Annotated in this window: 58 protein-coding genes and 2 other annotated features (2 of these 60 running past the window's edge); of the genes, 50 read left to right on the forward strand and 8 right to left on the reverse strand. The window is 53.7% G+C overall.

Translation table 11 applies throughout. The features are described 5' to 3' along the window. A protein-coding gene (locus FD38_RS08385; protein WP_057733182.1) for a serine hydrolase domain-containing protein crosses the window boundary here: on the forward strand, positions 1 to 95 show its 3' portion. 925 nt of this gene lie to the left of the window's left edge; the window shows 95 of its 1,020 coding nt (coding positions 926–1,020); its start codon lies beyond the left edge, outside the window; the stop codon is at positions 93 to 95. Positions 96 to 224: 129 nt separating this feature from the next. Here FD38_RS08385 and FD38_RS08390 read toward each other — a convergent pair whose 3' ends face one another. Further along, entirely contained in the window at positions 225 to 929 is a 705-nt protein-coding gene (locus FD38_RS08390; protein WP_057733184.1) for a type 1 glutamine amidotransferase, read from the reverse strand. Then, positions 926 to 2,275 carry a Mur ligase family protein gene (locus FD38_RS08395; RefSeq protein WP_057733186.1) on the reverse strand — a complete coding sequence of 450 codons (1,350 nt, stop codon included), beginning with the start codon at positions 2,273 to 2,275 and terminating at the stop codon, positions 926 to 928. Before FD38_RS08395 ends, FD38_RS08390 begins: the two co-directional genes overlap by 4 nt. Before the next feature lie 244 nt (positions 2,276 to 2,519). Between FD38_RS08395 and FD38_RS08400 the strand changes: the two genes are divergently transcribed. From FD38_RS08400 to FD38_RS08525, 26 genes are all read left to right on the forward strand, one after another. Then, positions 2,520 to 3,104, forward strand: coding sequence for a thymidine kinase (locus tag FD38_RS08400; protein WP_057733188.1), 585 nt, complete (start codon positions 2,520 to 2,522; stop codon positions 3,102 to 3,104). 20 nt (positions 3,105 to 3,124) lie between these two features. Further along, a complete protein-coding gene (prfA, locus tag FD38_RS08405) occupies positions 3,125 to 4,210 on the forward strand; it encodes a peptide chain release factor 1 (RefSeq protein WP_057733190.1) in 1,086 nt (361 codons plus the stop codon). Further along, a complete protein-coding gene (prmC, locus tag FD38_RS08410) occupies positions 4,203 to 5,051 on the forward strand; it encodes a peptide chain release factor N(5)-glutamine methyltransferase (protein ID WP_057733192.1) in 849 nt (282 codons plus the stop codon). Before prfA ends, prmC begins: the two co-directional genes overlap by 8 nt. A 12-nt stretch (positions 5,052 to 5,063) precedes the next feature. Then, positions 5,064 to 6,080, forward strand: a complete 1,017-nt coding sequence (locus FD38_RS08415; RefSeq protein WP_057733194.1) for an L-threonylcarbamoyladenylate synthase — start codon at positions 5,064 to 5,066, stop codon at positions 6,078 to 6,080. A 159-nt stretch (positions 6,081 to 6,239) separates the two neighbouring features. Continuing rightward, a complete protein-coding gene (gene glyA / locus FD38_RS08420; protein ID WP_057733196.1) occupies positions 6,240 to 7,481 on the forward strand; it encodes a serine hydroxymethyltransferase in 1,242 nt (413 codons plus the stop codon). Between the two features lie 94 nt (positions 7,482 to 7,575). Then, positions 7,576 to 8,205, forward strand: a complete 630-nt coding sequence (gene upp / locus FD38_RS08425) for a uracil phosphoribosyltransferase (RefSeq protein WP_057733197.1) — start codon at positions 7,576 to 7,578, stop codon at positions 8,203 to 8,205. A 359-nt stretch (positions 8,206 to 8,564) separates the two neighbouring features. After that, entirely contained in the window at positions 8,565 to 9,281 is a 717-nt protein-coding gene (gene atpB / locus FD38_RS08430) for a F0F1 ATP synthase subunit A (protein ID WP_057733199.1), read from the forward strand. Between the two features lie 36 nt (positions 9,282 to 9,317). Further along, positions 9,318 to 9,530 (forward strand): F0F1 ATP synthase subunit C, encoded by a 213-nt coding sequence (gene atpE, locus FD38_RS08435; RefSeq protein ID WP_024746921.1) that lies wholly within the window; start codon positions 9,318 to 9,320, stop codon positions 9,528 to 9,530. A 46-nt stretch (positions 9,531 to 9,576) separates the two neighbouring features. Further along, positions 9,577 to 10,092 (forward strand): F0F1 ATP synthase subunit B, encoded by a 516-nt coding sequence (gene atpF, locus FD38_RS08440; protein WP_057733201.1) that lies wholly within the window; start codon positions 9,577 to 9,579, stop codon positions 10,090 to 10,092. Further along, positions 10,082 to 10,624 (forward strand): ATP synthase F1 subunit delta, encoded by a 543-nt coding sequence (gene atpH / locus FD38_RS08445; RefSeq protein WP_057733203.1) that lies wholly within the window; start codon positions 10,082 to 10,084, stop codon positions 10,622 to 10,624. Before atpF ends, atpH begins: the two co-directional genes overlap by 11 nt. Before the next feature lie 30 nt (positions 10,625 to 10,654). Continuing rightward, the gene (gene atpA, locus FD38_RS08450) at positions 10,655 to 12,199 is read left to right on the forward strand and encodes a F0F1 ATP synthase subunit alpha (RefSeq protein WP_057733205.1); all 1,545 of its coding nucleotides are present in this window, start codon (positions 10,655 to 10,657) and stop codon (positions 12,197 to 12,199) included. Positions 12,200 to 12,229: 30 nt separating this feature from the next. Then, entirely contained in the window at positions 12,230 to 13,129 is a 900-nt protein-coding gene (locus tag FD38_RS08455) for a F0F1 ATP synthase subunit gamma (RefSeq protein WP_057733207.1), read from the forward strand. A 22-nt stretch (positions 13,130 to 13,151) separates the two neighbouring features. After that, a complete protein-coding gene (gene atpD / locus FD38_RS08460) occupies positions 13,152 to 14,567 on the forward strand; it encodes a F0F1 ATP synthase subunit beta (RefSeq protein WP_057733208.1) in 1,416 nt (471 codons plus the stop codon). A 13-nt stretch (positions 14,568 to 14,580) separates the two neighbouring features. Further along, positions 14,581 to 15,000 (forward strand): F0F1 ATP synthase subunit epsilon, encoded by a 420-nt coding sequence (locus FD38_RS08465; RefSeq protein WP_057733209.1) that lies wholly within the window; start codon positions 14,581 to 14,583, stop codon positions 14,998 to 15,000. Positions 15,001 to 15,222: 222 nt separating this feature from the next. Next, positions 15,223 to 15,453 carry a DUF1146 family protein gene (locus FD38_RS08470; protein WP_057733211.1) on the forward strand — a complete coding sequence of 77 codons (231 nt, stop codon included), beginning with the start codon at positions 15,223 to 15,225 and terminating at the stop codon, positions 15,451 to 15,453. A gap of 26 nt (positions 15,454 to 15,479) precedes the next feature. Beyond that, positions 15,480 to 16,793, forward strand: coding sequence for a UDP-N-acetylglucosamine 1-carboxyvinyltransferase (gene murA / locus FD38_RS08475; RefSeq protein ID WP_057733214.1), 1,314 nt, complete (start codon positions 15,480 to 15,482; stop codon positions 16,791 to 16,793). 125 nt (positions 16,794 to 16,918) lie between these two features. Beyond that, positions 16,919 to 17,923, forward strand: a complete 1,005-nt coding sequence (mreB, locus tag FD38_RS08480) for a rod shape-determining protein (protein WP_057733215.1) — start codon at positions 16,919 to 16,921, stop codon at positions 17,921 to 17,923. A gap of 23 nt (positions 17,924 to 17,946) precedes the next feature. Beyond that, on the forward strand, positions 17,947 to 18,246 hold the full coding sequence (gene yidD, locus FD38_RS08485) for a membrane protein insertion efficiency factor YidD (RefSeq protein ID WP_057733217.1): 300 nt from the start codon (positions 17,947 to 17,949) through the stop codon (positions 18,244 to 18,246). 13 nt (positions 18,247 to 18,259) lie between these two features. Continuing rightward, positions 18,260 to 18,484: a DUF2969 domain-containing protein gene (locus FD38_RS08490; RefSeq protein ID WP_057733219.1), complete on the forward strand. Its 225-nt coding sequence runs from the start codon at positions 18,260 to 18,262 to the stop codon at positions 18,482 to 18,484. A gap of 96 nt (positions 18,485 to 18,580) precedes the next feature. Then, on the forward strand, positions 18,581 to 19,786 hold the full coding sequence (locus FD38_RS08495) for an FtsW/RodA/SpoVE family cell cycle protein (protein ID WP_057733221.1): 1,206 nt from the start codon (positions 18,581 to 18,583) through the stop codon (positions 19,784 to 19,786). A gap of 16 nt (positions 19,787 to 19,802) precedes the next feature. Then, positions 19,803 to 20,105, forward strand: coding sequence for a glycine cleavage system H family protein (locus FD38_RS08500; protein WP_057733222.1), 303 nt, complete (start codon positions 19,803 to 19,805; stop codon positions 20,103 to 20,105). A gap of 143 nt (positions 20,106 to 20,248) precedes the next feature. After that, entirely contained in the window at positions 20,249 to 21,103 is an 855-nt protein-coding gene (locus FD38_RS08505) for an SPFH domain-containing protein (RefSeq protein ID WP_057733224.1), read from the forward strand. Positions 21,104 to 21,136: 33 nt separating this feature from the next. Continuing rightward, entirely contained in the window at positions 21,137 to 22,111 is a 975-nt protein-coding gene (locus tag FD38_RS08510; RefSeq protein WP_057733226.1) for a DUF2785 domain-containing protein, read from the forward strand. 74 nt (positions 22,112 to 22,185) lie between these two features. Beyond that, positions 22,186 to 23,325 (forward strand): D-alanine--D-alanine ligase family protein, encoded by a 1,140-nt coding sequence (locus tag FD38_RS08515; RefSeq protein WP_057733228.1) that lies wholly within the window; start codon positions 22,186 to 22,188, stop codon positions 23,323 to 23,325. Between the two features lie 67 nt (positions 23,326 to 23,392). Further along, positions 23,393 to 24,970 (forward strand): glycerophosphodiester phosphodiesterase, encoded by a 1,578-nt coding sequence (locus tag FD38_RS08520; protein ID WP_057733230.1) that lies wholly within the window; start codon positions 23,393 to 23,395, stop codon positions 24,968 to 24,970. 326 nt (positions 24,971 to 25,296) lie between these two features. Further along, positions 25,297 to 26,154: a helix-turn-helix transcriptional regulator gene (locus FD38_RS08525; RefSeq protein ID WP_057733232.1), complete on the forward strand. Its 858-nt coding sequence runs from the start codon at positions 25,297 to 25,299 to the stop codon at positions 26,152 to 26,154. A 137-nt stretch (positions 26,155 to 26,291) separates the two neighbouring features. Here the strand turns inward: FD38_RS08525 and FD38_RS08530 are convergent, their stop codons facing one another. From FD38_RS08530 to FD38_RS08545, 4 genes are all read right to left on the reverse strand, one after another. Continuing rightward, positions 26,292 to 26,768: a universal stress protein gene (locus FD38_RS08530; RefSeq protein WP_057733234.1), complete on the reverse strand. Its 477-nt coding sequence runs from the start codon at positions 26,766 to 26,768 to the stop codon at positions 26,292 to 26,294. 96 nt (positions 26,769 to 26,864) lie between these two features. After that, a complete protein-coding gene (locus tag FD38_RS08535) occupies positions 26,865 to 27,155 on the reverse strand; it encodes a hypothetical protein (protein ID WP_057733236.1) in 291 nt (96 codons plus the stop codon). A gap of 353 nt (positions 27,156 to 27,508) precedes the next feature. After that, positions 27,509 to 28,792, reverse strand: coding sequence for a replication-associated recombination protein A (locus FD38_RS08540; protein WP_057733238.1), 1,284 nt, complete (start codon positions 28,790 to 28,792; stop codon positions 27,509 to 27,511). A 24-nt stretch (positions 28,793 to 28,816) separates the two neighbouring features. Continuing rightward, on the reverse strand, positions 28,817 to 29,272 hold the full coding sequence (locus FD38_RS08545) for a YueI family protein (RefSeq protein ID WP_057733240.1): 456 nt from the start codon (positions 29,270 to 29,272) through the stop codon (positions 28,817 to 28,819). A gap of 83 nt (positions 29,273 to 29,355) precedes the next feature. On the opposite strand from FD38_RS08545, the gene FD38_RS08550 reads away from it, so the two are divergent. Continuing rightward, positions 29,356 to 29,955 carry a DUF1054 family protein gene (locus FD38_RS08550; RefSeq protein ID WP_057733242.1) on the forward strand — a complete coding sequence of 200 codons (600 nt, stop codon included), beginning with the start codon at positions 29,356 to 29,358 and terminating at the stop codon, positions 29,953 to 29,955. 65 nt (positions 29,956 to 30,020) lie between these two features. Here FD38_RS08550 and rpsD read toward each other — a convergent pair whose 3' ends face one another. Both rpsD and FD38_RS08560 read right to left on the reverse strand, forming a co-directional pair. Then, positions 30,021 to 30,626 carry a 30S ribosomal protein S4 gene (gene rpsD / locus FD38_RS08555; protein ID WP_057733244.1) on the reverse strand — a complete coding sequence of 202 codons (606 nt, stop codon included), beginning with the start codon at positions 30,624 to 30,626 and terminating at the stop codon, positions 30,021 to 30,023. 191 nt (positions 30,627 to 30,817) lie between these two features. Beyond that, on the reverse strand, positions 30,818 to 31,288 hold the full coding sequence (locus tag FD38_RS08560) for a GAF domain-containing protein (protein ID WP_057733246.1): 471 nt from the start codon (positions 31,286 to 31,288) through the stop codon (positions 30,818 to 30,820). Positions 31,289 to 31,471: 183 nt separating this feature from the next. On the opposite strand from FD38_RS08560, the gene ezrA reads away from it, so the two are divergent. The 22 genes from ezrA to recA all read left to right on the forward strand — a co-directional run. Further along, complete coding sequence (gene ezrA / locus FD38_RS08565; RefSeq protein WP_057733248.1) at positions 31,472 to 33,205, forward strand: septation ring formation regulator EzrA; 1,734 nt, start codon at positions 31,472 to 31,474, stop codon at positions 33,203 to 33,205. Positions 33,206 to 33,363: 158 nt separating this feature from the next. Next, positions 33,364 to 34,509 carry a cysteine desulfurase family protein gene (locus FD38_RS08570; RefSeq protein WP_057733250.1) on the forward strand — a complete coding sequence of 382 codons (1,146 nt, stop codon included), beginning with the start codon at positions 33,364 to 33,366 and terminating at the stop codon, positions 34,507 to 34,509. 20 nt (positions 34,510 to 34,529) lie between these two features. Further along, complete coding sequence (gene thiI, locus FD38_RS08575; protein WP_057733252.1) at positions 34,530 to 35,747, forward strand: tRNA uracil 4-sulfurtransferase ThiI; 1,218 nt, start codon at positions 34,530 to 34,532, stop codon at positions 35,745 to 35,747. A gap of 627 nt (positions 35,748 to 36,374) precedes the next feature. Further along, entirely contained in the window at positions 36,375 to 38,015 is a 1,641-nt protein-coding gene (locus FD38_RS08580) for a peptide ABC transporter substrate-binding protein (protein WP_057733254.1), read from the forward strand. A gap of 11 nt (positions 38,016 to 38,026) precedes the next feature. Further along, positions 38,027 to 39,151: an amidohydrolase gene (locus FD38_RS08585; RefSeq protein ID WP_057733256.1), complete on the forward strand. Its 1,125-nt coding sequence runs from the start codon at positions 38,027 to 38,029 to the stop codon at positions 39,149 to 39,151. 127 nt (positions 39,152 to 39,278) lie between these two features. After that, positions 39,279 to 39,788, forward strand: coding sequence for a thiol peroxidase (locus FD38_RS08590; protein ID WP_057733258.1), 510 nt, complete (start codon positions 39,279 to 39,281; stop codon positions 39,786 to 39,788). 24 nt (positions 39,789 to 39,812) lie between these two features. Next, positions 39,813 to 40,028: a binding site (T-box leader), on the forward strand. A gap of 64 nt (positions 40,029 to 40,092) precedes the next feature. Next, positions 40,093 to 42,759 (forward strand): valine--tRNA ligase, encoded by a 2,667-nt coding sequence (locus tag FD38_RS08595; protein ID WP_057733413.1) that lies wholly within the window; start codon positions 40,093 to 40,095, stop codon positions 42,757 to 42,759. A 221-nt stretch (positions 42,760 to 42,980) separates the two neighbouring features. After that, positions 42,981 to 44,306 (forward strand): bifunctional folylpolyglutamate synthase/dihydrofolate synthase, encoded by a 1,326-nt coding sequence (locus FD38_RS08600; protein ID WP_057733260.1) that lies wholly within the window; start codon positions 42,981 to 42,983, stop codon positions 44,304 to 44,306. A 220-nt stretch (positions 44,307 to 44,526) separates the two neighbouring features. After that, positions 44,527 to 45,531, forward strand: coding sequence for a rod shape-determining protein (locus FD38_RS08605; RefSeq protein WP_057733276.1), 1,005 nt, complete (start codon positions 44,527 to 44,529; stop codon positions 45,529 to 45,531). A gap of 91 nt (positions 45,532 to 45,622) precedes the next feature. Continuing rightward, positions 45,623 to 46,474: a rod shape-determining protein MreC gene (gene mreC, locus FD38_RS08610; protein WP_057733278.1), complete on the forward strand. Its 852-nt coding sequence runs from the start codon at positions 45,623 to 45,625 to the stop codon at positions 46,472 to 46,474. A 12-nt stretch (positions 46,475 to 46,486) separates the two neighbouring features. Beyond that, positions 46,487 to 47,008, forward strand: coding sequence for a rod shape-determining protein MreD (mreD, locus tag FD38_RS08615; RefSeq protein WP_057733279.1), 522 nt, complete (start codon positions 46,487 to 46,489; stop codon positions 47,006 to 47,008). Between the two features lie 19 nt (positions 47,009 to 47,027). Further along, positions 47,028 to 47,696, forward strand: coding sequence for a septum site-determining protein MinC (locus tag FD38_RS08620; RefSeq protein WP_057733282.1), 669 nt, complete (start codon positions 47,028 to 47,030; stop codon positions 47,694 to 47,696). A 1-nt stretch (position 47,697) separates the two neighbouring features. Further along, a complete protein-coding gene (minD, locus tag FD38_RS08625; RefSeq protein ID WP_057733285.1) occupies positions 47,698 to 48,504 on the forward strand; it encodes a septum site-determining protein MinD in 807 nt (268 codons plus the stop codon). Positions 48,505 to 48,643: 139 nt separating this feature from the next. Next, positions 48,644 to 48,872, forward strand: a binding site (T-box leader). A 170-nt stretch (positions 48,873 to 49,042) separates the two neighbouring features. Further along, a complete protein-coding gene (locus tag FD38_RS08630) occupies positions 49,043 to 49,684 on the forward strand; it encodes an amino acid ABC transporter permease (RefSeq protein WP_057733287.1) in 642 nt (213 codons plus the stop codon). 18 nt (positions 49,685 to 49,702) lie between these two features. Next, the gene (locus FD38_RS08635; protein WP_057733289.1) at positions 49,703 to 50,341 is read left to right on the forward strand and encodes an amino acid ABC transporter ATP-binding protein; all 639 of its coding nucleotides are present in this window, start codon (positions 49,703 to 49,705) and stop codon (positions 50,339 to 50,341) included. A gap of 18 nt (positions 50,342 to 50,359) precedes the next feature. Continuing rightward, entirely contained in the window at positions 50,360 to 51,205 is an 846-nt protein-coding gene (locus tag FD38_RS08640) for an amino acid ABC transporter substrate-binding protein (protein WP_057733415.1), read from the forward strand. 131 nt (positions 51,206 to 51,336) lie between these two features. After that, on the forward strand, positions 51,337 to 52,608 hold the full coding sequence (gene yfmF, locus FD38_RS08645) for an EF-P 5-aminopentanol modification-associated protein YfmF (protein WP_057733291.1): 1,272 nt from the start codon (positions 51,337 to 51,339) through the stop codon (positions 52,606 to 52,608). After that, entirely contained in the window at positions 52,608 to 53,915 is a 1,308-nt protein-coding gene (gene yfmH, locus FD38_RS08650) for an EF-P 5-aminopentanol modification-associated protein YfmH (protein ID WP_087742222.1), read from the forward strand. Before yfmF ends, yfmH begins: the two co-directional genes overlap by 1 nt. Before the next feature lie 92 nt (positions 53,916 to 54,007). Beyond that, positions 54,008 to 54,952 carry a helix-turn-helix domain-containing protein gene (locus FD38_RS08655; RefSeq protein ID WP_057733293.1) on the forward strand — a complete coding sequence of 315 codons (945 nt, stop codon included), beginning with the start codon at positions 54,008 to 54,010 and terminating at the stop codon, positions 54,950 to 54,952. A 72-nt stretch (positions 54,953 to 55,024) separates the two neighbouring features. After that, entirely contained in the window at positions 55,025 to 55,612 is a 588-nt protein-coding gene (pgsA, locus tag FD38_RS08660) for a CDP-diacylglycerol--glycerol-3-phosphate 3-phosphatidyltransferase (protein ID WP_057733295.1), read from the forward strand. A gap of 119 nt (positions 55,613 to 55,731) precedes the next feature. Further along, a complete protein-coding gene (locus FD38_RS08665) occupies positions 55,732 to 56,982 on the forward strand; it encodes a competence/damage-inducible protein A (protein ID WP_057733297.1) in 1,251 nt (416 codons plus the stop codon). Positions 56,983 to 57,074: 92 nt separating this feature from the next. Continuing rightward, on the forward strand, positions 57,075 to 57,671 hold the 5' portion of the coding sequence (gene recA, locus FD38_RS08670; RefSeq protein WP_057733299.1) for a recombinase RecA. It continues 576 nt past the right edge of the window; 597 of the gene's 1,173 nt are visible here — the first part of the coding sequence; it begins with the start codon at positions 57,075 to 57,077; the stop codon falls past the right edge of the window.

Genomic DNA, 57,671 nt, shown 5'->3' on the forward strand with positions numbered 1-57,671 from the left:
CTAACCGGGTCCACCCGGTGGCGCCGAACCTGCCGTACCTAGATCAACGGAATGCGGTGATTGGGACGTATCTTGCCGAAAAAGCGACTATTTAGAATACTTAAGTGAGCGTCTATTTCCCCGTGGCGAATCCGGTTCTGACCGGTCCACTAACGCTGGGAAGGCCTCTCAAACAACAAAAAGCCCCCGTAAAATCAACACGATTTTACGGGGGCTTATTTTATTTAGAAGGTCGCCGGAATCGGTAAGGCTTCCTGTTGACTGAAATCGTCGTTGGGGAACTTGCGCTTTAACGCGGCGACCAGCAGGTGCTTAGCGATATCGCCGTTTCTGGTGAGGATGGGGCCGTGGAAGTACGAGCAGTAGACGTTCTTATAAATCGCGCCTTCCGTGCCGTCTTCGCCGTTATTACCCTTGCCACTGACCACGTTGCCCAGGGGCCGTTCACCCTTGCCGATGAAGGTCCGACCCTGATGGTTTTCAAAGCCGTGGTAGGTCTCCCCGGTCTCCTGGTTCTTGATCACGATGTCGCCGATGAACCGGTTGTGGTCCTGCGCTAAGGTGTAGTGATCCAACGCCCCGATGCCGGGCAGCTTTTCGCCGTCGGCTCCGATGTAGTAGTGGCCCAGGAGTTGGTAACCACCACAGATGGCCAGTAGGGGACCGCCGGATTCGATGAACTTGATCAATTCGGCCTTTTTGGTCTGAATGTCCTTGGCCACGATGGTCTGTTCGAAGTCCTGACCCCCACCGAAGAAGGCCAGATCATAGTCGGCCGCGTGGAAGTCTTCTTCGAGGCTGACCACTTGAACGTTTAGGTGGACGTCCATTTGCTTAGCGTAATAGTTCAACGCCAAGATATTGCCCACGTCGCCGTAGGTGTTCATTAGGTCGCCGTACAGATGGGCGACGTTTAATTCGTAAGTCATACGCCGAGTCCCTCCTTAATGAAACCCTTGCTGGCTAAAATCTTTCGTAATTGAAGCATGGCCGTGTAGGTCGCCAGGACGTACACCCGGTCGGTCGGCACTTCCTGAATCCGGTCGACCACCTTTTCGAGGCTGGGTTCCACGATGTGCTTATCGTCGGGCACCCCGGCGACCTTGAGCCGGAAGGTGATGTCCTTGTACCGTTCGCCCCCGGTGATAAACGTGGGGATGTTGGAGTCGGCGAGTTGTTCGAAGTCGCCGTCCCAGATCCAGCTGGTATCGATCCCGTCGGCGTAGTTGGCGTTTAACAGGCCGACGAACGAGAAGGGTTGGGGATCCGTGCCAATCATGTGCAGGACTTGGTCCAAACCGACCGGGTTCTTGACCAGGATGATGGTGACCCGTTTGCCGTTAACGTCGATGACCTCCTGGCGGCCGAAGACCTGTTCGTTGGCCGTGAAGGCGTGGGCAATCTGCTCGGGAGTCACACCCATGAACCGGCCCACCGCGTAGGCGGCCAGTGCGTTATAGATGTTGTAGGTCCCACCGACCGTGATCTTAAACGCGTGACCGTCGATGTCAAATTGCGAGGACGTTGGCGTCTGGGTGCCCAGCTGCGTCAACCGGTAGGTCAATTCGGGGCGCTTGAAGCCACAATTCGGGCAGAAGTATTTCCCCTGATTGCTGTAGGTCAGCGTGTGGTAGTGTAAGATGTGCTGACAGTTCGGGCACAGGACCCCATCCGTGTTGGGTTTGGCCTTGAAGTCGCTGTCGGGTTGGTCGTCGAAGCCGTAGTATTGGATCGGGTTCGGCAACTCTTTGGAATTAAAGATGGGCGAGTCGCCGTTGGCAATGATCGTGGCGTTCGGGGCCAGTGCGACCCCGTCGAGGATCTTCTGGTAGGTCGTGTAGATTTCGCCGTAACGGTCCATCTGGTCTCTAAAGATGTTGGTAAAGACGAAGGCCTTGGGTTCGATGTATTGGGTGACCTTGATCACGTTGGCTTCGTCGACTTCCAGCACGGCGAGGGGCCGGCCGGTCTTCGGGTTTTTCGCGTTTAAAAAGGTCGTGACGATTCCTTGTTCCATGTTGGACCCCGTGGGGTTGGTCAGAATCGTTGGGTATTTTTCGTGGAGCACCGACACGGTTAGGGCGGTGGTTAACGTTTTCCCGTTAGTCCCGGTGATGACGATCACGTCATACTTGGCACCTAACGACCGCAAGATTTGCGGGTCTAACTTCAAAGTAATCTTACCGGGTAAAGAACTCCCCCCGTGTAAGAAGGTGTGGAGAAACCAGTAAGACGATTTCCCCGCAAAGGTGGCAACACCGCTTCGCAATGACATGGACATTTCGCTCCTTAAACAAGACTTGGTTAAACCTCAAACGTTAATTCTAGCATTTTTTCTAGAAATAGGGGAGCTTACGCCTTGAACTTTGCGAAATTGCAAGGAAACCGTCCCAGACGGCCAGCGCGCGACCGGGAACGCTTCCAGCACGAAAGCCGCGATTTTTCGGCTTCTCTGGTCGAATTTTCCCAGGCAATCGGCTATAATAGATTAGAAACTGTCAAAAAAAGGTGGGAGTAACGTGGCGCAGCTCTTTTTTCGGTACGGCGCAATGAATAGTGGGAAGTCCATTGAGATTTTAAAGGTCGCCCACAACTACGAGGAACAACATAAACGGGTCATTATCATGACCAGTGGCTTGGATACCCGTGACGGGGTCGGGGCCATTTCCAGTCGCATCGGGCTGAGACGTCCCGCGCATCCAATTTTTGCGACGACTAACGTCTACGATGAAGTGGAGAAGTTAGACCCGCAGGCCAACTGTCTGCTGATTGACGAGGCCCAGTTCTTGACCAAGGAGCACGTGTTCCAGTTGGCCAAGATCGTGGACGACCTGCACATCCCGGTCATGACCTTCGGGTTGAAGAATGACTTTCGCAACGAATTGTTTGAAGGGTCGAAATACCTTCTATTATATGCGGATAAGATTGAAGAAATGAAAACCATTTGCTGGTTCTGTACCAAAAAGGCCATCATGAACCTGCGCTTTCACGACGGGAAGCCCGTCTATGAAGGCGAACAGGTCCAGATTGGTGGCAACGAAGCCTATTATCCGGTCTGTCGGCGGCACTATTTCAACCCGCCGTTGGATCAGATGGGGCAATAACGAAACGAGGTTAAAACGAAATGGACGAAATGTTTGATAAGCTCCAGGCCGTCGCGGACCGTTACGACGAGCTCAACGAATTGATCAGTGATCCGGAAGTGATTGCGGACACGCAAAAATTCATGGCTCTGTCGAAAGAAGAGGGCGAACTCCGCGAGACGGTGGAAAAGTACCACCAATACCAAGACGTCACCAAGCAAATCAAGGATGACGACGAGATGCTCCGCGAAAAGCTCGACGACGACATGGAAAGCATGGTCAAAGACGAGTTGAAAGACTTAAACGACCAAAAGGAAAAGTTAGAAGATGCCATCAAGCTCTTACTGTTACCTAAGGACCCGAACGATGATAAGAACATCATCATGGAAATCCACGGAGCAGCCGGGGGCGACGAAGCCAGCCTTTTTGCGGCCGACCTCTTTAGCATGTACTCCAAGTACGCCGAACGCCAAGGCTGGAAGATCGAAATCGTCGACGAGAACGCCACCGAAGTCGGGGGCTTTAAGGAAATCGTCATGATGATCACCGGGGACAAGGTCTACTCCAAGCTGAAGTACGAAAACGGTGCGCACCGGGTTCAACGGGTCCCCGTCACGGAATCTGCTGGTCGGGTCCACACCAGTACCGCTACGGTCGGGGTCATGCCCGAAGAAGAAGACGTCGATATCGATATCGACCCGAAGGACATTCGGACCGACGTTTACCGGTCATCCGGTGCCGGTGGGCAACACATCAACAAGACCTCTTCAGCCGTACGGATGACCCACTTGCCAACGGGCATCGTGGTCGCCATGCAAGACGAACGGTCACAGCAACAGAACCGGGCGAAGGCCATGCAGATCCTAAAGGCGCGGGTCTACGACTATTACAAGCAACAAGAAGAAAGTGCTTATAACGCCGAACGGAAGTCGGCCGTGGGGACCGGGGACCGTTCCGAACGAATTCGGACCTACAACTACCCGCAAAACCGGGTGACCGATCACCGCATCGGGTTGACGTTAAACAAGCTTGACCGGATCATGAACGGGGAACTCGACGACATCATCGACGCGTTGATCCTGTCCGACCAGGCCGCTAAATTGGAAGACTTAAAGAATAATGGCTAAATCGGTCACGTACTTTGCGGCGCTAAAGACCGCCGAGCAACAACTGACCGCGACGCAACAAGATCCCAGTGCCGCTCAGTTTCTCCTGTTAGAAACGCGGCACTGGACCTTTACGCAACTGGTTCAGCACTACCGCGATTCGATGCCGGGTGACCAACTGGCCCGCTATCAGCAGCAGGTCGCCCGGGTCAGCGCGGGCGAACCGGCCCAGTACGTCTTAGGGCACGCGCCCTTTTATGGCCGGGAGTTTGCGGTCAACGCCGCGACGCTGATCCCACGGGTCGAGACCGAGGAGCTGGTGGACTGGGTGTTGACGAGTCAGCCGACTGCCGCCCAGCGGGTCCTCGACGTGGGGACCGGTAGTGGGGCCATCGCCGTGACGTTACAGGCGGAACGGACCGCGTGGCAGGTGACGGGGACGGACATTTCAGCCGCCGCCATTGCCGTGGCGCAGCGTAACGCGCAGACCTGGGCGCCCGCGGTGACCTTAGCCGTGGGGGACCTGTTTGCGCCGGTCCAGGGTCAGCGGTTTGATCTGGTGGTGTCGAACCCCCCGTACATCGACCGGACGGAAACGGCGGTCATGGACGCGTCCGTCAAACGCTACGAACCGCAGAACGCGTTGTTTGCGGCCCATCACGGACTGGACTTTTACCAGCGCTTCGCGGCCGCCTTGCCGACGGTACTGACGGCGCGGGGAAACTTCTTTGCGGAGATTGGGTACCAGCAGGGCGGTGCGGTGCGTGAGATTTTTCAAACGGCCTTACCGACGGCACAAGTCACCATCCGTCAGGATCTGAGTGGCCACGACCGCATGGTACGGGTTGAACTCACAGAATAATGGGAGATTATTATGGAAACACAAATTTTTAAACCGGATCAAATCGAAGCGGCCGCGGCCCTCTTAAAGGCCGGCCAACTGGTGTCGTTTCCGACCGAAACGGTGTACGGCTTAGGGGCCGATGCCACGAACGAAGCGGCCGTTAAACAGGTTTACGCGGCGAAGGGCCGGCCCAGTGACAACCCGTTGATCGTGACGGTCACGGGACAGGCCATGGTCGAACAGTACGCCGAACCCTTGTCGGCCAAGGCCCAAGCGTTGATTGACGCCTTTTGGCCGGGATCGTTGACGTTGATTCTAAACCTGCAACCCGGTAAGCTGTCTAAGGCCGTCACCGGGGGCTTGTCCACGGCGGCCTTCCGGAACCCGGCCAACCAGACCACGCTGGCGTTGATTCAAGCCGCCGGCGTGCCCATCGTGGGACCGTCCGCGAATACCTCGGGTAAGCCGAGTCCGACCTTGGCCCAGCACGTCTACCACGACCTGAAGGGAAAAATCGCCGGCATCGTGGACGATGGTCCCGCTCAGGTGGGGGTCGAATCCACGATTTTGGATTTGACCGCCGACGTGCCGACCATCTTACGGCCGGGCGCGGTCACCGAAGAAGACCTCGAACCCGTGATTGGGACGGTCCGGTCGACCCATCATAAGGTGGGCAAGACCGAAGTTCCGAAGGCCCCGGGGATGAAGTACAAGCACTACGCGCCGAACGCGCAGGTGTACATCGTGGATCACGAAAGTGATTGGCCGGCAGCCTTGGCTTGGGCCCAGGCGCAAGCTTACCCGGTCGGCGCCATGGCCCTCGACCACGTGTTGGCCGCCAACCAGTTACCGGCCAACGTGGAAGCCTACACGTTAGGCCCCGACCTGGCCAGTGCCAGTCACCGGTTGTTTGCCGGCTTACGGCACTTTGACCTGGAGTCACCGGTCAAGGGCATCCTTACGCAAGGGTTTGCCGATAGCGGGTTAGGTGCGGCCTACATGAACCGGTTGAACAAATCGGCCGGTCAGGTGCATTTTCAACGATAATCAAGTTTAACGCACGAGGCGATTTGCCGGGTCAAACCGGAAAAATCGCCTTTTTTGCGTTTAAAACGGGTAAGTTACCGAAAATAGGGGAATAAAGTCCCTTTTTCCGGATAAATTTGCTAGAATGGAGATTATCATACAGCCCAGGAGGAATTGCCCTTGAACTATCAAACAGAAGATCCGGCCCTGTGGGGGGCCATCGCCCAAGAAGAGCAACGTCAAGAGGACACCATTGAACTCATCGCTTCGGAAAACATTGTCAGTCACGCCGTCCGGGCCGCCCAGGGGTCGGTCCTGACCAATAAGTACGCCGAGGGTTACCCGCAGAAGCGTTACTACGGGGGCACGCAGTACATCGACGTGGTGGAACAACTCGCCATCGACCGGGCCAAGCAATTGTTTGGCGCCGAATACGCTAACGTGCAACCCCACTCTGGTTCCCAGGCCAACCAAGCCGTGTACGCGGCCTTCCTGAAACCGGGAGACGTGGTCTTAGGGATGGGCTTAGACGCCGGGGGTCACTTGACTCACGGGGCCAAGGTCAATTTCTCCGGGAAACTCTACCAAAGCTACAGCTACGGGTTGAATCCGGAAACGGAACTGTTAGACTACGCGGCTATTCGGGACTTAGCCTTGAAATTAAAGCCTCAGATGATCGTGGCCGGCGCCTCGGCGTACTCGCGGATCATCGACTGGCGGGCGTTCCGGGACATCGCCGACGAGGTGGGGGCTTACCTGATGGTCGACATGGCCCACATCGCGGGGCTGGTGGCCGCGGGCTTACACCCCAGTCCGGTGGGCATCGCCGACGTGGTGACCACCACGACGCATAAGACCTTGCGGGGACCACGGGGCGGCTTGATTTTATCGCAGGCCCAGTACGCCAAACGACTGAATTCGGCGGTCTTTCCGGGCACCCAGGGCGGCCCCCTCGAGCACGTGATTGCGGGGAAGGCGGCCGCTCTTTTCGAAGACGCGCAACCAGCCTTTACGACCTACGCGCAACAGATCATCACCAACGCCCAGGCCATGGCCGCTGAATTTAGTCACGCGGCGCACCTGCGGGTCATCTCGGGCGGGACTGATAACCACCTGCTGACGTTGGACGTGTCCCAGACGGGCTTAAACGGTAAGCAGGCCCAGGACTTACTCGATACGGTCATGATTACTACTAATAAGGAAGCAATTCCGAATGAGACCTTAAGCCCGTTCAAGACGTCGGGCATCCGGTTGGGGACCCCCGCTGTGACGACCCGGGGCTTCACGGCGGATGATTGCCGTGAGGTCGCCCGCTTGATCAGTCAGACATTAAGTCAACCGACCGACCAAACTAACCTGGATGACGTTCGGCGGCGAGTTCACGCGCTGACTCAGGCGCACCCCCTAAGCGTTTTACCCTAGAAATTACGAAAAAGCGATTTCATTCCTAAAAAAATCCGCTACGCGCTGGTAGTTAATGGTACAATTGTAAGAAATACCAAAGGAGCGTTTATTCATGGGGAAGTTTCAAGTACTCGACCACCCGTTGATTCAACACAAACTGACGATTATTCGTAACAAAAACTGCGGTACCCGCAGCTTTCGGGAAGTGGTTAACGAGATCTCAACGTTAATGGCTTACGAAGTTTCGCGCGACATGCCATTACAAGACAAGGTCATCGAAACGCCAGTTGCTAAGATGACGGCTAAGGAATTGGCTGGGAAGAAAGTTGCAATTGTGCCAATTCTGCGAGCTGGAATTGGCATGGTCGATGGGATTCTTGAATTGATTCCTGCCGCTAAGGTGGGCCACATTGGGATGTACCGGGACGAAGAGACCCTACAGCCTCATGAATATTTTGTTAAGTTACCGTCCGACATCGATCAACGCCAGGTTTTCGTGGTGGACCCGATGTTGGCCACGGGGGGCTCAGCAATTATGGCGATCGACGCGTTAAAGAAGCGTGGCGCTAGCAACATCAAGTTTGTTTGCTTGGTCTCCGCACCGGAAGGGGTCAAGGCCTTACAAACCAAGCACCCGGACGTAGATATTTATACGGCGGCATTGGATGACCATTTGAACGAAGATGGCTACATCGTGCCGGGACTCGGGGATGCCGGGGACCGTTTATTTGGGACGAAATAAATCTAAAGAGGGGATTCGGCAAGTTTTGCCGGGTCTCTTCTTTGTTTTTTCAACGACCTAATGACGGTGGTGCAACGAATCGTCACGACTTCGCCTGATTGCGCACGCAAATAGCCTTTGCAAACGGTCACATTGCCGCTATGACCGAATATCTTGGTTTAAGTCGAAGATGACAGAGCTGTTATATTTCTGTGAAAATTGTTTTGTTTTTTAGGGCAATTGGTGGTATCATTTCCAGTGTATTTGAATGGAGCGCTCGCTTCGTTCACTATTCCGTAGAATCCAGGTGTTTAGCGGGTTTTGCCGGTCGCTAATATTTGGAGGATACGTCCATATAGTGTGAAAAGAGGTGATATTCGGTGAATGATGGTCCAGTTTCGACCTTCCAATTTCTAGGATTGACATTTAGTACCGCAAATGTCGTTTCTGGGTTAGTTGTTTTTCTTTTAGTGGTGGCGGTCGTGTTCTTTACGTCACGGCATTTAGCCATGAAACCAACTAAGGGACAAAACTTTCTGGAGTGGCTGATTGAATTTACCAATGGGATTCTGAAGGGATCAATTCCTTCTAATGAAGTTAGCGGGTTTGGACTTTACGGGTTTACCCTGTTTCTGTTCCTCTTCCTCTCTAACCAACTGGGGTTATTTCTCCAATTGACGTTCCATAACGCTACCATCGTCCGCAGTCCAACGTCTGATCCAATCGTGACCCTGACGTTCTCACTGATGACGTTAATGTTAGCGCAATTCGCAGGAGTTCAAAAGCTGGGGTACAAGAAGCACTTTACTAACTACCTCAAGCCATTTGTCTTCTGGTTGCCAATTAGTATCTTCGAAGAATTCACGAATTTCCTAACGTTAGGTCTTCGTATCTTCGGGGTGATCTTCTCTGGTGAAATGTTGTTAAAGCTGATCTGGGGTTTGGCAACGTCTCACGGCATCGCAACAATGATTGTCGCAGTTCCAATTGAAATGGTCTGGCAAGGGTTCTCTGCATTCTTGGGGGCCATCCAGGCGTTCGTCTTTGTTACGTTGTCGTCAGTTTATATTTCTCAAAAGCTTGAAGTCGAGGAATAAAAATTTTTTTCTAAATTTAAGGAGGAAACACACATTATGGGAGCTATTGCAGCTGGTATCGCTATGGCCGGAGCCGCTATTGGTGGTGGTGTCGGTGATGGTATCGTTATTTCTAAGATGCTTGAAGGGATGTCTCGTCAGCCTGAACTGTCAGGTCAATTACGGACGAACATGTTCATCGGTGTTGGGTTAGTTGAAGCCATGCCTATCATTGCCTTCGTTGTGGCTTTGATGGTTATGAACAAGTAATTGAACTTATTTCTCATTATTTGACAGTAAAAGGAGGTGTCAATAGATGCTCTCACATTTAGTAGTTGGTTCATCGCTTTATTTTGGTGATTCCTTATTCTACGCCATCTGTTTCTTACTCTTGTTGTGGATTGTTAAGGTCTTGGCTTGGAAGCCAGTCACGAAGATGATGCAAGACCGGGCCGACAAGATCTCCAGTGATATCGATTCCGCGGAAAAATCCCGGACCGAAGCCGCTGGGTTGGTGGAACAACGGCAGACCGCGTTAAATGCGTCCCGGGGTGAAGCCCAAACGATCGTCCAAAATGCTAAGACAAATGGTCAGCAACAACGTGATCAGATCATGGCGCAAGCCCAAACTGACGCCCAAACGTTAAAGGCCAATGCCCAAAAGGACATTGCCCAAGAACGTGAAGACGCTTTGGCGGGTGCGCGGAACGATGTGGCGGACCTATCTATTGAGATTGCTTCCAAGATCATTCAAAGAGAATTAAACGCTGATGACCAAAAGGCATTGATTGATTCTTACATTGAAGGGTTGGGGAAGCATCATGAGTCTTGATAGGACAACTGTAGCTAAACGCTACGCACGCGCATTATTTGAATTGTTGTCCGAAAAAGACCAACTGGAGGACGGTTATACCGAACTTCAGCAGCTTCGACGTGTCTTCCAGGACAACCCACAATTGGGTACTGTACTCTCAGACGCTAGTCTACAGGCTGCCGACCGGGAAAAATTGGTGGGTCAACTGACCAGCCAAGCTTCCCCGTACATTAAGAACTTGATCCAAATGGTTTACGATTACGGCCGCATGGACGTGATGGTTGCCATCATCGATCAGTTCCAGGCCCTGTACGACGAAAAGCACCACACGATTTATGCCCACGTGACGACCGCGGTCGATCTTTCTGCTGAGCAAAAAGACCAAATTGCCACGGCATACGCCCAACGGGTCGGTGCTCAGAAAGTTATTTTAGACAGTCAAGTCGACCCAACGATTCTTGGCGGTGTGATCGTACAATCCGCCGGCATGATTCTTGATGGGAGTCTTAAGACGAAAATCAACAAGTTGCGACGTCAACTGTTGGCATAATAAATCTGTAGGTAAAGAGGTGAAACTTTCATGAGCATTAAAGCTGAGGAAATCAGTACTCTAATTAAACAACAATTAGAAAACTACGAAGATGAACTCTCAGTTGAAGAAACTGGTACGGTAACTTACGTTGGTGACGGGGTTGCCCGGGCCCACGGCTTGGACAACGCCTTACAAGGTGAGTTGCTTTTATTTGATAACGGGGTTTATGGGATGGTCCAAAACCTTGAAACCAGTGACGTTGGTATCGTTATCTTGGGTGATTTCACTGGAATTACCGAAGGCGACACCGTTAAGCGGACTGGTCGAATCATGGAAGTTCCCGTTGGAGATCAATTAATTGGCCGGGTTGTTAACCCGTTAGGTCAACCAATTGACGGCAAAGGGGACATTAAGACTGATAAGACACGGCCAATTGAACATAAGGCACCGGGTGTTATGGACCGGCAAGGGGTTAGTGAACCTCTGCAAACCGGGATTAAGGCCATCGATGCTTTGGTTCCAATTGGACGTGGTCAGCGTGAATTAATCATCGGTGACCGGAAGACCGGGAAGAGTTCCATCGCGATCGATACAATCATTAACCAAAAGGATCAAGACATGATTTGTATCTACGTGGCCATTGGGCAAAAGGAATCCACCGTGCGGTCTCAAGTAAATACGCTGCAAAAGTTTGGCGCCATGGATTACACCATTGTTGTATCCGCCGGCCCATCCGAACCAGCGCCATTGCTGTACATCGCGCCTTATGCCGGTGCAGCCATGGGTGAAGAATTCATGATGAACGGCAAGCACGTGTTGATCGTCTACGATGATTTAACCAAGCAAGCCGATGCTTATCGTGAACTTTCTTTGATTCTTCGGCGGCCACCAGGTCGTGAAGCCTACCCTGGGGATATCTTCTACACCCACTCCCGTTTGTTGGAACGGGCTGCGAAGTTAAACGATGAATTAGGTGGCGGGTCAATGACTGCCTTACCAATCATCGAAACCAAAGCCGGTGACGTTTCCGCTTATATCCCAACCAACGTGATTTCCATCACCGATGGTCAGATCTTCTTGAACAGTGATTCGTTCTATTCAGGGGTTCGGCCAGCCATGGATGCCGGGACTTCAGTTTCCCGGGTTGGTGGGGACGCGCAGATCAAAGCCATGAAGAAGGTTGCCGGGACCTTGCGGTTGGACTTGTCCTCCTACAAGGAACTGGAATCCTTCGCCCAATTCGGGTCTGACTTGGATGCTGCCACCCAAGCGAAGTTAGCACGGGGGGCCCGGACCGTGGAAGTCTTGAAGCAAGGCTTACACGAATCCGTTCCCGTTGCTAAGGAAGTTGTGATTTTGTTTGCGTTAACGCACGGTCACCTCGACAAGCTCGAAGTTGCTGACGTGTTACGCTACCAAAACGAGTTATTTGACTTTATGGACAGTTCGCATAAGGATCTCGAAGACTCGATTGCTAAGACCGGGAACTTGCCAGAAGGCGACGCCCTGGAAACGGCAATCAAGGAATTCGATCAGACTTTCCAACCGTCCAAGCATGAGTCCGATGCTGCGGCCAATAACTCTGAAAATTAAGATTGCTTGAAGGAAGGATGGTGAGGAACAATGGCTGAATCGATTCATGACGTTCAACGTCGGATTAACTCGACTAAGGCAACCCGCCAAATCACGGCGGCCATGCAAATGGTCTCGACGGCGAAGTTAAATAAGATTCAGAAACACGCGACTGGTTACCAAGACTACGTGTCGAAGGTTAAGGCAGTTGTGATGCACCTTTCGCAGTCTCATCTGTTGGATAATTCCTCAAGCAACCTGCAGTCAGACCGTCCAGTGAAGAAGACCGCTTATTTGATCATTACCTCGGATCGAGGCATGGTGGGGAGCTACAACAGCAGTGTGCTGCGGGATGCTAACCGCTTTATCGAAGAACGGACGCCCAACCAAGACGACTACATGATTCTAGCCGTCGGGGGAACCGGGGCGGACTTCTACAAGCATCGGGGCGTCAATGTGGCTTACGAATATCGCGGGGTCAGCGATGTCCCAGAATTCAACGAAGTTCGGGAAATCGTGAAGACCGTGACCACGATGTTCGACAACGAAGTGTTCGATGAACTCTTCGTGTGCTACAACCACTTTGTGAACCGGATTTCATCCCGTTTTCGGGCTGAAAAGATGCTGCCGGTCGACAAGGAGACCTTGTCGAGCGACGCAGCTAAGGATACGCCGACTAAGCCGTTGACTGCCGAATACGACACCGAACCTTCGGAAGAAGAAGTGTTGCAGGTGGTCTTACCGCAATACGCGGAAAGTTTAGTTTATGGTGCGATTCTGGACGCTAAGACTTCTGAACATGCATCCAGCACCAATGCGATGCAATCAGCCACGGATAACGCCGATGATTTGATCGGGACGTTGCAACTGCACTACAACCGTGCACGGCAAGCAGCGATCACCACTGAAATCACCGAAATTACCGGTGGGCAAGAAGCCTTAAGTAAATAATGACGGGAGGAATTAACGAATAATGAGTACTGGTAAAGTTGTTCAAGTTATCGGACCAGTCGTTGACGTTGAATTCCCATTAAACGATGAATTACCTGATATCAACACCGCCTTAAACATCAAAAAAGATGATGGTAGCGTGCTGGTAACCGAAGTTGCCTTGGAATTAGGTGACGGGGTTATGCGGACGATTGCCATGGACGGGACCGATGGACTTCGCCGGGGCATGGAAGTAGAAAACACGAAAGCTTCTATTTCCGTTCCCGTTGGTGATGACACCTTAGGTCGGGTGTTCAACGTTTTAGGGGAACCAATCGACGGCGGTGCCGAATTTGGTCCTGATGCCGAACGGATGCCAATTCACCGTGACGCACCAAAGTATGACGAATTAAACCCAACGACCGAAATCCTGGAAACCGGGATCAAGGTTATCGACTTACTCGAACCTTACGTTCGTGGTGGGAAGATCGGGTTGTTCGGTGGTGCCGGTGTTGGTAAGACCGTTTTAATTCAGGAATTAATTCATAACATTGCCCAAGGCCATAACGGGATTTCCGTCTTCACCGGTGTTGGTGAACGGACCCGTGAAGGTAACGATATGTACTGGGAAATGAAGGGTTCCGGTGTTTTGAAGCAAACCGCCATGGTTTACGGACAAATGAACGAACCTCCTGGTGCCCGGATGCGGGTTGCCTTGACTGGATTGACCATCGCGGAATACTTCCGGGATGTTAAGGGCCAAGATGTGCTGTTGTTTATCGACAACATCTTCCGGTTCACCCAAGCCGGTTCTGAAGTTTCGGCCTTGTTAGGTCGGATTCCTTCAGCCGTTGGGTACCAGCCAACGTTAGCCACTGAAATGGGTCAGTTGCAGGAACGGATTACGTCGACTAAGAAGGGGTCTATCACCTCGATCCAAGCCGTCTACGTGCCTGCCGATGACTACACCGACCCGGCGCCAGCCACGACTTTCGCCCATTTGGATGCCACGACCAACTTGGAACGTTCTTTAACGCAACAAGGGATTTACCCGGCCGTGGACCCATTGGCTTCAACGTCAACGGCCTTGGCCCCAGAAATTGTCGGTCAAGAACACTACGACGTGGCGACGGACGTGCAACACGTCTTACAACGGTATCACGAACTGCAAGACATCATCTCCATCTTAGGGATGGACGAATTGTCTGAAGAAGAACAAACGATTGTTAACCGGGCTCGGCGCATTCAGTTCTTCTTATCACAACCATTCTCCGTGGCTTCTCAGTTTACCGGGATGGATGGGAAGTACGTGAAGTTGGAAGATACGATTCGGAGTTTCAAGGAAATTCTTGATGGGAAGTACGATGACCTCCCAGAAGATGCTTTCCGGAACTGTGGGAGTATCGAAGACGCTGTGGCGAAGGCTAAGCAAATGAACGAAGCGCTCGAAAACAACTAGGGAGGGATTCTAATTGGCTGATAATGCATCAGTTTTATCCGTTAGTATCGTCACTCCCGATGGTCGTGTGTACGACAACCAGGGGACTTTCTTAGCCGTGACGACTAAGCTAGGTCAACTGGGGATCATGCCCAATCACGTGCCCGTCATTTCTTCTTTGGAAGTTGACGTGGTGCGGGTCAAGCATGATGATGAAGAAGACAAGATTGCCGTTAACGGTGGCTTTCTGGAATTCTCCAACAACACGGCTACCATTGTTGCTGACAGTGCGGAACGTCAAGATGACATTGACGTTGCGCGGGCTGAAAATGCTCGGCAACGGGCCGAAGCGACCATCAAGAAGGCGCAAGCCGCTCACGATGCGGACAATTTGGCACGGGCACAGGTTGCTTTACGGCGGGCTGTTAACCGAATCAATGTGGCCAAGCACTAAATTTTTAACTAAAACGGTAATCTCCAAGCGAGGTTACCGTTTTTTTAGTCCCTTAAATTTCAGGCCGATAGGTAACTTGAATAGTTGAATAAGATGCAGCTAAATCACTAATCAACTTATTGGTAAATGTAATATTACAACTGCCGATTTTAAAGGAATCGCGGGGACAGGGCGCACAAATTATGCTATAGTTAATGGGAATGTTTGGGAAGGATTGAGCTGATGAAGTTACTTGGCATCCAAGGAATTTTAACCATTATTAGTCATTTGAGTTTTATTGCGCTGGCCTTTTGGGCGATTTCAGCGCTGCATATCGAACGATTGATGCCATTTAACCCCCGGCAGGCACGGGTTTTGATTGTGATGCTGGCCGTGGCAGTAGGCTTTGGCTGCAGTTCATTTTTCCTGGACTTCATTAACAATGTTCGTAATCTGGGCTACCTGGTGCGGTAGACCCATCAAACTTCTGGAGGTATCCCATGGAAAAAATCGTTGTTCATGGTGGGAACCGCTTATCTGGTGTTGTCCACATCGAAGGCGCTAAAAATGCCGTTTTGCCAATCCTGGCAGCGTCCATCTTGGCACGTGATGGGGTCACACATTTAGCAAATGTTCCGGTTCTATCTGACGTTTACACGATGAATAAAGTGCTGCGGTTCTTAAACCTAACCGTAGATTTTGATGAAGCAAACCGACAAATTACGATTGACGCAACCAAACAATTGTCGAGCGAAGCGCCCTTTGAGTACGTCTCAAAGATGCGCGCCTCGATCGTGGTCATGGGACCACTTTTGGCGCGGTTGGGTCATGCCCGCGTCGCCTTACCCGGTGGTTGTGCCATTGGGACGCGACCTATCGACCTGCATTTGAAGGGGTTAGAGGCCTTGGGTGCGCGCATCGAACAGCATGATGGCTACATTGAAGCCTTTGCGGATCACTTGACGGGGAGCCACATTTACCTGGACTTCCCAAGTGTTGGGGCCACCCAAAACATCATGATGGCGGCTTGTTTAGCCCAGGGGACGACCGAAGTCGATAACGTCGCTCGCGAACCCGAAATCGTGGATCTGGCCAACGTCTTGAACAAGATGGGGGCCCACGTTCGCGGTGCCGGAACCGAAACGATTCGGATCGAAGGGGTCAGCGCCATGCACGGGACGGACCATAACGTGGTTCAGGACCGGATCGAAGCGGGGACTTTCATGGTTGCCGCGGCGTTGACGCACGGTAACGTGTTGATTCAAGACGGCATTGTGGAACACAACAAGCCGTTGATTTCTAAGCTACAAGAAATGGGTGTGCAGGTCACCGAAGAAACCGATGGGATTCGGGTCATTGGACCGGCCACGCTCCAACCAACTGATGTGAAGACCTTACCTTATCCGGGTTTCCCGACGGACATGCAGCCGCAGATGACGATTTTGCAGTTGGCGGCTGAGGGGACCAGTACCATGACTGAAACCGTCTTTGAAAACCGTTTCATGCACCTCGAGGAACTCCGGCGGATGAACGCCCAGTTCCAGATCAATGGCCGGACGGTCGTGATGCACGGTCCAACCGATTTCAACGGGGCCGAAGTGGCGGCGACCGACTTACGGGCCGCCGCGGCCTTAGTCTTGGCCGGCTTAGTCGCCGACGGGTACACGCAGGTCACGAACCTGAAGTATCTCGATCGGGGGTATTACGATTTCCACAAGAAGTTAACGGCGTTGGGGGCGGAAGTTAAGCGAATTACCGTTCCGGATAACGATGCCGTGGTGTTACAGAACAAGCGGATTAATAACGAAGTTTAAACAACTGAGGGTGGCGTAAAGCCGCCTTTTTTCTATGCGCCGGACAAACCGTTTAGAGTTCAGGTGGATTATGGTATAATGAAATGTTGAAAATTGGCATTTAAAATCAGGAGGAAAACAATAGTATGGCGAAAGACATTGGAATTGATCTGGGGACCGCGAACGTTTTAATTTACGTGGTCGGTAAGGGCATCGTATTGAACGAACCCTCAGTGGTGGCGATTGATACGAAGACCGATAAGGTATTGGCAGTGGGATCCGAAGCCTACCGGATGGTGGGACGGACGCCCGGCAACATCCGGGCGATTCGGCCGTTAAAGGACGGGGTCATTTCCGATTTTGATATTACCGAAGCCATGCTTTCCTACTTCATTAATAAACTAAGCGTTAAGGGCTTCTTATCCAAGCCGAACATCATGATCTGTGCACCAACGAACATTACCGAAATCGAACGGAAGGCCATCATTCAGGCGGCCGAAAAGTCCGGCGGGGCCAAGGTTTATCTGGAAGCCGAACCTAAGGTGGCCGCTTTAGGTGCCGGGATGGACATTTTTAAGCCATCCGGCAACATGGTCATCGACATGGGTGGGGGAACTAGTGACATCGCCATCCTGTCGTTAGGCGATATCGTGGCCAGCCAGTCGATTCGCGTGGCGGGGGACCGGATGAACGCGGAAATCGTCAACTACCTCAAGCACAAGCACAACCTGATTGTCGGGGAACGGACGGCCGAAACCATTAAAATCAAGATTGGGACGGCCTACCCGGAACCGGGCAACGACAAGAAGACCATGGCGGTCCGCGGGCGGGATTCCGTCTCGGGGATGCCGACCGAAACCACGATCACGGCGACGGAAGTAGAAGAAGCCATTCACGATTCTGTGGACCAGATCATCGAAGCGGCCAAGACCGTTTTGGAGACCACGCCCCCGGAACTGGCAGCCGACATCATCGACCGGGGCATCATGCTGACCGGTGGGGGTGCGCTGTTGGACGGTATCGACAAGCTCTTCTCCGAGAAGCTGACCGTTCCGGTGATCATTTCCGAAGACCCGTTAGATAACGTGGCCAAGGGAGCCGGCGTCTTGCTGGAACACATGAACACCAAGGTCGCAGAACAGAACAACTAGCGTCAAACAAAGGGGGTCGTTAAATGCGGCGATTATTGATGGGGCTGGTCCGCGGGTATCAACGCTGGATCTCCCCCCTGTTTCCACCTACCTGTCGGTACTACCCAACGTGCTCGACCTATACGCTCCAAGCGCTGGCCAAGCACGGGGCATTTAAGGGGAGTCTCATGGGAATCGCTCGAATTTTACGCTGTCACCCCTTTGTCCACGGTGGGGTCGATCCGGTGCCGGATCACTTCACCTTGCGCCGCAACGTGGCGGCAGAACGCGCCTATCGTCGAGAAATGGGATTAGATGATCAGTCGCGGACCACAACCAAGTAAAAGGAGAGTCGGCATGAGTAAACGAGAAAAGGCGGTCCAGGTGACCGTAGACGAACAAAAATTACCTGATGGCACGACGATGTCGGTGTTGAAGATTGGCAAGGAAACCATCGGAACGGTGCAACCCTTAGCGGACCGCTTCGAAGCCCAATTGACGGACGGCGACGTCTACCACGTCAAGACCGTTGATGAAGGCGTGGAAGTCCTCTTACGGGATTACCACCTGCACCAAGGATAGTAAATTTTGGTAAAATTGGCCGGAGTGGAACGTCGAAGTTCCCTGCGGCCTTTATAATAAAGACAAAATCTTGAGTTTGATTAAGGAGCAATCATCGTGGCAAAAAATGCGACAAGACAACAAGATGAAGTGGACTCCCGGATTGACTGGGGGGTCATCTTCTGTGTGCTGATGTTGGCTTTGATCGGTTTGGCGTCGATCTACGTGGCGGCAACGCACGATTCGAGTGCGACCAGCATTACGTCGGCCGTGGTTTCCCAACTGGCCTGGTACATCATCGGGACGATCGCGATTGTAATTATTATGCAGTTTGACTCCGAACAGCTGTGGCGGGTGGCCCCGCTACTCTACGGCATTGGGCTGTTCCTGTTACTTTCCGTGCTGATCTTCTATAGCCGGGCGTACTACCTGAACACGGGGGCCAAGAGTTGGTTTGCGATTGGACCGTTGACCTTCCAACCCTCCGAAGTCATGAAACCAGCCTTTATTTTGATGCTCGCCCGGGTCGTGGCGGACCACAATAACCAGTTTCCGGTTCACACGTTCAACTCGGACTGGCGGTTGATCGGGAAGGTCATCTTATGGACGTTGCCCGTGGCCGTGGGCTTAAAGCTCCAAAACGACTTTGGGACCATGTTGGTGTTCTTCGCCATCGCCGGAGGGGTTATTTTGGTTTCCGGGGTGACCTGGAAGATCCTGGCGCCGACGTTTGGGGTCATCGCCGTGGTCGGTGGTGGCGCCCTGACGTTGGTGACCACCAGTTGGGGGCGGAAGATCTTGGAGAAGGTCGGGTTTCAGGCCTACCAATTCTCCCGGGTCGACACTTGGTTACACCCGTCAGCCGATACGTCTAACCAGGGGTATCAACTCTGGCAGAGTATGAAGGCCGTGGGGTCCGGGAGCATCTTCGGGACCGGGTTCAACACCTCCCACGTGTACGTGCCCGTGCGGGAATCCGATATGATTTTCTCCGTGATCGGGGAAAACTTCGGGTTCATCGGGGGCTGTGTCTTGATTTTCTTGTACTTCCTGTTGATCTACCAAATGATTCGTGTGACCTTCGATACTAAGAACGTCTTTTACGCCTACATCTCGACCGGGGTCATCATGATGATCCTCTTCCACGTGTTCGAAAACATCGGGATGAGTATTGGGCTGTTACCGCTGACCGGGATCCCGTTGCCCTTCGTGAGTCAAGGGGGGTCGGCATTGATTGGAAATTTGATTGGGATTGGTTTGATCATGTCAATGCGGTATCATTATAAGAGTTACATGTTTAGTCGTAACGAATCGTTTAAATAAAGGAGCTTTTGGAATTATGAGTGAAATGGTAAAGTATTTCTGGACTAAGGCGACGACTGACGGAACCCGGATCGGGTTGACCACGGAAGGCCAAGACGAATTGGGAACCATCAAGTTTGCGAAGTTGCCAGCAGTCGGTGATCAGATCAAAAAGGGCGACAACCTGCTGAACGTTGAAGCGGATAAAGCCGTCTCAGATATTCCAAGTCCCGTTACGGGAAAGGTCACGGCCGTTAACCCGGCCTTAGCCGATAGTTTCGATGCGTTAAACGGTAGCGATACGGATGCCGCTTGGTTTGTCGACGTACAAGAAGACTAAACCGAAAAGTCACCGGGTCAACTCGTCAGAGTTGGCCCGGTTTTTCTTTTCTCCCGGGAGTCGGGTATAATGGATATAGTGGATCGAAAATTTAGACCTTAATGAAATCATCCAGTACAGTTAAGGGGAATGGAGTGAGTCACGTGACGGAAAAAAACGTTTTTCACATTAACGGGTATTTAGGGTTGATTATCGTCTTGGCCCTATTGATCGCGGGCGGTTACTGCCTCTTATTGGCGGGGGGCGCCATGGTCTTAGGCGTGCTGCTGATTGTAATCGCTGTCTTAGCGGCCAGCAGTCTGACGATCATCAGTCCCAACCAGTCGAAGGTACTGACCTTCTTTGGCCGCTACATCGGGACCATCCGGGAAGCGGGGTTGTATCTAACCGTACCGCTGACCAATAAAACCACGGTTTCTCTGCGAGTCCGTAACTTTAACAGTGCCATCCTGAAGGTCAACGACTTACAGGGGAATCCCGTGGAAATTGCGGCGGTCATCGTGTTTAAAGTCGTGGATACCAGTAAGGCCTTGTTCGCGGTCGAAGACTACGAGCAATTCGTCGAGATCCAAAGTGAATCCGCCATCCGGCACGTGGCCTCCGAATACGCTTACGATAATTTTGGGGATGGCGAAGCGTTGACTTTGCGGAGTAATCCCACCGAGGTGTCGGACCACTTGACCGAAGAGCTCCAAGAACGGTTGAACGTGGCCGGCGTTAAGATCATCGAAACGCGGTTGACCCACCTGGCTTACGCCACCGAAATCGCTTCGGCCATGTTGCAGCGGCAACAATCGCAAGCCATTTTGTCGGCCCGGAAGATTATCGTCGAAGGGGCCGTGTCAATCACCGAGGGCGCGATTAGCCGGCTAGCGTCCGAGACCGACCTGGATTTAACGGACGGTCAGAAATTACAATTGATCAATAACATGATGGTTTCCATCATTAACGAACGGGGCTCCCAACCGGTGATCAACACGGGTAAGGTCGAGTCATAGTCAAGATAACGGAAAATATTGGAGGATTCTTTGATGGACGAGCAGATTGAGACGTTACAGCAACACTTACAGGACTTGCGGCACCAGCTCCACGCCGGGACGGTGTATCAATCGTTGGGCAACCGGATCGGGCAACTGATCGACGGCGTGCACCGGCAGCGCCGGACCCCGATTGCCTTACCGGACGAACGGGATGGGATTCGTGACCTGTTAAAAGACGTCAGTCAGGGGCTAGAAGGGGATCGGGAGGTTCACCTGACCCTAGCCGAACTCGATCACTTGCTCCAGCATCTGCGGTCGACCAATCCTAAAATCCGGTATCTGGGCGTTCATTTTACGCTTTACGACGCGCTCGAAGACGGGGTCTTTTCGGCGGCTCAGATTCAGTGGTTGGTCACCCAACTCTTACGGGACGACCGGTTGTTTGACCACATCCTAGAACCCAGCAACCAGGGGGTCTACGGCCGCTCGGCAGCGACGTCGTTTCTAGCGACGCTGATCCATTACAGTAACGACCACCCCAAGCTGGTGCAACTGGACTACGACGAAATCGTGGTCAAGGTCGCCACTTACATCTGTCTGGAAACGGACACCAGGGGGTTCATCAACCAGCAGGGGTGGGCGCACGCGTTCACGTCCATCACGGAATTACTGACCACGTTAGGCGACGGGGTTCAGTTGACCCGCGCGGATAAACTATTTTTGATGGTCACGTTGTTGGAACGGTTCAAACGGTTGACGACCCCGTTGATTTACGGGGAGACGGAGCGCATGGGCGGCTATCTGGTCCTACTGACTAACCGGCACCCCATCTATGAATCGGCCTGTCTGACCGCGTTGAAGCAGTGGCGCCAGCAGGTCGCCTTACACCGGCGCGCCACGGAAACCGCAGCCGGGTGGAATCAATTCTATAACCGCCGGCGCTTACTCGATGCCATGCGCCTCCAACGGGACCTTTCGCCGCAGATTCGGGCGTATTTATCCTCCGCGATTGATTTTTTAGCATAAAGATATACTAATATTTTTTGAGAAATGGTATACTGAAGGCTAACCGAAATACACACGTAAGGATGAGTGACATCATGGAAAAAAATAAGTTACACGTCGGTTTATTATTCGGTGGAAATTCCTCCGAGCACGACGTTTCGAAACGGTCGGCTCGCAACATTTACGACGCAATGGACAAGACGCGTTACACGGTAAGTTTGTTCTTACTGACCCGTGACGGCTTTGTGTTGAGCGATGCAGCCTCCCAGCGGGTCTTCAACGGTGAAGACGAAGCCACGGTGGCGGCAGAGGAACAAGCCAAGATCGATTCGGCAAATCCATTGGCACCCATTTGGAATCTCTCGCAAGCGAAGGACATTGATGTTTTCTTCCCAATTATCCACGGTAATTTGGGCGAAGACGGGACTATCCAGGGGCTTTTCCGGTTGTTGAAAAAACCCTATGTTGGTAGTGACGTCTTAGCATCAGCCACGTCCTTTGATAAGGATCGGACCAAGCAAGTCTTGACGGCTAACGGTATTCGGAATACCAAGTACGTCGTTGTCACCCCCGCTAACCGCGACGCGATGGACTACGCCACCGTTCAGGCTAAGCTGGGGACCGATGTCTTCATTAAGCCCGCCAACCAAGGCTCTTCGGTGGGGATCCACAAGGCCAGCAACGAACAAGAATACCTGGACGGGTTAGAAGACGCGTTCCGGTACGATTACAAGGTGCTGGTGGAAGAAACCATTTCGGGCTTGCAAGAAGTCGAGATTTCCATTTTGGGTAACGAACATCCCCAAGCCTCGAAGCTCGGGGCCATCCGGGTACCGGAAAAGGACGTGTTCTACGACTACAACAACAAGTTTGTGGACGCCAGTGGCGTGACCTTTGAAGTGCCCGTGCAATTACCAGCCGCTTTAGCCGAAGAAATCACCACGATGGGCCTACAGACCTACGCGGCGTTAGGCTTAAAGGGCATGGCGCGGATCGATTACTTGGTCTCCAAGGACAATGTGCCGTACGTGGGTGAGGTCAACACCTTACCTGGCTTTACCAACATCAGCCTGTACCCTCAACTCTGGGAGGCTTCCGGAATCAGTTACACGGAACTGATCGACCGGCTGATCGACCTGGCCATTGCGGAATTCAACCGTGAAGACCGGTTGGCTTACGACTTCGTGCCGTTAGACGACAATTCGGCCGCTTCAACGTATCAATTGAAGAAGTAGACGAGAAATTCGAGTCGGTGAGACGCTTTGGCGGACTCATCGGCTTTTTTTGTGGGGAGATGGGAAGTTGCGAACGAAACGACAGGAACTTTACCGGGCATGGCACTGGGGCTTAACGGCACCGCGCCTGTTGGCCGGCTGGACGGGATTGATCGCGGGGCTCGGACTGTTGCGCTGGGCGGGGCAGTTTGCGGGCTGGTCGGTCGGCTGGTTACTCGTCATCGGGGCCGAACTCGGCCTAGCGGTCTGGCAACTACGCCAACTCGCGCGGGTCTATGGGGCTCAATTGGCGCTGAAGACCGGTTGGCGGCGCTGGGGGACCGGGCTGGGCTTAGGCGTTAGTCTGGGCCTGTTGAGCCTGCCTTGGGGCCTCTGGGGCCTGGGGAGCCGGTTGCTGGTCCGTTTACGGTTGCCGGCGGCTTGGGTCAACTGGGTGGGCCTACACCGCCACGGCTTGGCCGGCATCGTGGTGGTGGCCTACCTGGTCCTATTGGCCTACAGCCTGATCTGGGGACCGCGACACTGGCGGGTGACCCGCCAGGGCGGTACGCCGCGGCAGATGCTGGGGAGTTTGCTGGTCTTGGCTGGCGGGATGGCCCTGTGGTTTTTGGGCAGTTGCTTACTGGTGGTCCTGAACCGGCAGTTAGCAACCACCCTGACGGGGACCGCAATCACCTGGCTAACGGCCGGCTCACTGGGGCTGATCCTGGGGGGCTACACGTTAGTTAGCCTGTTAGGGACGCTCACGGTGGTCTGGAGTTGGTGCGGGCAACCGGCGTTACCGGTTGCGCCGCGCTGGCCTCGGACCAGTGGCTGGGGGCTGGTGCTGGTCTGGCTAGTGGTCAGCGGTGGGGTCATCACCCAGACCTTACAGCAACCGCGGTTGCAGGCTACCGTTTTGATCAGTCATCGCGGCGTGGACCGGGGAGTCGGGGTGCAAAATACCCTGGGCGCGTTACGCCACGTTAGTCGCCAGCATCCCCGTTACGTGGAGATGGACTTACATGAGACGCGCGACCATCAGTGGGTGGTCTTGCATGACGAGAACCTCCGGGAGTTAGCGGGGGTGAACGTGACGCCGCACCAGTGGACGTTACGGCAGTTGACGCGATTGACGCTCCACGAACACGGCCAACGTGCGCGCTTAGTGGGGTGGGACCAGTATCTGCGCACGGCCGAACGGTTACACCAGCCGTTATTGGTGGAGCTCAAAACGACGCCGACGGATTCGGCGGGGATGGTGCGCCGCTTTGCCCAGCGGTACGGGACGCGCTTGCACCGGGACCATTCGGCGGTCCATTCGCTGGATTACCGGGTCGTGGCGGGGCTCCGCCGGGATAGTCCACAACTGCGGGTCGGCTACATTACACCGTTTAATTTCGTTGCGCCGGCCTCGGTTCCCGCCGACTTTTATTCTTTCCAGCGCCTATCGGTCAGCGACCAGTTTATTCAGGCGGCCCACCGGGCTCACGCGCCCGCTTACCTGTGGACGCCCGACACCCGCTTAGCGATGACCCAAGCCTGGGCTCTCGGGGCGGACGGCCAAATTACTAATCAGGTGAGTCGGCTGCGCCACGTGGTAACCCAGCGACCGTCTGCGGCGATGTGGGCGGTGCTCTGGAATTTTACGTTAAGCTATATTTGAATGAGCAAGCAATTGACTAAATGGATAAAATACGAACATTACGAAAAGGTTGAGCAATCCGGTTAATGCGTATCAAGCGGGTTATGTAAAAATGATAAAATGGTATAGATAGATTAAAGTTCATTAATAAAGCGCCATATTACTTGTGTTTCCGGCTGAATCACTTATTATTATAATTAATGATAAAGCGATTGGGGACTGCTGATAAGCACTTATTGGTAAGACACAAAGAAAGTTATGTTAATATATTAATTTCTTTGTAGATAAACGTTCGTCTTTATCAAGAAACTGTTGATTACCAGACAAGTTTTCAGAGGAGATATGAGATGCGCTTACTAGGGGACAAGCTCAAACAATACCGCAAGCAAAAGAATTTATCGCAACAGGAATTAGCCGAAGGCATTTGTACGCAAGCCACGGTCAGCCTCATGGAAAAGAAGAATAAGGTGCCGAGCATTAAGATCATTCTACAGATCTGTCGGCGTCTGAACGTGTCGTTGGAGGACATTTTAGCCGGCATGGGGAGCGGGCTGGATGATCAATTTAGCCGAATTTCACGGGCCGTGCGCTTTGGCGACTACCACGGGGCCGACCGGTTGCTCGACCAGATGGACATGGGCAGCGTGCAAAACGCCTTTGACCGGGAACGTTACCACTACTACCGGGGCTTTGTCGAAATCGGGGCCCGGCAACGGCCCGACGAAGCCATTTTCCACTTCAACCTGTTGCTCCATCGCTCGTACCGCATGCCGTGGGATCTCTACGCCATCGTGGGGAACGTGGGGATGGCCGCGGCGTACTTAGAACGCAAAGAATACGAGAAGGTCCACTATTACTTACGCGAAGCCATGACGTATCTGGATAGTTACGAATGGCACGAAGAAGAGGAATTCAAGCGGTTGGTGTGGGCCCGGTACCGCATCGCACAGCTGTACCTGCAGTTAGAACAACCGCAACTGGTCAACGAAAACGTGGAGGCCGCCTTACAGGTGGTCAAACAACAAGATTCCTTGTACCTGATTGATGTTTTGTACGAATTAAAGGGCCAAGCGGAACAGGCACTGTTGGCCACGACGGCGGCTAAACGCAGTCTGGCGATTGCCCAGACGCTGGCCGTGGTTACGCACAACGTGGCCTTACAACAACGCTTAGGGCAAACCGTGGGGTCCTTGCTGCCGGACTAACGGGAGTCAACGTCCGTTAAAAAGACGACCGCTCAGAAGGGGAAACTTCTGGGTGGTCGTCTTTGAGTAGTTGCCGTTAATTTTCAACAAAAAAACCGGTTGAGGGACGACCCCTCGACCGGTTGAATAATGGCTGGTTAGTTTTGTGTCGTGGCCTTGGCGGGCTTGTTGTTGAGATCCGTCCGAACCACAATCACGTCACAGATGGCGGTCCGTGTCACGTATTCTGTGACGGACCCGATTAAGAGTCGTTCGACCGCGTTAAGTCCGGTCGCCCCAATCATGATGAGGTCAGTATCGTTATCCCGGGGAACGTCACGGGCAATGATCGTCTTGGGTGCCCCGTATTCGATGGCGTAGTCAATCTTTTCCAGACCATCGGCTTTGGCATCCGCAACGTACTTGTCTAACGTCTTTTTCGCCGTCTCGGTCACTTGTTCCACCATACTGGTATCGAAGCTCGAGATGTTTTGAAAAGCGCGGGTATCGACAACGTGAACGAGATGTAAATCAGCATCGTTACGCTTAGCCACGGCAACGGCTTTCTTGAAGGCTAATTCGGCTTCGTAAGAACCATCAACGGGGACTAAAATGTGCTTGTATTGTTGTAACATATATATTCACCTCTCATTACTTGATACTTTCATGATACGTTATTTGACCTGAAATAAAAAGTAAAATGGCAAAAAAGAGGGAAAATTTGTAACCGGTTACTCGCCCTTGGGGAACCAGTGGACCAGAATCAACTGTAAGCTGATGATGGCGATGACCCCGACCAAGAGGATCATGGAAATGAAAATAAAGTTATTCATGATCGTGGCGATGGCCGAAACGAGACCAATCACCATAAGCACGATGCCGCCCCCCGTCAGGACGTGACTGAGCGCCGGCGTATTTTCGGGATGGAAGACTAAAAAGGATTTTTGGCGGTGACTGAAGAAGTACCAGCCCAGACCAAAGGACAGTAGGGTGTAACAGATCATTAATATCGTAATTGCCACGGGAACGTTTCCTCCTTGAGTAGACACGTTAAGCTGAAAACTAGTTTACTAGTCCGGCCGGGTTTGCGCAAGCCGCCGGGCGGGCAAAAAGAAAAGGGCCATTCAAAGGAATGGTCCTCAAAGCACGAGGCTTTAGTGATCTAAGTGGTGCCGTTAATTGTCCAGTCATGTTGACCCGCGATGACAATGCAGGGGGGAAAGCGAAATAACGTTGCTGACTACCAAGTGAAAAGGCTTGTCATTGACGCTATCATATGGCGATCCCGTTTAAGAATTACTTGTTCGGCAACTTGTAGTAAGACAACGCGTACACCTTAGAGTCACTTGTATCTTAGCATATAAATTTTTAAATATCAATTATCGTGATAGTTGGCCCGCCGCAGTCGTTGATACTGGGCACCGAGTTGCTGCTCAAATTTCCCGTTAGCTTTGGGCTCGTAGTATTGGGCGTGCCGCAGGGTATCGGGTAAATACTGTTGCTGGACCCAGTCGTTGGGAAAGTCGTGGGGGAACTTATAGTCCGTCCCGTGACCTAATTTTTTGGCTCCCGCGTAGTGGGCGTCCTTGAGGTGGTCGGGGACGATGCCACTGTGGCCGTTTTGCACGTCGGCTAATGCGGCGTCGATGGCACTGATCCCGGAATTAGATTTCGGTGACAGGCACAGCTCAATCACGGCGTCGGCCAGCGGGATGCGCCCCTCGGGAAGCCCCAATTGTTGGGCGGCTTGCACCGCTTGTACGGTCCGGGCCGCGGCGGGGAGGTTGGCCAGGCCCACGTCTTCGTAGGCGATGACCATTAGCCGCCGACAGATCGACGGTAGGTCGCCGGCCGCAACCAGCTGGGCCAGGTAGTGCAGCGCGGCGTCGGTGTCGCTTCCCCGAATCGACTTTTGAAAGGCCGAGATTACGTCGTAGTGCGCGTCACCGTTCTTATCGCCCATCAAGGCCTTACGCTGGAAGCATTCCTCGGCCACGGGTAACGTCACGTGGATCTGCTGGTCCGTCTCGGCGGGCGGTGTCGACTGGGCGGCCAGCTCTAACCCGTTAAGGGCGCTCCGCAGATCGCCGTTGGTGGCGTCGGCCATGAAGTCTAAGGCCGCTTCGTCGACGGTCAGGGGGAGTTGCCCCAATCCCCGGTCGGCGTCGGTCAGGGCCCGTTTTAGGGCGGTGACGATGTCGTCGTGGGTCAGGGGATGGACCTCGAAGATCTGTGTGCGGCTCCGGATGGCCGGATTAATGTTGAGATATGGATTTTCGGTGGTGGCGCCAATCAAAATGATGCGGCCGCTTTCCAGGTGGGGCAGTAAGAAGTCCTGCTTGGTCTTGTCCAACCGGTGAATTTCGTCGAGTAACAAAATCACGGTCCCACTCATCTTAGCCTCTTCGGCCACGACCTGCAGATCCTTTTTGGAATCGGTCGCGGCGTTGAGCTTGCGAAAAGCGTACTTGGTCGACCCGGCAATGGCGCTGGCGATACTGGTTTTACCGGTGCCGGGTGGTCCGTAGAGAATCATGGATGACAGGAGCTTAGCGGCGACCATCCGGGCGATGATCTTCCCGGGGCCCACCAAGTCCTGCTGTCCGACCACGTCTTCTAGGCGTTGGGGTCGCATGCGGTAGGCTAAAGGTTGTGCCAAAATAAAAACTCCTTTTTCAAAAGCTTAGTGGTTCAAGAGGTGACCCAGCCAACCCGGTTTCTTGGTCGGTTGGGCGGTCGGTGCGGCTTCGTCCGGGTATTTCTTGGCTAGCGCGATGGGGGACTGGTTGATTGCCGTTTCGGCGGCGACCACTAACCCTAAATCGCTGTCGGCCAACCCGTAGATGGTATCCTGCCGAATCGTGAACTTAACGTTGTGTTGACTGGCCACCTTGAGGTACGGTCCCAGGTCGCTTTGGGCGATGTGACCGTTTAAGATGACTTGGTAGTCGGGGTGGTCGGTAATCTCGGTGATGAAGGCCGCTAAGTTCTGATGATCAACGACTTCGGCGATGGTCATGGCGAGCGAAACGCGCTCCCGGAAGGTCCCCAGGTAGTGTCGCTGTTCGTCGGGCTTGATCTTCGGTGTCCCGTACATTGCGGCATCGAGATGCTGTTCCATCGAACTTTTTTCCGTCATGTAAATCCCTCTTTTCAACGTAGTGGCATTAGTATAACATGGAATGGAAACGAACCGTGAGCAAAGACCTAGGGGGTGTTCGCATGTATCAAGATAGTGATTTTGCGGTGTTCGACGACGTGACGCTGCCGGGCCGGTTGACGAAGATTCGCGCCATCATCGACCCCAAATTCACGGCGACCGTGGCCGCCTTACAACCGCAATTGGCGGAAGTGGGGGTGCCGGTTTATCCGCATCTGGCGTTACATAGACGGCGCACGAAGAATCCGCCGCCGGATACCTGGGTGGCCTTGAGTACGTCCAAGCGCGGCTATAAGATGTTGCCGCACTTTGAAATTGGCTTGTGGGACGATCAGCTCTATATCTGGCTGGTGGTCTTACAAGAAGCCAAGGACCGGCAAACCGTGATCGACCGGGTCGACCCACAAACGGTGGCCACGTTACCCGCGACTTTCGAGTGGGGCAACGACCACACCGATAAGACAAACCATCACCCGTTGACCGCGGCCGGGTGGCAACAACTCAAAACGGCGCAAACGGCCAAGCACGCCGAGTGGTTGATTGGCCGGACGTTTGCCCAGGGGAGTGCCTTCTTTACCGGCGACGTGGCCACGCAATTAACCACCATTCAGGCCACGATTGCGGCGTTAGTCCCGGTCTACCGGGAACTGATTGGTGTTTAACGCCTAACGCAAAAAAAGCTTCCGCCAATTGGCAGAAGCTTTTTTGATAACCGAAGATTGCAATCTTAACGGTTGTAGTATTCAACGATTAAGGAGTCGTCAAGTTCAGCATCGAGTTCTTCACGTTGAGGAAGACGAGTCAATGAACCTTCCAACTTGTCAGCGTCGAAGTCAACGTATTGTGGACGACCCACAACGGCTTCAACGGCACCCTTGATCACGGCTAAGTCCTTGGACTTTTCGCGAACGCTGACCACTTGGCCAACCTTGACTTCGTATGAAGGAATGTCCACACGCTTGCCATCAACGGTGATGTGACCATGGTTAACCAATTGACGAGCTTGACGACGAGTCGTTGCCAAACCTAAACGGTAAACCACGTTGTCTAAACGACGTTCGAGCAAGATCATGAAGTTGGTCCCGTGGGTACCTTCCTTGATCTTACCAGCGCGCTTGAACAAGTTGTAGAATTGACGTTCAGTTAAGCCGTAGGTGAACCGCAGCTTTTGCTTTTCGCGTAATTGCGTTCCGTATTCGGAAAGCTTTTGACGACGGCCTTGACCGTGGTCACCAGGGGCGTAAGGACGCCGTGCTAATTCTTTACCAGTGCCGGAAAGGGAAACCCCTAAACGACGTGAAATCCGCCAACTTGGGCCAGTATAACGTGACATAAATTGAATCCTCCAATAAATATTATTTGGAGTAAAATAACGATTTATGGGTTTAGTATTCGTGCAGATCGTTTTGCAAGTTTCACCCTTGCAGCCGCAGGTTACTTCTTGAGCTTAACGCAACGACCTGTTGACGAGCTTACCACCCATTGCTGCATTATTTTACACGACGACCAGTATAACCGGAAACCCTAGGCCTTGTCAACATGCGCGAGCAAAACCCGGGCAAATTCCTCCAGGACGGCCTGGTCGGCGGCCGAAAAGCGGTCCTTTTCCGGGGAATCGATGTCCATGACCCCCAGCTTCGTCCCGTCGGCTAAGGTCAACGGCACCACGATTTCAGCATTACTGGCCGAATCACAGGCAATGTGGCCGGCAAATTCGTGAACGTCGGCGATTCGTTGCGTGGCTTGGGTGGCTAAGGCCGTGCCACACACCCCGTGGTGATTTTCGATGTGCACGCAGGCGACGTTACCCTGAAAGGGGCCTAAGATCAGGTCGTCGGTAGCGGGCTGGTACTGGTAGAAACCGGCCCAGTTGATGGCGGGAATGGTCTGCATCAGCAGTGCCGAGGCGTTAGCCAGGTTGGCCGTCAGATTGGTTTCGCCGTGTAGCAAAGCGTCTAATTGTTCAGTGATTAAAGGGTTGATTGGTTGTGCCATATAAAAACCTCCAATGGTCAATTCAGCAATTACATAGGTAGAAAATGCTTACAGAATCGCAAAACCTAGTGAAGCCCACGCGGGACTTATGCTATAATCGAAATTAGATTAAATTGTAAAATGAACCGAGTGGTTTTGCAACTCGTTAAACTAGTTAATTGTGGATGAAGGATGGGGTCAATCATGGTAGTGGTGCTAATTGGAATCGTCATACTTGCGATTATCGTCTATGTGGGCATTCTCGCGTATCAACAACGGATTCGCCAACAAGTCGCAGCCTTGGCGGATAAGAAGGCGTCGTTAGTCGCCATTCCCTTAGCGGACGAAGTGAAGTTGGTCAGTCAGTTGAGTCTGACCGGTCAATCTCTCGAACGGTTCGAAACGTTACAAAACGACTACGCCGACATCACTAAGGAACGGTTCCCGCGCATCGATACCCAGTTAAAAGCCATCAAGGATGCCTCGCGGGGGATGAACCTGATGCAACTGCGCCAAGACCTAGCGAAGGCCACCATCCTGGTGAACCAGACCGACGAACTCGTGCAGACCGTTCAGGCTAAATTAGCGGAGTTACAGGAGATCGATAAGCAGCACCGGCAGGCCGTTCACGACCTGGAACAAAAATACCAAGATCTCCGCAAAACGTTATTGGCGAAGAACTTTGCCTTTGGCCCCAGCATCGATGGGCTGGAGGAACGCCTCAGTGAATTAGAAGACAACTTCGACACCTTTACCAAGTTGACCCAGACGGGCGACCACGAGCGAGCCACCGACGTCTTGACCCAATTGCAGGAAGATACGGCCTCGCTGGAAGACCTGATCAAGGCCATCCCACCGCTGTATAAGGATCTAACGGCGATCTATCCCGACCAAATCAGCGAGTTGAAGAGCGGCTACGAGCAATTAACGGCGCAACACTACCGTTTCGGGGACACGGATATTCCGGGCCTGATCCAAAAGGTGGCCGACCAAGTTAGCGGCAACTTAGCCACTCTGGCTGATTTACGGCCCGCCGACGCTAAGGTTATCAACGAACGCATCGCCGATCAGATCGACCGCCTGTACGCGCGGATGCAGACCGAAATCGACGCCAAGGAGCCGGTCGAAAAGAACTTGGACAACGTGGCCCGCTTTATCGCCCACGCCCAGAATCAAAATCAAAGCCTGTTGACCGAGCTGGACCGGCTGAGTCAGAACTACACGTTGGATCATCAGGAGTTAGAGACGACCCGCGAACTCAACGAACAGTTGCGCGCCATCGATGGCATCTACCAACGGGACGTCCAGGACCTCACGGGCAAGTCGGCGACCTTCTCGGAAGTGCTGGCCCACCAGCAACAACAGGAAAAGGATTTAAAACAAATCGAAGAACAACAGGCGCAGATTTTAAAGAGCGTGGCGGGGTTAGCCGACGAAGAACGGCAGGCCCGCGAGACGTTGCGGCAGTTCGATTTTAAATTACATAGTTTACGGCGGCAGGTCGAAAACTTAAATTTACCGGGAGTTCCCCAGGAGTACCTGGACTACTTCTTCGTGGTGCGTGACGAGGTCGAACAACTGGCCACGGACATGGACCAACCGCAGATCGACATGGAAAAGATCACCAAGCAGTTATTGATCATCCAGACGGACCTGGATACGTTGGGCGAAAAGACCGACGATTTGTTAGATAGTGCCGAGTTGGCGGAACAACTCTTGCAGTACGCCAACCGCTACCAGGCCAGTCACACCGACGTGGCCCAGGCCAGTCAGCAGGCCAAACAACTGTTTGAACAGGATCACCAATACGCTAAGGCCCTAGAAACCATCGCCACGGTCTTAGACCAGGTCGAACCGGGCTCGTACAAACGATTAGAAGACGCGTATTACCAACGTAAGGGGAAAACTAAGCCCCGAGCGGACGACCAATCGAAATAACTTCATCACGCTAATTTTCCGCGAGTTAACTTACGAAAAATTAGCGTTTTTTTAGTGGGAGTCGCGCCGCAAGGCTTGTGGGATTTTCGGAATGTGTTTATAATAAGTGAGAATTTCTATCGGAGTCGAACCAATAGAAAAAGATAAGAGGGTTCAGCATGATTTATTTTGATAACAGTGCGACCACCAAAGCCGCACCGGAAGTTGTCGATACCTACGCCAAGGTCAGTGCCAACTACTGGGGGAACCCGTCTAGTTTGCACAACTTTGGGGAACAGGCCTTCAACCTCCTCGAACAGTCGCGCCAACAGATTGCCGATCTCATCGGGGCCAAGCTCAGTGAGATTCTATTCACCAGCGGGGGGACCGAGGGCGATAATTGGGCCATCAAGGGTACCGCGATGGCCAAACGCGAATTCGGGAACCACCTGATCACCACGGCGGTCGAACATCCCGCCGTGCACAACTCCATGGAACAGTTGAAACAACTGGGCTTTGAAGTGACCTATTTACCGGTCGACGCTAACGGGCGGGTCTCCGCGGACGACTTACGGGCCGCCATTCGGCCGACCACGATTTTGGTGTCCACCATGGCGGTGAACAACGAAATCGGTGCCGTTCAACCACTGGCCGAGATTGCCGACGTGATGCGCGACTTTCCCAAGATTCATTGGCACATCGATGCCGTGCAGGGAATCGGGAAGGGCTTAGCCGACCTGATTTTTAACGATCGGGTCGACTTTGTGACCTTCTCGGGCCACAAGTTCCACGCACCCCGGGGCATCGGCTTCATGTACAAGCGCCAGGGCCGGAAGATTGCCCCGTTGATGGCCGGTGGGGGTCAGGAACGCAACCTGCGTTCCGGGACCGAAAACCTGCCCGCAATTGCCGCGATGGCGAAGGCCTTACGGATGTTGCTGACCGACGAAGCGGCCAAGGTCCAACGGCAACGCGAGATTCGGTTGGCCATCCTGCACCACATCGAGACCTTTGCGCACGTCACGATTTTCTCCAAGGACCTGCCCGTTTTCGCTCCGCACATCTTGTGCTTTGCCATCGAGGGCGTCCGGGGAGAAACCATCGTCCACGCGTTTGAGGAACACAATATCTACATTTCGACGACCAGTGCCTGCTCGTCGAAAAAGCACGTTGAATCCAGCACGCTACAAGCCATGTCGATCGACGAGGGGATTGCCACCAGTGCGGTGCGTATCTCGTTAGACGAACATAACACCATGGCGGAAGCTGAGGAATTCAACCGGGTCTTTGACCAACTCTATCAACAATTTGCGAAATTACGCTAAATCACGAAAGGGGTCGCGCAATGGAATATAGCGAAATTATGGTCCGCTACGGTGAATTGTCGACGAAGGGCAAGAACAAAAAGGACTTTATCAAGCAACTGGGACACAACGTCCGCAAGGCGCTCAGCAGTTTTGAAAGCCTCGAAGTCCGGGCCCAACACGACCGGTTACACGTGACCTTGAACGGCGCCGATTCGGCCGCCGTCATGGATCGATTAAAGGGCGTGTTCGGCATCGAAAACTTTTCGCCGGCCGTCAAGGTTGACAAGGACCTCGACACCATCAAGGCTGCCGTGGTCGCCATGGCCAAGGAAGACTTTCAGCCGGGGATGACCTTTAAGATCAACACCCGGCGGCAGGACAAGGAATTTGCCTACGACACCTACCAACTCAACGACCTGTTGGGGGGCGCGGTATTGGATAACGTGCCGGGGATTCAGGTCCAGATGAAGCACCCGGACCTGGAACTGCGAGTCGAAATCCGGATGAACGGGGCCTTTATCTCGGGTCAAACCATCCAGGGAGCCGGGGGCTTACCCGTCGGCACTGGGGGCAAGGCCGTGATGATGCTGTCCGGGGGGATCGATTCACCGGTGGCTTCGTACTACGGGATGCGCCGGGGCGTGAAACTGGACATGGTCCACTTCTTCAGTCCGCCGTACACCTCCGAACAGGCCTTAGCCAAGGCCAAGGAATTGACCGCTAAGTTGGCGAAATATTCCGGGGGCATCCAATTCATTCAGGTGCCGTTCACCAAGATTCAAGAGACCATTAAGGAAGCCGTGCCGGAGGGGTATTTGATGACCATCCAGCGGCGGATGATGCTGCGCTTAGCCGTGGCCGTGGCCGAAATGCGCCACGCCAAGGGGATTTTCAACGGTGAATCGTTGGGCCAAGTGGCCTCGCAGACGTTGGAAAGTATGGCGGCCATCAACGATGTGACCTCGATGCCTATCCTGCGGCCGTTACTGTCCATGGATAAGACGGAAATCATCAAGGTGGCCGAGGACATCGACACCTATGATCTGTCGATCTTACCTTACGAAGACTGCTGCACGATTTTCACACCGCCCGCACCTAAGACGCGGCCGGACCTGAAAAAGTCGCGGAAATTCGAAAAGAACATCGACGTGGAAGGCCTGATGAAGGAAGCTTTGGACGGAATTACGATCACCGAAATCCGACCGGGCGACAACTTCTTGAACCAAAACGAAGACGTTTTTGCGGAATTACTGTAAATCGGGGCATTAACTAAGCTAATACGGGAGCCTGGGCGTTTTTTGCCGGGTTCCTTTTTTGCAAGATTAGAATTTTCTCATACTTTGTGATGGTTGATATGTGGGAGATCGAGCAGTTTTTGCGGTCAAAACCACCTAAAATCAGCTTGACAATTCGTTAAAAACTCCTAAAATGAATTTTAAATTAGAAATGCAACGAGTAGTCAAAGTAAATTCTAACCTTAAGAGATCACCCGCACGGCTGAAAGGGTGAAACCAGAATTGAAACACAGCTACCAGCAGTCAGTCTGAACGGGTCACGCTTAGTAGGATTGAACGGACCTCGCCGTTAACCGGGGGGAGTTTTTTTGAAAACTCACTGAGGTAATGGCTGTGAGGCCATTACGAAGTTAGAGGTGGAACCACGCTATTGAGTCGTCCTCGCAAAGATTAACGTCTTTGCGGGGACTTTTTTTATGAAAGAAAGGATGATGACTAGATGTTTCAATTGATGATGTTTAATTTAATCGCGACCCTTGCTGAGCAAAAGCGACATCATCGGCATACGGTCCATAGTCTGCACCGGTAATCGTTGTCAAGACAGGAGTGACGGTCAGAAGATCGTCGGTCATCAAGGAGGAAAAACCTATGCCAAATCAATTGAAACGTTTTGTCGGAATCAGTGTCGTCTTCGTCAGTGGTCTCGCGTTAGCGGGCTGTGGGCGAACGGCGGATGCCAGCCCGAAACAGAGTGCCACCATCATGGAACAGGCCGATATCTCATCGTTAGACTCGACCATGATCACGGATGTGGGGGCCTTAGAAACCATTAACAACGCCGAAGAGGGCCTGTACCGGATGAAAAACAGCACCACGGTCGAACCGGGATTGGCCACGGCCATCGTGACCCCCACGGCGAACCAGACCGTCTACACCTTCCACCTGCGCAAGGGCCTGAAATGGAGCAACGGGGACGCGTTAACGGCCAACGACTTCGTCTATACCTGGCGCCGGGCGGTCACGCCGAGCACCAAGGCGGCCCACGCCTACCAGTTCTTACCGATTAAGAATGCCAAGGCCATTGAAAACGGAAAGCTATCCGCTAAGAAATTAGGGGTCCAAGCCGTTAACGCGACGACGTTAAAGGTGACCCTCACGGCGCCGACCCCGTACTTCAAGTACCTGGTCGCCTCCGCGCCGTTTCTCCCGTTGAATCCCAAAGCCGTGGCTAAATACGGCCAGGGCTACGGGACCTCAGCGCAGAAAACGGTCTATGACGGGCCGTTTACCGTTCAGAATTGGACGGCCTCGTCGACGAGTTGGACGTTGAAGAAGAACCCGAACTATTGGGACCAGCGGCACGTGAAGTTAGCCACCGTCAAATTTCAGGTGGCCAAGTCGCCACAGACGGCCCTGTCGTTATACCAATCTAAGAAACTCGACAACATCGTTTTATCCGGTCAACAGGCCGCCCAGGAAAAGACCAACCCCGGTTATTTGACCTATCCCAGTGGGGAGACCGACTATCTGGCCTACAACTTTAATCACAAGGCCATGCGCAACCGGAACATTCGCCGCGCCATTTCGTTGGCCATCGACCGGCAAAGCCTGGTGGACGACGTGTTGAAGAACGGCGCCAAGGTCCCCACGGGCATGGCCCCGGCCGATATCGCCAAGAACCCCAAGACCGGCCGCGACTTTACGCAGGACGCTAAGGTGGCCAGTGCCGTGGCGTACAATCCCAAGTTAGCTAAGCGTTATTGGGCCAAGGGCTTACGGCAGCTAGGGGTAAAACGCCTGACGCTAAACTTAGTCTGTTACGACGTGGACACCTTTAAGAACGCCGCCGAATACGTGCAGGCCAACACGGAGAAGTATCTGAAGGGCCTCAGCTTAAAGGTCAACGTTCAGCCCAAGGTCCAAGCCATCACCACCATGCAGAAGAAGCAGGGCTACGACATTGGCTTTTCCAACTGGATCTCGTCTTATCCGGAACTCAACGAATTCTTCCAGTTGCTGAATACCGGAAATTACAACAACGCCGGCAGCTATTCCAACGCCGCCTTCGACCGGGTTTACACCCGCGCCAACGGAACGGACGCCGGCAACGCGACGCAACGCTATGCCGACTTTAAACAAGCCAACCAGATTGCCATGACCGATCAAGCCGTGGCGGTTCTGAATCAGGGCCAAATCGCGCGGCTCAACAATCCACAACTCAAGGGGGTGGCCTACGCGGCGGCCCAGGGCATCTCGTTAAAGACGGCTTACAAGACCAGTCAGAAATAGGAGGGATTTAGATGATTCAGCCAATTACAGTGAACGACCAACAAATTTATACTGACTTTGACCAATTAGGGGCCCGCGCGGAGGTGGCCTTTCAGGAGGTGCGCACCACGGCCTACCTGGCCCAACGCTTAGACGAGCTAGGCGTCTCCTATCAACGCTTTCCCCAGATGACGGGGTTGATTGCGACCTTGAATCCGGGCCAACCGGTGACCATCGGGTTACGGACGGATATCGACGCCCTCAAGCAGGTCTATCAGGGCAAGACCCAAGTCCTCCACTCCTGTGGGCACAACGCCCACATGGCCATCGTGCTGGCGGTCGTAACCTACTTTGCGGCCCACCCGGACGACCTGCCGGGGACGTTAAAGGTGATCTTCCAACCCGCCGAGGAGACCGTGACCGGAGCGGAAAAGGTGATTCAAAGCGGGTTACTCGGTCCGCTTGACGTTTTATACGGGCTGCACGTGTGCCCAGACAGTGAGGTGGGCGACCACCAGGCCGAGGCCATCTTACCCGACATCGCCACGCGGACCTACTGGGTGACCATCACCGGTAAGACGGCCCACGCCGGGCGGCCCTGGTTGGGGGCCAACGTGATCGACGCGTTTAGCACCCTTAACGAACGGTTCAAACAAATCAAACTAGCGACCGATTCGCCGTATTCGGTGACCACCACCATGTTTCAGGCCGGTGAGTCCTCCAACATCGTGCCGGACAAAGGGACCTTTGCCGTGGATTTGCGAGCTCGAACCAATGACCTGATGGACCAACTGCAAGACCAGGCCTTTCAAGCGATGCGCGCGGTCTCGACCGGCGACATTCAGGTGACCCTCGACGGTAATGACCTATCGCCGGCCGCGATTCCCGACGACCAAGCCATCGCGACCATGGGTCAGGCCATCACGGCGGTCTTGGGGACCGACGGGTTGGTCGCGCCGGTACCCACGCAGGGGGGCGACGACTTTCACTTTTACGCCTACGACGGACTGGCCAAGCGCAGCACCATGCTGGGCCTGGGTTGCGGCTTAACGCCGGGCTTACACGTCCCGGGAATGACGTTTGACCACACCGCCATGCTGAGCGGGGCGAAAATCCTGATCAACGCCGTGCGGTTGACCCCGACCACACTGGCTTAAGCCTGGGGTCAAAATCCGGCAATTAACGTGAATTTATCCTTCAAATTACTTGTTTTTTAGGCGTCCTCTGCGTCATAATTAACCTAATAGCCGGTCACGACCGGTTAAACATTAAGGAGTGATCTGTGTGGATGTCACGAGACTCGGTAAGAAGATGGCCTTAGCGGGCGATCTCCCTGAAGTAGGGGATCAGTTACCTAAGTTTAAGCTGTTTGATCAACAGAATAACAAGGTGAAAACGGCCAATCTGATTGGTCAGGTGAGCCTGATTAGTGTCGTTCCCGATTTGGATACCCCGGTATGCACGCTGCAAACGCGTAAGTTTGTGCAACAGGCGGACCACTATCCGGCGGCCAAGTTCTACACGGTGTCGAATAATTCCGTGGCGGAACAGACCGGATGGTGTGCGGCCGAAGGGGTGCAAAACGTGGACCTGTTATCCGACGAAGAATTATCTTTCGGGTATGAAACCGGGTTATACGTGCCCAATGCCGGGAATCTGGCGCGGTCCATCTGGATCATTGACGAGACCGGTAAGATCGTTTACCGGCAGGTCGTGATTGAACAGTCCGAAGAACCCGACTACTTAGCCGCGTTGACGGCCCTCGAAAAGTTGGTGCCGCGAGTTGACGCTTAGCCCAAAATTGGGTACACTACAGAGTAACTAGCGATGAGCAAGAGAGTAACGGTGACCACTTGAGGCAGAGAATCACGGGTGCTGGAACGTGGTGAAGGGGTCACCGGGAAAGTAACTTGTGAGCTGATCGACTGAACGAATAAGTAGGTCGGTACCGGAGCACACTCCGTTAACAACGAAGATAAGTGGGGTTTAAACGCCCAATTTAGGTGGTACCGCGAAGGAAGCTTCGTCCTAATGTGAGATTAGGACGAAGCTTTTTTTCGTGCCATTGTGACCGGCAAAGAGAAAGGATATGACCATTATGGCAGACAAGCCAGTAGAAATGCCGACGAAGTATGACCCGACCGCCGTTGAAGCGGGCCGGTATCAGACTTGGTTAGACCAAGATGTTTTTAAACCCAGCGGCGACCCGCAGGCTAAACCGTATTCCATCGTGTTACCGCCACCGAACGTGACCGGGAAACTCCACTTGGGGCACGCCTGGGACACCACGTTACAGGATATGTTGATCCGCCAAAAGCGGATGCAGGGCTACGACACCCTGTGGTTACCGGGGATGGACCACGCCGGTATCGCCACGCAGGCCAAGGTGGAAGCCAAGTTACGGGAACAAGGTATTTCGCGTTACGATTTAGGCCGGGAAGAATTCATCAAGAAGGTTTGGGAATGGAAGGACGAATACGCCGACACCATTCACCAACAATGGGCCAAGATGGGCTTATCGTTAGACTACTCACGCGAACGGTTCACCCTGGACGAAGGGTTCTCCGACGCTGTCAAGAAGGTCTTCGTGGCCCTGTACAAGCAAGGCCTGATCTACCGGGGCGAATACATTATCAACTGGGATCCGCAAGCCCGGACCGCGTTATCCGACATCGAAGTCATTCATAAGGACGACAAGGGCGCCTTCTACCACGTCAAGTACCCGTTTGCCGACAAGGACCAAACCTTTAACGGCAAGCACTACATCGAAATCGCCACGACGCGGCCAGAAACCATGATGGGGGACACGGCCGTGGCCGTTAACCCGAGTGACGACCGGTACAAGGAACTGGTGGGCACCAAGGTCATCTTGCCGTTAGCCAACCGGGAAATCCCAATCATCGCGGACCAGTACGTAGATCCCGAATTTGGGACCGGGATGGTGAAGATCACACCCGCCCACGACCCGAACGACTTCCAAGTCGGCAACCGGCATAACCTGGAACGGATCAACACCATGAACGAAGACGCCAGTATGAACGAAAAGGCCGGCAAGTACAACGGTATGGACCGGTTCGAGGCCCGCAAGGCCATGGTCGCCGACCTCGATGAACAGGGCTTACTGTTGAAGGTCGACCCGATCGTCCACTCCGTTGGGCATTCCGAACGGACCGGGGTACAGGTCGAAGCGCGCTTGTCCACGCAATGGTTCGTGAAGATGCAACCCCTCGCCGAAAAGGCTATGGCGAACCAAAAGGGTGATAACGCCGTGGACTTCGTGCCCAAGCGGTTCGAACACACCTTCATGCAATGGATGGATAACGCCCACGACTGGGTCATCTCACGGCAACTCTGGTGGGGTCACCAGATTCCGGCCTGGTACCACAAGCAGACCGGCGAGATCTACGTCGGCGAGACCGCCCCGAAGGATCCCGAAAACTGGGACCGCGACCCAGACGTCTTGGACACCTGGTTCTCCAGTGCCTTGTGGCCATTTGGGACCATGGGTTGGCCGGACGAAAACAGCGCCGATTACCAACGCTACTTCCCGACCAATACCTTGGTCACCGGTTACGACATCATCTTCTTCTGGGTTTCTCGGATGATCTTCCAAAGCCTTGAATTCACCGGCAAACGGCCGTTCAAACACGTGCTGTTACACGGATTGATTCGGGATGAAGAAGGTCGCAAGATGAGTAAGTCCCTGGGTAACGGAATCGATCCCATGGACGTCATCCAAAAGTACGGGGCCGACGCGTTACGGTGGTTCCTGTCGACCGGCTCGACGGCTGGTCAAGACGTCCGCTTCAGCTACAAGAAGATGGACGCGGCCTGGAACTTCATTAACAAGATCTGGAACGCCAGTCGTTTCGTGATCATGAACCTGGGAGCGGACACGAAACCGGTCGTTCCCGCTAAGGACCAATGGGACCTGACCGACAAGTGGATCTTGAGTCGCTTGAACGCCACGGTCAAGCACGTGACCGAGATGTTCGACAAGTTCGACTTCGGTGAAGCGGGCCGGGCCCTATACAACTTCATCTGGAACGACTTCTGTGACTGGTACATCGAAATGAGTAAGAGCGTGCTGACCGGGGATGACGAAGCGGCGAAGGCCGTTAAGCAAGACCTGCTAGCCTACGTCTTAGACCAGACGTTGCGGCTCTTACAACCAATCATGCCGTTCGTCACGGAAGCTATCTGGCAGGCGATGCCGCATGACGGCAAGTCGCTGGTCACGGCCGCTTACCCGGTTGACCACCCCGACTTTGACGATGCCCCGGCGGAAAGCGATATGACCAGTCTGATCGACCTGATTAAGGCGGTCCGGAACATTCGGGCGGAAGCTAACGCCCCGATGTCCACGCCAATCGACTTGCAGATCAAGACTAGCGACGCCAAGTTACAGGCCGTCTTCGACAACAACCGCGACTACATCGACCGGTTCGTCCACCCGAAGGCCTTAGAAATCGGGGCCGACCTGGTCGCGCCGAAGTTGGCCATGACGGCGGTCATCACGTCGGCCGAAATTTCCGTGCCGTTAGCCGAACTGGTGGACCTCAAGGAAGAAGTGGCACGCTTGGACAAGGAAGTCGCCAAGTACACGGCCGAAGTCCAACGGGCCACGAAGAAACTCGGCAACGAGCGGTTCGTGGCTAACGCGCCCGAAGACGTGGTCAATGCCGAACGCGAAAAGCAAGCGGACAACCAAAAGAAGCTGGCCGCTACGCAGGACCGCTTAACTGAAATCAAAGCGCAACTTTAAATGAATGGTTGACGGGGGCGGCTTTAAAGCATCAGTATTGGTTAGCAGAACCAGTCGTTGTTTTCTAGTCCGGAAGCACGGAGCGGCCCCTAGTTAGCTCATTAACCATAGAAAGTCCCCGTTTCTGGTGCAAACCAGCGACGGGGACTTTTTGGCGTTAACGGTTTAGCCTAAAATCTGCTACACTGAAACACAGAGAATTTAGCGGGAGGTAAGTAGCTTTGATCACAACGTATGCCGAAGCATTGCGCTTCATCCACGGCCGCGACCAATTTAAAAAGGCCCCGACGTTACGGCGGATGCGGCACTTCATGGAACTGTTAGGAAATCCCCAGGAACACCTGAAGATGATTCACGTGGCGGGCACCAACGGGAAGGGGTCCACCGTGGCCTTCTTACGCGACCTCTTAATGGCCGCGGGGAACACCGTGGGGACCTTCACCTCACCGTTTATCACCCGGTTCAACGAACGGATCAGCTGCGACGGGCAACCCATTAGCGATGCGGAGCTGATCGACCTGGTCAACCGGGTCCAACCCATCGTGCAACAGCTAGACGCCGAGCTGGCCGAGAAGGGCCCCACCGAGTTTGAAATCGACACGGCCCTGATGTTTTGCTACTTCGCCACCCACCCGGTCGACGTGGTGGTGGTCGAAGTCGGGTTGGGCGGGTTGTACGATTCGACCAACATCATCACGCCAATGGTCTCGGTAATCACCACCATCGGCATGGATCACATGAAGATCTTGGGCGACACGATTCCGAAGATTGCGGCCCAAAAGGCGGGGATCATCAAGCCCAACGTGCCCGTCGTGTGTGGCCGCCTGTCCCCGGACGCCTTGGCCGTGATGGACCGGACCGCGGCGGAAAAACACACCCAGGTGGTCGCTTTGGCCCGGGACTTTCAGGTGACCAACCAGCCCGAGGCCCAGTGGGGGGAACGGTTTACCTACCAGTACGGGACGCTGAAATTAACGCATTTACAGATTGACTTGTTGGGGGCCTACCAGATTGACAACGCCGCGACGGCCCTGAGTGCGTTTGTGACCTATCAGCGGCTGCAGGGACTCAGCACGACCACGGCCACGTTGCGCCGGGGCTTAGCCCATACGGCGTGGCCGGGGCGGTTTGAACGGTTAAATAACCAACCGCTGATCGCCATTGACGGGGCGCACAACGAGCCGGCCATGGTGGAGTTGGCGCAGTTACTCCGGCAACACTTTGCGACCAACGACGTTTACATCGTCTTAGCCGTGCTGGCCGATAAACAATACGGCCAAATGGTGCAGACCTTACTAACCGTGCCCAACGTGCACCTGATTGTGACGCAGTTCAGCGGGCCGGGTAAGCGTAGCGCGGCGACGCCCACCGAGCTGGAGGCCGCGGCGGCCCAGTCCGAGCGGATGACCATGGCGCCTAACTGGCCGGCGGCGTTAAAACAGGCGCTGGGGACCATGTCAGCCGAGGACTTGTTGCTGCTGACGGGGTCGCTGTACTTTATCTCGGAAGTCCGGCATTACTTTAAGGACGCTCCCGCGGAAAATTAACGACCGCAAAGGGCCGTGAACCGCGAGCTACCGGGAGAATGAGTCGAAGTCTTAAAATCTAATTAAAATCACCTTTTGCTATTTCTTTCTGCTGTAAAGTTCGGTATTCTTATCGTTGACGACGTGTTTTCACGTAGATAGGTATGTTATAATACGTCTATCAATGAATAAGACAAAAATCCATTAATATATTTTGTTGACAATGAAGGGATGAAACACAGTGTTCGGATTAGGAACGAAAAATATTGGAATCGATTTGGGTACCGCCAATACGATTGTCTACGTTGACGGTAAGGGAATCGTTCTACGCGAACCTTCCGTTGTCGCCAAGAACACAAAGTCTGGGGAAATTGTGTCCGTTGGTGAAGACGCACGGGCAATGATTGGTCGGACGCCAGCTAGCATCGTCGCTATTCGGCCCATGAAAGACGGGGTCATTGCGGATTACGATACCACGGTCGCCATGATGAAGTACTTCATCGAAAAGACGGTTGGTCGTTCTGGTGGCAAGCCTTACGTGATGGTTTGTGTCCCAAGCGGTGTAACGGAAGTTGAAAAGCGGGCCGTGATTGACGCAACGCGGGTCGCCGGTGCACGTGACGCTTACGTGATTGAAGAACCATTTGCTGCGGCTATCGGGGCCGGACTTCCCGTCATGGACCCAACTGGGAGCATGGTCGTTGACATGGGTGGTGGGACCACCGATGTGGCAACGATTTCTCTCGGGGGAATCGTGTCCAGCCGGTCCATTCGGGTCGCCGGTGACAAGTTAGACGACGCCATCGCCACTTACGTGCGGACGAACTTTAACCTGTTGATTGGGGAACGGACGGCTGAAAAGCTGAAGATGGACATTGGCTCGGCTTCCGTTGCCGAAGCCGAAAAGATCAAGGGTGCGACCATTCGGGGCCGTGACCTGGTCACCGGCTTACCGAAGGCCGTTGAAGTTTCCGCGGTCGACGTGGCCAAGGCCATTCAAGAACCCGTTCAAAGCGTGATTACGGCCATCAAGGAAACGTTGGAAGAAACGTCTCCTGAAATTGCCGCCGACGTGATCGATCACGGGATCGTGTTGACGGGTGGCGGGGCGCTACTTAAAAACTTATCTGAAGTGATTGCTGATGCAACCAAGGTTCCCGTTTCCATTGCAAACGATCCGCTGGATTGCGTGGCAACCGGTACCGGTGAGTCCTTAAAGAGTATCGATGTCATGAAGAAAAAATAGGGACTAGCGGGAAGGCAGCTTCCCGCTTCTTTATTGTTACCGGTTCGTCCGTCACCGTTGGGCAACCGGATAAACAAGATGGAGGTCAAACATGCAAAAATTTTCTTTCAATCGGCGATTGGTGATCATCATTGTTTGCTTGATTGTTAGCTTTGCTTTGATGACGGTGTCCGTCGCGGTTCGAAATAAGCGTTCGACACCACCGCTGATTCAACAGTTCGGCAACGACATTGTTGGCCTGACTGACCGGATCGTGGCTTTACCGGCTAACGGTCTGAGTGGCTCCGTGAGTTCGATTTCGGAACTCCTCAACACCTATCAAGAAAACCAGCAGTTGAAAAAACAGGTGGGTGAACTGGCCCAAACGAAGGTCCGCGACCAAACCCTCGCTAAAGAAAATAAGCAGTTAAAGCAGCAGATCAAACTCAACGACTCGCTGACCGACTATTCGGCGATTTCGGCGGCCGTCATTACCCGGACGCCCTCGTCCTGGCAAAACCAAGTCGTGATCAATAAAGGGTCTTCGGCTGGCGTGGTCAAGAACATGCCGGTGATGTCTGGTTCGGGCCTCGTAGGACGGGTCGCCGAAGTCAATAAGACCAATTCGAAGGTCGAGTTGATTACGGATAACAACGATTCAGCCAACCGGTTTGCCGTGCAGATCACCACCAAGTCCGGCAAGACGGTCAACGGGGTCTTGAGCGGCTTTAACGCCAACTCCGGTCAGATCACCATGAACAACATCACGACCAAGGCGAAGATCAGTAAGGGTGATAAGGTTGTCACCAGCGGTTTGGGTGGCGTGACGCCGAAGGGCTTATACGTCGGTCAAGTGGCGAAGGCCAGTGGTGACGACTACGGGTTGTCAACGAAACTGTACATCACGCCTGCGACCGATCTGAGCGATTTGAACATCGTGACGGTTGCCGTGACGAAACAATAGGAGGGACGACGCGTGTACCGATTATCTAAATTACGGTTCGGGTTCCCCATTGGGTTATTACTCATGTTGTTTTTGGACGGATCGATCAGCCAGATTTTTAGTACCCACCTGTTTCGGCCCTCGGCCATCATGGTGAGTCACCTGGTCGTTTTGTGGTTGATTGCGGCCGTTTTATTTGAAGATCAATATGACATTCCGATTGCGCGGTGGGCCGCCGCTGCCGGGGCGATTTTTGACCTGTACTATACGGGAATCTTTGGCGTGTACGTCTTTATTTTTCCGTTAGCAGTCTACCTGACCCGGTTGATGGTGGCGTATATCAGTCCGAACTTTTTGAGTGGGCTCCTGATTTACTTTATCGATATCACCATGGTCGAAGCGTTGGGGTATTTAGCGAGTCGTATGGTGCATTTGACCAGTATGGCGGGGAGCACCTTTTTGGTGACGACCCTCGGGCCAACGTTAGCCTTAAATTTAGCGCTATTTGTGGTGTTATATTTCCCCATTCGTTGGGTGTACAATTGGTTAAAATAGGTTGAAGGGAACGAACGCTATGCAAGCTGCCGTATTACGTGGAACGCAAGACGGCTATGACCTGGTGATCAAACAGTCCGCGAGTCTGGATCAGGTCATGGTTGATTTGAAAACATTGTTGGAGAATTTAAAGGCGGATGCTCAGGCGCCAACGGAGCGGGTCTCGTTAGACGTGCTGACGGAAGACCGCATCTTAACGCCCGAGGAGAAGCACCGAATCGAGCAACTGGTGGGCCAATACCCCCGGTTTGAAATTCACAAAATTACGGCCAACGTCATGACGATCGCAGACGCTCTCCAACTGAAGGAACGGGAAAACGTTCATTTATTGAGCAAGGTGATTCGTAACGGGCAGGACGTTCAGATGCAAGGTGACGTCCTGTTTTTGGGCACCATCCATGAGGGGGGTAAACTCTGCACCACGGGGAATATCTTCTCGATGGGCAACGTAACGGGTATCTTACAGGCTGGGTATCCCGATGACGAGTCAAAGCTGGTGATGGGAAATTTACAAACCGCTCAGCAGGTGCGCATCGCCGAACAGTTTGATATTGTAGAACAGGGCGAACTGGCCGCTTCGCAACAGACAATCGCCTACGTCAACGACTTACACGTGTTGTCGTACGGTAATCTCAATCAGTTGAAGAAGATTAACCCCAAGTTGTATAACCAGATCGGAGGAATTTAGAATGGGAAAAGCAATTGTGATCACCTCTGGTAAGGGGGGCGTCGGTAAGACCACGACCAGTGCGAACATTGGGACCGCTTTGGCCTTGATGGGCAAGCGGGTCTGCCTGATGGATCTAGACATCGGGTTGCGGAACCTCGACGTGGTCTTGGGGCTAGACAACCGGATCATCTACGATATCGTGGATGTGGCGGAAGGTCGGGCAAAACTCCCCCAAGCGTTGGTCAAAGACAAGCGCTTTGACGACAAGCTTTACTTGTTACCCGCCGCTCAAAATACCGATAAGACGGCGTTGAAGCCGGAACAGGTCAAGGCCATCGTGGACGAACTCAAACCGGAATACGATTACGTGTTGATCGACTGCCCGGCCGGGATCGAACAAGGCTTCATGAACGCCGTGGCCGGGGCGGATGCCGCCATCGTGGTCACCACGCCGGAAATCTCGGCGGTCCGGGATGCCGACCGGGTCGTGGGCCTGTTGGAACAACACCCGTTGGTTGAAGCGCCCCGGTTACTGATCAACCGGATTCGGCGGAACATGATGCAGGACGGGACCATGATGGATATCGACGAGATCACCCATCACCTGGGCATCGAACTGCTGGGCATTATCTTTGACGACGACGCGGTAATCACCACGTCGAACAAGGGGGAACCCATCGTCATGGATACGGACAATCCCGCTTCGCAAGGTTACCGGAACGTGGCTCGCCGGCTAGAAGGCGAGACCGTGCCGTTGATGAAGTTAGAAGACCAAGAGGAACCCGGGTTCTGGCACCGCGTCAGCAACTGGTTCCATCGGGGTTAAAAAAGAATGTAAGGGCCGGGACCGTTTGGGGACCGGCTTTTTGCTTGCCTGAACGTAAGCGAATGACCCGAATTGATCCCAAAATTTGGGGGATGGGGGTTGACGGTGTTCGCAAAAAATCGTAGTATATTGGCAATGAAACAAAACGTTGAGCAGAAGAGTAGCGCAGCAGTGAGACAACAGAAAGCCCGGATGATGGAAACGGGTGTCGCTGGTGACGTGAAGCACATCTGTGAGTTGGTCGTCTGAAGATTGAGTAGGATGATTCGGGTTAGCCCGTTATCGCTGGAGTTGCTTGCAACTCACTGAGGTTGGTTTAGTGATAGACCAACGAACAGGGGTGGAACCACGATGTGATCGTCCTCTTAGGCCTACGGGTCTAGGAGGGCGTTTTTTATTTCAGGGGTTCTAACGGTGCGAGCAACTCCCTGAGTCGGCGTGGCGTGAGCCCGTCGAAAATTGAGGTGGCACCGCGGTCAAACGTCCTCTTGGATTAAGTTCCAAGTGGGCGTTTTTTAGTTGAGAAGGAGGAATTGGTATGCACTACGTTAGCGAAATTTTACCCTCACTGATTTCCGGAACCGGAATGACGTTATCGATTTTCTTTTGGACCATTATTATTTCCATTCCCTTAGGGATTCTGGTGGGCCTGGGCATGTTGACCAAGTTTAAGCCCTTAACCTGGGTGATCAACATTTACGTGTGGTTGATGCGGGGAACCCCATTGTTACTGCAATTAATTTTTGTTTTTTACGGGTTACCGATTATTGGGGTGGTCTTTCCCCGTTACGAGGCGGCGCTGTTCGCCTTTATCTTGAACTACACGGCCTACTTCGCCGAAATCTTCCGGGGTGGACTCCAGGCCATTCCCGTGGGGCAGTACGAAAGTGCTCGGGTTCTGCGGTTGACCAACTGGCAGACCTTACGCAAGATCGTGATTCCCCAAGTGGTCAAGATCGTGTTACCGTCAATCGGGAACGAAGTCATCAACCTGGTCAAGGATTCCTCGTTGGTGTACGTGATCGGGTTGGGCGATCTGCTGCGGGCCGGTAACGTGGCCATGGCGCGCGACGTTACGCTGTTACCGATGGTCCTAGTCGCCGTCATCTACTTACTACTGACGGCGGTTTGCACGTTGGTTCTGCGACGGTTGGAAAAGCACTACAGCTATTGGCGTTAGAGAAAGGATGGTCAGCATATGCTGGAACTAAAAAATATTTCTAAGAAATTTGATGGCAAGGTCATCCTGGACAACGTGAACTTGACCGTAAAGGACGGTCAGATCTTGACCATCGTGGGACCGTCCGGGGCCGGGAAAACCACGTTACTTCGTTGTATCAGTGGTTTAGCGCCGGTGGACGGGGGCCAGTTTTTACTCGACGGTAAGGCCTTTGACCCCGCGACCAACCGGGATAACGATTCCGTGATTGGCGTGGTCTTCCAAGACTTTCAGTTGTTCCCGAATTTGACGGTCTTACAAAACGTGACCTTAGCGCCGACCATGGTGCTGAAGAAGGACGCCCAGGCCGTGACCACTGAGGCCCGTAACCTGTTAAAACGGTTGAACTTGGACGGCAAGGCGGACCTGTACCCCTACGAATTATCCGGGGGCCAGAAGCAGCGGGTGGCCATCGTTCGGGCGTTGGCCATGCACCCCAAACTCCTGTGTTACGATGAACCCACGTCGGCACTGGATCCGGATCTGCGGCACGAAGTGGAACAAATCATCTTGAACTTGAAGCAGGAGGGCATGACCCAGATCGTGGTCACCCACGATATTCCGTTCGCGGAAAACATCGCCGACCAGATGCTTCGGGTGGAACCCAAGCAAAACTAAGGAGGACGCCATATGAAGATGAAACGGTTAGTGCGCTGGGTCTTAAGCATCGGCCTCCTGGTTGGGTTAGGGGTCAGCCTCGCGGGGTGTAGCAACGTCACGCAGCGGGCCAATACCCAAGACACCTGGTCCAAGATGCAAAAGCGTGGTCACGTGGTCGTGGGTCTCGACGACACCTTCGTGCCCATGGGCTTTCGGCAAAAGAGTGGGAAGTTGGTCGGTTACGATATCGACCTCGCCCGCGCCGTGTTTAAGCTCTACCACATTAAGGTCGACTTTCAGTCCATCGATTGGTCGATGAACGCTACCGAGTTGCACAACGGCACGATCGATTTGATTTGGAACGGTTTTTCCATTACGCCGGAACGGGCTAAGAAGGTGGCGTTCTCCGACGTTTACCTCAACAACGACCAGGTCTTAGTCACCTTGAAGAAGGACCACATCACCTCGTTTGCTGGGATGACGGGCAAGGTCTTAGGGGCCCAGAGTGGCTCGTCCGGGTATAATGATATCGATACTTACCCCAAGGTCTTGAAGAACCGCATCAAGAATCACAGCGCGATTCAGTACGATTCCTTCACCAACGCCTTTATCGACCTGAACTCGGGCCGGATTCAGGGGTTATTGATCGACAGTACCTACGCCAACTACTACGTTAAGCACCAGGCCCACCCCGAAGACTACCGGGTCATTCAGGGAAGTTTCCCCAAGGAACAATTCGCGGTGGGGTTACGGAAGGGTGACGTGACCATGCGGCGGAAGATCAATCGGGGGTTACAACGGTTAGCCGCCAACGGGACCCTCGAAAAAATCAACGCCAAATGGTTCGGCAGCAACGTCGATACGCCGTTATTAAAAAAATAGTGAAAAGTAAATCTTAACCGGGTGAGACCGCGTGTCTCCCCGGTTTTTGCGTGGGGGGATTGCTTGTATTTCCGGGGCGCTTCCCTTATCATTAAACATCGTTAGGTTTTTTGCGAAGGAGGCAATTGCGCGTGCATTTACGCATTAAAGACGGGGTAACCCTAGACTTGTTACCCACTAAACAATTTAAAACCGTTGGCATTAAGGTCGACTTTGTGACGCCCTTACGCGCAACGGCGATTACGGCGCGAGCCTTGCTGGCACAGGTCTTAGAGACCAGTACCGCCACGTATCCCACCCAAACGGCCTTGGCGCGGCAACTGTCCGCCATGTACGGGGCCAACTTTGGCATTACCGTGTTGAAGGCCGGCACGCAACACATCGTGCGCTTGACCTGCTCGGTCGTGGATGAGCAGTATCTGAGTAGTTACGCGGACCAACAGCCGTTATTTGAACGGGGGATGGCCCTCTTAAAGGCCGTCTTGTTTGCGCCGTTGCTGCCTAACGGGCACTTCGACCCGACGACCTTCACCCAGCAACGGCAAAACTTGCTGACGGCGATTAAATCCTTGGACGACGATAAACAATATTTAGCCAACCGGCGGCTACAGGAGTTACTGTTTGCCGGTCAACCCACCCAGGCCATGAGCGCACTGGGGGACATCACCACGTTAGGCGAGCTGACCGCCGACGACATCTTGACCACGTACCACGAGATGCTGGCCCACGATGCCGTACACGTGGCCGTGATTGGGGACGTGACGGCGCAACGGGCGCAAACGGCGCTGGCGACCTGGCCATTGACGGCCCGGTCGGTCCACGACACGTTACCCTATTACCACTGGGAAGCCCGGCCGACCGTGCAGGTGGGCGATGACGTGGCGCCGGTTACCCAGGCCAAGTTGAATCTGGCTTACCGGATCCCGGTCTACCGCAACGATGCGGACTTCATGGCCACGGTGGTCTTTAATGCGGTCTTCGGCGGCACGCCGTTGTCGCTACTCTTCACCAACGTACGGGAAAAGGCCAGTCTGGCGTACTATGCCAGCAGTAGTTATAGCCCGTACACCGGGACCATTAGTGTCCAGACGGGGATTCAGACCCAAAATCAACAACGGGTGCTGGCCATCATTGCCGAACAGCTCGCGACCCTGCAACGTGGCGACCTCCAATCGGACCTACTGGCCGAGATCAAGGCCAGTCTGGCCAACGCGCGGTTAACGGTGTTGGATAGTCCGCAACGCCTGTTAGACGGCCGGTTGAACGCACAATTGACCCACGTCACCACGTCGCTAGCGGATTGGCAAGCCGCGTTAGCCGCCGTGACGGTGGCCGACATCCAGCGGGTGGCCCGACAGGTCACGTTACAAGCCACGTATTGTTTACACGGAGGTGAGCACTAATGTTGACACAACAAGCTTACGACCGGTTAGGTGAGACGGTCTACCGGACCACATTGGCCAACGGGCTGCAGGTGGTCTTGGTGCCAAAGGCCGGGTTTCACAAGACGTTTGCCATTATGACCACCGACTACGGGTCCATCGACAATCACTTTGTGCCCCGGGGGCAACAAGCCGCGGTGCGGTTTCCCGACGGAATCGCCCACTTCTTGGAACATAAGCTCTTCGAAAAAAAGGACCACGATGCCTTCGATTTGTTCGGCAAGTACGGCGCCAGTTCCAACGCCTTTACTAGCTTCACGCAAACCAGCTACCTCTTTGCCACGACCAGTCAACTACACGCCAACCTCGATATCTTGTTAGACTTCGTGCAGGACCCGTACTTCACCCCAGAAACGGTCAACAAGGAAAAGGGCATCATCGGTCAGGAAATTCAAATGTACGACGATGATCCGGGGTGGCAGAGCTACTTTGGGATGATCGGGAACCTGTACCCCAAGGAACCCCTGAGTATCGACATTGCCGGGACGGTAGCGTCGATTGACCAAATCACCGCCGATGACCTTTACGCGGCCTACCGGACCTTCTATCACCCCAGCAACATGAGTTTGGTGTTGGTCGGTCAACTCGATCCAGCCGAAACGTTGGACTGGATCACCGCCAACCAGGCCAAGAAGACCTTTGCCCCGGCTAGTCCGCTGCAACGGATCGCTAGCCCGGTCACGGCCCCAGACCAAGTTGTCGCCCAGACTACGCGGTATTTGGCCGTGACGCGACCGAAAGTCAGCCTGGGAATTCGGGGCTACGACGCCGTTCCCGCGGGCCGGGCGGGGTTGCGGTATAACGTGGCGCTTTCGCTGGTGTTTGATCTGTTGTTCAACGATACCAGTGATAATTACTTGCGTCTGTACGACGCCAACGTGATCGATGACAGTTTCGGCTACGATTTCTTAGTTCAACGGGGGGCGCACTTCGGTCAGTTGGCTGGCGACACGGATCACCCCGAACTCTTCGTGAGCGAGCTGCAGGCCATCTTAGCGGACGTCATGCCCCAGCTGCAAGCGGCCCAACCCCAGTTTGAGTTGGTCAAACGCGAAGCCATTGGCCGGCTGATTGGTGCCGTGAATTCGGTGGAAGCCATCGCCAACCAATATTCGGGACCGTTGTTTGCGGGGTCGACATTATTTGATGAACTAACTATTCTGGAGGACCTCCAGTTCGCCGACCTTCTACCGCTGGCCCAGGCCTTCTTTACGCAGGGGCGGCAGACCGTGGCGACCATCTTACCAGAAGGTTTAAGAAACCGTTAAATCCAGAATTCTAGGCGCTGACGCTGAAAATGACGCGGTGCCTATGCTATACTGCAATAGAGAAAACTGAAATTAGATGGAGAGTTTACAACATGAGTGAGAACAACAAAATTACACTGGGAAAGACGTTAAAGGATGCGCGGATTGCCAAGGGGTATACGTTAGACGACTTGCAACAGGCAACCAAGATTCAAAAGCGTTACCTGATTGCGATTGAAGATCAACAATTTGATGAATTACCGGGGGACTTTTATGTCCGGGCGTTCATCAAGCAATATGCTGATATGGTTGATTTGGACGGGGCCGAACTGTTAAAGCAATTTGACAGTGCGCTCCCGAGTACGCAGACACAGGAATACGTCGATAAGGTCAACGAGAGTAATCCGGAGACCCGCTCGCAACAGCGAAAGGTCGACGACCGGTCCCTCCAACTGCGCCGCTTGATCCCCATCACGGGAATCGTGGTCGTGGTCCTGGTGGTCTTGGTCGGCATCTGGGTCGCCGCCGCGAAGAGTGGCCATTCGACGGCTAAGCAAAACGTTGACAGTAGCTCGGTCAGTGTGTCGGGGAGCAGTTCTTCAAGTTCGTCGAGTAGCTCTTCGTCGGCGAAGAAGAAATCGTCTTCCAAGAAGAAAACCACGGCGACCTTTAAACAACTGAGTGCCACCACGTCCGGGTCGACTTGGGAAATGAAAAATGCGCCTAGCAAGCGGACGGTGAAGTTGGCCGCTACCGGGAGCAGTTGGATGTCCGTCACGGTAGGTGGCTCAACGACCTGGCAAGGCACCTTGTCGGCCAGCACGTCACACACCTTGACGATTCCAAGTTCCGCGACGAGTGTGACCTTTAAGTTTGGGAACGCCCCCGTGACGACGGTGACCGTCAACGGCAAGAAGTTTAACTTCAGTTCGGCGACGGCGACGAGTTCGGCCACGAGCAGTAGTAGCAGTAGTACCACCACGGGGACCACGACGACCAGCAGTAGTTCAAGTACGAACACCACGCAGGTCCAAGAGGTCACGTTGGAATTTAAGTAACCATCAGAAAGCGGGTCGGTCCGTCACGATCGGCGCGCTTTTTTTGTGAGTGATTTGAAGGAGGAAAAGGTTGTGAACGTACCTAATCGTTTAACCATCATGCGTATCATCTTGATTCCCATCTTTTTGTTGATTTTAGTGTTGCCCCTGAATTGGGGGACGGTCACCTGGTTAGGGACCAGCATTCCCGTGACTCACGTCTGGGGGGCGTTGATCTTTGCGGTCGCCTCCATCACCGACTTTTTAGATGGGCAGATTGCCCGGCGGCAACACCTGGTGACAAACTTCGGTAAGTTCGCCGATCCGTTGGCCGACAAGATGATCGTGATGACGGCCTTTATCTTACTGGTCGCCATGAAGGCCGTTCCCGCTTGGGGGGTCGCCATCATCGTTTGCCGGGAATTAGCCGTGACCGGCTTGCGCTTGATCGTGGTGGAGACCGGGGGTCGGGTCTTAGCCGCCGCTTGGCCGGGAAAAATCAAGACCACCACGCAGATGGTCGGAATTATTCTGTTGTTACTAAACAACATTGGCTTCGGGGCCATCAACGTGCCAATGGCGTTGATTTTCTTCTACATCTGCCTGTTCTTTACCATTTACTCGGGCATCGATTACTTTGTTCAAAACCGGCAAGTCTTTGCCGAATCATCGGCGGAATAAGCGTGCCACTTAACGAAGCTTTCCCAGTTGTGTATCGACGGGAAGGCTTTTTTAACGGTCGATGAAAAAATAATGGTATGCTTGACGGAGTTACTTAAGATTGCTGAGGAGGGGTGACCATGCAAGCGGAAATTATTGCAGTGGGAACGGAAATTTTACTAGGACAAGTCGTCGATACAAATTCGGCCTTTATCGCCCAGGAGCTCGCGAGTGCGGGCATTGAGGTGTACTACCATTCGCTAGTGGGCGACAATGCCGACCGACTAACGGCCGTGCTGGAACAGGCACGGTCGCGCAGTGATCTGGTGGTGATCAGCGGTGGGCTGGGACCGACCAAGGACGATTTGACCAAGCAGACGGTCGCCCAACTCCTAGGCGTCAAGCTGGTCGAAGACGCGGCGGCTATGACCAAGATTCAGGCCCACTTTGCCACGACGGACCGGCCGTTGACGCCCAATAACCGGCTCCAGGCGTTGTATTTGGCCGGGAGCCAACCCTTAAAGAACCTGACGGGGATGGCGGTAGGAGCCTTCTATCAAGACCCCCACGGCGCGGATATGATGTTATTACCCGGGCCGCCGAGTGAACTAGAACCAATGTTTATTCACGAAGCGTTACCGGCCCTAAAGCACGCCTACGAACGGCACGAATACTTGACGTCACGCGTGTTACGATTCTTTGGCATCGGGGAGAGTCAACTGGTGACCCAGCTGAGTGACCTGATCGATGGGCAGACCAACCCGACGATTGCTCCGTACGCTAAACGCAATGAGGTGACCCTGCGGTTAACGGCCCAGACTACGGAAACGGCGTCGGCGGAAGCGTTATTGGACCAAATGACGGCCACCATCCAGGAACGTGTCGGCGACTACCTCTACGGGTACGGTGACGATAATAGCCTAGCCAACGTGGTGGTCCACCAGTTGATTGCGCAGCACCTGACGATTACGGGGGCTGAGAGTTTAACGGCCGGTGAGTTTCAGAGTACGATTGGGAGCGTGCCGGGGGTCTCGGCCGTCTTTCCGGGGGGATTCGTGACGTACGCCAATCGCGCCAAACACCAATTACTCGGGATTCCGCAACACATCATCGATACCCAGGGCGTGGTCAGTGAGGCCACGGCCAAGGAAATGGCCGAACGCGCCCGGCAATTGCTGGATACCGATTTGGCGTTGAGCTTTACGGGAGCGGCCGGGCCGGATAGCCTGGAAGGCCACCCCGCCGGGACCGTGTGGCTAGGCTTAGCCCAACGGGGACAAGCGCCCCAGGCGAAGTTGATGCACTTTGCGGGCACCCGCAGCGACGTGCGCATGCGGTCCGTTTTGAGTGGTTTGGATTGGCTACGGCGAACGCTCCCGACCGAAAAATAAGGGGAACTTTTGTTCTCTTTTCGCTTGCATTCTGGGAACAAAATCGGTATAGTATTACTTGAATATTTAAGAGCAACTAAAGGAGGATTTGGATGGCTGACGAACGACAAGCAGCGTTAGACAAAGCGCTGAAGAAGATCGAAAAGGACTTCGGTAAGGGGTCCATCATGCGGATGGGCGACGATACCAAGATGCAAATCTTGACCGTCCCATCTGGCTCGTTGGCTTTAGACGTAGCCTTAGGAGTCGGCGGTTACCCGCGGGGACGGATTGTAGAAATCTACGGTCCCGAATCGTCTGGGAAAACCACGGTGGCCTTACACGCGGTTGCCGAAGTGCAAAAGCGTGGGGGCACGGCGGCTTACATTGATGCCGAAAACGCCCTCGATCCCGCCTATGCGACGGCTTTAGGTGTCGATATCGACAACTTACTGTTATCCCAACCAGATACCGGGGAACAGGGACTCCAAATCACGGATGCCCTGGTGTCCTCCGGAGCCGTGGATATCGTGGTCGTCGATTCGGTGGCGGCCTTAGTACCACGGGCCGAAATTGAAGGCGAAATGGGTGACGCCCACGTGGGGTTGCAGGCCCGGTTAATGTCACAAGCGCTCCGGAAGTTATCGGGGACCATTAACAAGACCAAGACCATTGCGTTGTTCATTAACCAAATTCGGGAAAAAGTCGGC

This window comes from Levilactobacillus zymae DSM 19395, assembly GCF_001434115.1.
Lineage (GTDB): Bacteria > Bacillota > Bacilli > Lactobacillales > Lactobacillaceae > Levilactobacillus > Levilactobacillus zymae.

Excerpts from the sequence above, each read along its gene's own strand:
- FD38_RS08390 (WP_057733184.1), bottom strand. The coding sequence starts at position 929 with ATGACTTACGAATTAAACGTCGCCCATCTGTACGGCGACCTAATGAAC.
- FD38_RS08395 (WP_057733186.1), bottom strand. The coding sequence starts at position 2,275 with ATGTCATTGCGAAGCGGTGTTGCCACCTTTGCGGGGAAATCGTCTTAC.
- prfA (WP_057733190.1), top strand. The coding sequence starts at position 3,125 with ATGGACGAAATGTTTGATAAGCTCCAGGCCGTCGCGGACCGTTACGAC.
- prmC (WP_057733192.1), top strand. The coding sequence starts at position 4,203 with ATGGCTAAATCGGTCACGTACTTTGCGGCGCTAAAGACCGCCGAGCAA.
- FD38_RS08415 (WP_057733194.1), top strand. The coding sequence starts at position 5,064 with ATGGAAACACAAATTTTTAAACCGGATCAAATCGAAGCGGCCGCGGCC.
- upp (WP_057733197.1), top strand. The coding sequence starts at position 7,576 with ATGGGGAAGTTTCAAGTACTCGACCACCCGTTGATTCAACACAAACTG.
- atpE (WP_024746921.1), top strand. The coding sequence starts at position 9,318 with ATGGGAGCTATTGCAGCTGGTATCGCTATGGCCGGAGCCGCTATTGGT.
- atpF (WP_057733201.1), top strand. The coding sequence starts at position 9,577 with ATGCTCTCACATTTAGTAGTTGGTTCATCGCTTTATTTTGGTGATTCC.
- atpH (WP_057733203.1), top strand. The coding sequence starts at position 10,082 with ATGAGTCTTGATAGGACAACTGTAGCTAAACGCTACGCACGCGCATTA.
- atpA (WP_057733205.1), top strand. The coding sequence starts at position 10,655 with ATGAGCATTAAAGCTGAGGAAATCAGTACTCTAATTAAACAACAATTA.
- FD38_RS08455 (WP_057733207.1), top strand. The coding sequence starts at position 12,230 with ATGGCTGAATCGATTCATGACGTTCAACGTCGGATTAACTCGACTAAG.
- atpD (WP_057733208.1), top strand. The coding sequence starts at position 13,152 with ATGAGTACTGGTAAAGTTGTTCAAGTTATCGGACCAGTCGTTGACGTT.
- FD38_RS08470 (WP_057733211.1), top strand. The coding sequence starts at position 15,223 with ATGAAGTTACTTGGCATCCAAGGAATTTTAACCATTATTAGTCATTTG.
- murA (WP_057733214.1), top strand. The coding sequence starts at position 15,480 with ATGGAAAAAATCGTTGTTCATGGTGGGAACCGCTTATCTGGTGTTGTC.
- mreB (WP_057733215.1), top strand. The coding sequence starts at position 16,919 with ATGGCGAAAGACATTGGAATTGATCTGGGGACCGCGAACGTTTTAATT.
- yidD (WP_057733217.1), top strand. The coding sequence starts at position 17,947 with ATGCGGCGATTATTGATGGGGCTGGTCCGCGGGTATCAACGCTGGATC.
- FD38_RS08490 (WP_057733219.1), top strand. The coding sequence starts at position 18,260 with ATGAGTAAACGAGAAAAGGCGGTCCAGGTGACCGTAGACGAACAAAAA.
- FD38_RS08500 (WP_057733222.1), top strand. The coding sequence starts at position 19,803 with ATGAGTGAAATGGTAAAGTATTTCTGGACTAAGGCGACGACTGACGGA.
- FD38_RS08510 (WP_057733226.1), top strand. The coding sequence starts at position 21,137 with ATGGACGAGCAGATTGAGACGTTACAGCAACACTTACAGGACTTGCGG.
- FD38_RS08515 (WP_057733228.1), top strand. The coding sequence starts at position 22,186 with ATGGAAAAAAATAAGTTACACGTCGGTTTATTATTCGGTGGAAATTCC.
- FD38_RS08525 (WP_057733232.1), top strand. The coding sequence starts at position 25,297 with ATGCGCTTACTAGGGGACAAGCTCAAACAATACCGCAAGCAAAAGAAT.
- FD38_RS08530 (WP_057733234.1), bottom strand. The coding sequence starts at position 26,768 with ATGTTACAACAATACAAGCACATTTTAGTCCCCGTTGATGGTTCTTAC.
- FD38_RS08545 (WP_057733240.1), bottom strand. The coding sequence starts at position 29,272 with ATGACGGAAAAAAGTTCGATGGAACAGCATCTCGATGCCGCAATGTAC.
- FD38_RS08550 (WP_057733242.1), top strand. The coding sequence starts at position 29,356 with ATGTATCAAGATAGTGATTTTGCGGTGTTCGACGACGTGACGCTGCCG.
- rpsD (WP_057733244.1), bottom strand. The coding sequence starts at position 30,626 with ATGTCACGTTATACTGGCCCAAGTTGGCGGATTTCACGTCGTTTAGGG.
- FD38_RS08560 (WP_057733246.1), bottom strand. The coding sequence starts at position 31,288 with ATGGCACAACCAATCAACCCTTTAATCACTGAACAATTAGACGCTTTG.
- ezrA (WP_057733248.1), top strand. The coding sequence starts at position 31,472 with ATGGTAGTGGTGCTAATTGGAATCGTCATACTTGCGATTATCGTCTAT.
- FD38_RS08570 (WP_057733250.1), top strand. The coding sequence starts at position 33,364 with ATGATTTATTTTGATAACAGTGCGACCACCAAAGCCGCACCGGAAGTT.
- thiI (WP_057733252.1), top strand. The coding sequence starts at position 34,530 with ATGGAATATAGCGAAATTATGGTCCGCTACGGTGAATTGTCGACGAAG.
- FD38_RS08580 (WP_057733254.1), top strand. The coding sequence starts at position 36,375 with ATGCCAAATCAATTGAAACGTTTTGTCGGAATCAGTGTCGTCTTCGTC.
- FD38_RS08585 (WP_057733256.1), top strand. The coding sequence starts at position 38,027 with ATGATTCAGCCAATTACAGTGAACGACCAACAAATTTATACTGACTTT.
- FD38_RS08595 (WP_057733413.1), top strand. The coding sequence starts at position 40,093 with ATGGCAGACAAGCCAGTAGAAATGCCGACGAAGTATGACCCGACCGCC.
- mreC (WP_057733278.1), top strand. The coding sequence starts at position 45,623 with ATGCAAAAATTTTCTTTCAATCGGCGATTGGTGATCATCATTGTTTGC.
- FD38_RS08620 (WP_057733282.1), top strand. The coding sequence starts at position 47,028 with ATGCAAGCTGCCGTATTACGTGGAACGCAAGACGGCTATGACCTGGTG.
- minD (WP_057733285.1), top strand. The coding sequence starts at position 47,698 with ATGGGAAAAGCAATTGTGATCACCTCTGGTAAGGGGGGCGTCGGTAAG.
- FD38_RS08630 (WP_057733287.1), top strand. The coding sequence starts at position 49,043 with ATGCACTACGTTAGCGAAATTTTACCCTCACTGATTTCCGGAACCGGA.
- FD38_RS08635 (WP_057733289.1), top strand. The coding sequence starts at position 49,703 with ATGCTGGAACTAAAAAATATTTCTAAGAAATTTGATGGCAAGGTCATC.
- FD38_RS08640 (WP_057733415.1), top strand. The coding sequence starts at position 50,360 with ATGAAACGGTTAGTGCGCTGGGTCTTAAGCATCGGCCTCCTGGTTGGG.
- yfmH (WP_087742222.1), top strand. The coding sequence starts at position 52,608 with ATGTTGACACAACAAGCTTACGACCGGTTAGGTGAGACGGTCTACCGG.
- FD38_RS08655 (WP_057733293.1), top strand. The coding sequence starts at position 54,008 with ATGAGTGAGAACAACAAAATTACACTGGGAAAGACGTTAAAGGATGCG.
- FD38_RS08665 (WP_057733297.1), top strand. The coding sequence starts at position 55,732 with ATGCAAGCGGAAATTATTGCAGTGGGAACGGAAATTTTACTAGGACAA.